This is a genomic window from Paenibacillus sp. J2TS4, assembly GCF_018403245.1.
GTDB lineage: Bacteria > Bacillota > Bacilli > Paenibacillales > NBRC-103111 > Paenibacillus_L.
This window is the reverse complement of record NZ_BOSH01000007.1, coordinates 230,686-288,356: the sequence shown is the minus strand read 5'-3', so window position 1 is coordinate 288,356 and position 57,671 is coordinate 230,686. Positions and strand designations below refer to the sequence as shown.

The window sequence follows — 57,671 nt, the reverse complement described above, 5'->3', positions numbered from 1 at the left end:
TGTAAAGCGTTAACAGCCTATTTTTCTGAAGGGCGGTTACGTCTATCTGAAAACTGATGGATTGGACTTTTTTCACATGGTTCACCCCTTGGTTGTTAGAAGAAGGTTGGTTTCCGCGATTTCCTCAACCTCGTATTCCTTTGCAAGCAAGAGTCCGAATTTGAAGAAACCTCTAGCATTTGAAATTTGGTGATCCGGCAATACATGAATGTCTTGAACAAACTCCTTAAACCAGGGTTCCATTAATTGCGCTCCCCCGCCCGTTAAAAAAATCATGTCAAACTTGCTTCTGTTTTGCCAACGTATTTGCAGTTCATTGATGAGGTACTCCGCAGTTTCACGGACGATTCTATCCTTGGCCTCTTTGATCGGTATCACAAGACGTTTGGAAGCTCTATAAACATCGTTATTGAATTGGACCTCCACCGTTTTAGGTGTCGCGTAAGCATCCGGATTTATGGCATTTACATAATCCGCCAGACGTTGATATATTTCATGAACTCCTACCTGAATGGTATGGCGGTCTTCAGGTACGGCTTTTAATGAATCAATGCCATCGCAATCTGTCGTACCCAAGCCAATGTCTACGATGCCGATATAAGAAGTTCCGATGTCATGACGGTTGACATTTCCTGCTTCATCAATATATAAATCCAGGATACTGCCGAGGGGTTGAGGCAAAACTTTGCATTCCTTTACATCGATGGTTTTTTCTTTGTCATTCATTAGCACAACGTGTCTGTCCTTGAATAATTCAATCAGCTCTTGTTCCCGAATGGTCCCTTTTTGCCTTGACGGACAACCGGTTACAAGCATAACATCGAAGGACCCTTCTTCTTCCTTGATTAGGCTTGCTAAGCCGAATTGACTGAGTAACTTATAATATTTTTGAGTATATCTGTCTTCTGTTGTATAGGTGGAAAGGAATTTGCCTTTTGCTGTATTAACCTCATTGCCCCACACATATCGTTCCCCTGGATAAAGAATGGACTCAAATTCATTGTAGTGTACCGGCTCGCCTTCTCCTGTGGAATCTTCCCTTAATGAATTTTCTTTGGTAAGGAATCCACTTGGGAGTACTAATTGTTTCACCTTGTTGCTGTACCCCTTAAAGTATCCGTTCCCATGATCAATTCCCATGATAACCAGCTTCTTTTTAGCCAAAAGTAACTCCTCCTCCGCAAGTCGTGTCTTACTATTTCACGTTCATCCGTGTGCCTTTCTGTTCAAAGTGTGAATGTAAATAGTTATCAAATATTATGATTAATCGTGACATTGTGTGACAAAAACCTATGCCCATGGTCAGGGGGTTCATGCTTCATCCGCCTATTGTAAGATTGTTCTTACTTTCAATCGAGCGTTTTGTTCTTTAACTCGGTCATCATTATGGAAGTATGTACGATGCATTGCCAGAGTCATTTAAGAGGGAAATGTTACCATAGTACTTGAGGTTCATCATCATGGAAAAATAAAAGAAGTTTCTGTAAAATAGAGGAGTTTTTAACCGAATTGTGGAAGTACATTCTATAATTAGAAATTGGTAGTAGGATTAATAAACGATTGGGGGCGTGACAATGTCTGTTACTCTTGAATACAAAAAACTAGACATGGTTAACCATGATTTTTGGAATGAGGCTAAGGTAAATTATGAAAGAATAGATGAATTATACTCTGATAATGTGTTAAAAGATTTGATATTCGGTCTCAAACCAGCTGAAAAAGTAGATCTATTGAATATATTAAAAATAGAACAATCTCAGAGCCAGCTTGAGGAGGATTTTTTGTTTCGTACAATTAGAATGAGACCGGATTTTAAAAATTTGGTCTATCTAAGGGAGTTTTTATCCCGAAAAAAGAGAGCAGTAGAAGAACTGTATGAAAGAAAGTTTGCAGATTCCAACACACGATATGACTCTTCAGATTATATTAAGTTAGTTCATCTTTTTTATACCTCTCCTTCTTATATTTATGAAGTTTTGGTTGTACATGAATGGAAATCTAAGGGGACGGGGGATCTCTTTAACTGCACTGATAAGTATTCCACCGAGCTTTTAGAAGGGCTTGCTACTAAAGAAGGATACCAGTCAAAAATAATTAATGTGTTATATGATTTTTCTGGACAAAGTAATGAATATAAAATGGTTGCTCATAGCGAGTTGAGTAATAAGCATTATATCTACTTAATGTATAAATTAACAAAGGACACTAAACGTCCAGGTTTTGACATGGCAAAAAGAGTGAAAGATGTAGATCAATTAATGTTTTCGATTAATGTAGCTGATGGAATTGTTGAAATTAAAACACCTACAAAAACAGATTTCTACGGCCTTCAGAAATATTTTAAAGAAAATGTAGGGGAACTGGCCGAAATTAAACACAAAGTCTTCACCGAGTACTCGGAAGTCACTTTAACCAAAGTTTTTAGAGAAGGTGAGGCGGCAAGCGGGGAAGAACCTGAGGATTTTGAAATAAATAAAATTATTTTTACCAATTCATTACTGAGTAAATCACCAGAAATCACGATTCAATTGCCTAAATCGGATATTTGGTTGAGCGTGATGGATGCTTTTAGACGAAGAGTAGTTGATTTGAATAGCCTGAAGGATATAAAACAAATATTTTTCACTTCTGAAAGAAGTAGTCGTTCTGTACGCTCTTTACAAGTAGGAGAAGGCAATGTTTTGTTCAAGCTTGATGATAGTAATTTGGACGAGGAAAAGAAGAACTCTATCATGAAGAAATTCCAACAAAAATTTGGTTTCCCCATCAATCAACCAATTGAAAATAAATTTAAGGCTGGGGAATCTGAAAAAGTAGATAGATTATTAAGATTATCTTTTGACGAAATATCTGAGGAGTCTGATCTTTATAAGAATTTGATTCAAAAAGAATTTATTCAAAAGGTTGAGATAGTTAAGTGCAAATGTACTCATTGCAATGCTGTTTTTGATCTTAGTGAAGTGATAGTAAGAAATACCTGTCCAACATGTTCAGGTAACGAGATGTTTGAAGAGAAACAAATTGAACAAAAAATAGACCATGATAAACTAGAGAGTTTTGTGTTTATTCTATTAAAGAATTTCGTAAAACAGTCAGATGAATGTGAGGAATTACCTATTTCTACGATTACCTATCGTGGGAAGAAGTTTCGGGTGTATAGGTTCTTACATCAACGAAAACCATATCAGTGTATTTTATCAGGAAGCATTTTACCCAAAAAAATGCTAGAAATGTTAGAACGCCAATTAGTTCCAACAGTGCTTATATATTACGGTGTTGATCGGGAAACTACAAATGTATTTTCCCTAGATACAATATTTCATACAACTTTCGGTGCAATTTTTACAAGTCAAGATATGCCCGAATTTATCAGGTTAATGACCACTGCTATAGAAAGCCTAGAAGAAAGAACTCATCATTTAATTAACACTGCTGCAACTAAAGCATCAGCTAAAATCAAAGACGTCGGTGATCGTACGGATGATCTTACTGATTATGATGCAGATATGTTTGAAGATGATGTTTTTGCATTAATTAAACATTTAGTACCTAATTCGGAAAAATGGGGAAAGGAAATGAAGGGCAAAGCTGTTCCCGAGGGGATATTTGCTCTTCAGTATATGAAAAGAGAAGGCATGAACGCTGTTCAGCAAAAAGTTGTTTTTTCATATGATTGCAAGTTAACAAAGGAAAAACAAGGGTACGATTTGCGATCCGATGAAAAAAGAAAAGGGCTCGATTATGTACAAAGACTGAACAATTTAAGTGAGATTTCTGCTTATTGTACAAATAATCAAGTAACGGCGCATGTTTTTGTAAGTAATAAATTTAGGGAAGGCCAAATTAAAACAATGGCTGATTATTTTCATCAGGAAATAGGAAGGGAATATATAGGAAGGCCTATATTTATTACGGCAAAGGTGTTAGTTTATTTGCACTCCCAATTTATGAAACATAGAGACGATATAATAAAAGTAAACGACATTTTTATGGAGAAGCTTCATAAGTTACTCACGACCGAAGATTTTATTGTAACTACAGAACTGGTTGATGAACTCATCGATGATGTAAGTTATGCAGCCAAACAATACACAGAGTTGGATACCAATAGGGTTACTAAAAAGTTAAAAAAGTGATCCTATTATTTGAATCGCCTCCTTCCGAAGGGAACTAATGTTCTGTATAATAGTAGGGAACAAATGTTCTCTATTATTTAAAGGAGGAAAATGTATGACATTAGTGGTAGGAACAAGAGTAGTTAAAAAAATTTCAATGAGATATTGTCATGGCAGCAATGAATACATCGAGGAAATAGTTAACCAAGGTGTAAAGGTGCGACATTTAGATGTTTTTTTATCCTTCAAATTTAATCAAAATGAAGCTCATATTTACAAAGGAAATCGGCATGAAATTAAAGAGTTCTATCACTTAACATACACGCAGATGTTTCCGAAATCCTTTTTAAACCAGTTTATAGACATTAATGAGGTATTGCCAATTCGTTTAAAGAGATGGGCACGGTCGGACTATTTAAACTATATATACGAGGAAATAATTCAGTCATTAATATTTCATCGAATTAGCGCATCCATTAACGATAAAAATATGGTGGAGTGGGAATGGAAAAGTGCCGGAGTGAAAATGCTTATGGCCCACGATTTCACATTTTGTAGGGTTGAACTCAATTAGTATCCCTTGAAAAGAATTATTATAAAAAAGGAATAAGTCTGGAATGGAAATTGTTGGCGTCCAGTAACAAACTAAATGGGTGGCTTACATCCATAAGAAACGAATTCGCTACGGCTGAGATTAATAAGAGTGATCGTTGTACAATCCGCATGAGAGAATCACGCATGTAGGTGGTAAAGTGCTGCTGGAACAGATGTCGGATCACTCATAAGAGCGTAATTCAAGGTATTGAGAATTGTCTCTTTTATATTAGTGCCGGATAAGAACAGTTGATGTTATTGTCGCGAAAATTACGGTAATAAATACTTGAAGATCGTCTGTGGCACAACCAGAAAATCTATTCATTTATAAAATGTCAACATGAACAAGGAAGGATCTTAAGAGAAGATATAACTGCTTTTAAGGAGGCCTCTATTTTGGATGATAAAATTATTGAGCGGTTTAAACATGTTATGAGTGACAAGACTCCCGTTTTTAACTCCTACGTTTTAAGGAAAGCAAATGGTGAAATATTGGATATTGAATTACTTCCACCAGATGAATTAAAAGAAATGTTTATAGATGAGGTAATAATTGATAATCTGATTGCAGCTCTGTTCGATGTAAAAAAAGATATTGTTACGAAAAGGAGATATAAATATGGTATTAAACTGGGGCAAACTTTTTCAAAAAAATCGATGCAAGAAATGAAGGAAATAATTGCTGATTTTTTGCAAGCTAAAGAAGAATCTCTAAGCGTTGAAAATGTACTTGTACCGATGAAAATTATTTTTTATCTAGAAGATGATCTGATTATTGCACCCTGTAGAGTATTTGAAAGTGATGGTGGACCATATCCGTTTTGCAACTATGAGGAACTGCAAGAGATTGATAATGAAGCTTTTTGCGTAAGAATTAGTAGAGTAAGGAATGAAATCAAGTATGTGCTCAATGAAATTATCGACTTTTTGATGGAGAATATTTGGGATGATGAGGTTTATTTTGAAAGAGAGGATGATAAAGTAGTAATCTCAGCGATTCTTTATACTGATGAAGATTCAAAAACTGATAAAATTTCATTGGCCGTATCTTTACAAATTTCTGGTCTGCACCCGTCTGGGGATCTTATATTTGATTCGGAATACGACCTTCAGACCGGCATGATAACATTTCGGACAGATACTAGTGATTTTGAAATGGATGATGGTGAGATTCAAGAAATATTTATGGACTGTTGGAATGGAATCAACCGCTATGTTCAAGTTCAAAAAAAATTTGACATCTAAGCTGATTTGAAAATAAGAACAGATATATATTAAAGAAGGAGGGACAATATTTATGTTATCGGGGTTATATGAAACAATTGATTCCCCTGAGGAGCAAGGAGAGAATATAGTGCTTCCAAATTCATCATCAGAAGCAATCTATTTATCTCATGGGGGAGAATTATTTTGCTATTCAGGTATATATTGCAGAGATAAAAATCAAGTTTCTTTTCAAAGTTGGCCTTATTATTTGCGTGGTAGGCATACTGCAAACTGCAGAAAACAGATGAAAGGACTTTTTAGAGTCAAAAATGGATGCATTTTGTTAACTGGATTTGTCGATCATGAATATTATAGTAATTCTAAGTATAAGCAGCTTAAGAATTATATTATGAGGTTACCTGGGGTTAATAACTCATATTTTGGTATCGAAAAAAGAATTGAGACAGGTAGTTCATGGTATTTTGAGGAAAATAAAGAGTTATCTCGAGCAAGTTTTGGTTTGAGTTATTCTGAGCTTGAATGCTTAGTGGAGTTGTATGCGAAAAGGTTAGGAATAAATAATTCATATTTTCAATACCCCCGGATAACTCGGTCTTTGAATAATGAAAATTTTTGTGATATTACAGGATTGTGGATCCCAGCCGGATTCCCATACATTGCTTTTTATGAAAGCGGTTATGACTTCTCGCATGTCTCATTGTTTGGCTTTTATCGACATATTGGGGCAATGCTCTCTATGGGAAAAAGCACGGTTGCTTCGCAGATTTTTAAGTATGAGACAATTAGTAATGATATGATTCAACTAATTAAGCATATTGATTATTATTTCCCTTTCGAGATAGTTGTTACACGTGAGCACGTTTTTCCTGAAATGTATGTACAATAGCTTTTTAGTTATGAGGCATTCAAACAAATTTGCCGAAGTTTCACAGACGATTTGTCTACAAAACTCATGGAGAGATTTAATAAAAAATAAATGACTTCGGTTTCCATATTCGACACACATTAAGACAGTCGTGTTAATAGAACAGGAAACAATTTAGTAACTACTTCATGGCAAAACTCCGTTTTACACACCTTATTTTCAAGATTTACAACCCCCTTGACACCACCCAATACTATGTTACCATTTAACCGACAGGCAGTCGGTCTATAGGGGGTCTAAAATATGAGAGTGGTAAAAGAAGCCGATGAACGCAGGAACGAAATCCTTGATGCGGCGGATGAGCTATTTGGTCAGAAGGGCTTTGATGGCACGAGTACCAACGATATTCTCGAGAAGGTCGGAATAGCGCGGGGAACGCTTTATTATCACTTCAAGTCGAAGGAAGATATTATGGACGCACTGATAGAGCGGTATAATGTCAGTCTATTAGGTGCGGCGCAGGAAATTGCTGCAGATAAGAGCATCCCCGTCGTCGAACGCATCATCCGCGTTGTTATGGCGCTGAACCTAAACGGCGGTAGCAGCCAGGAAATTATGGAGCACATTCACAAGCCGCAGAACGCGCTTATGCATCAGAAAATCCAAAAGGTCATCATTCATGGCGTTCCGCCGATCCTGACGGGTATTATCCGCGAGGGAATTGAGCAGGGATTGTTCAACACACCGTATCCGTATGAGTGTATGGAAATGGTTGTGATCTATGCGAATACAGTCTTTGACGATGATATGGTTACCCTGACGGACGAGGAGCGTTTGTTACGCATGCTGGCCTTTATTTGCAATGTAGAAAGGCTGCTCGGTGCTGAAAGCGGAAGCTTAATGGACGCTATGAAGATGTTTGGTGTGGACGATGGAGCAGCGAATGAGTAACTCCGGCAAATCCTTCCGAAAATTTCTTCTATTGTGGTCGAGTCAGTTTGTTTCTGCCATAGGCAATGGGCTCACGGCGTTTGGGCTAAAAAGCTTGAACACAGAGGTGACTTATGTATTACAGAATAATCCGCAATGATCTATCCAAGAGCAAACTGATCGCCTTGACCACCACAATATTTGTTGCTGCTGCAGCTATGCTAGTTTCGCTTGCGGCCATCCTGTTCGTAAATCTTTCGGGAGCGCTTAATGAACTCATGACAACGGCGAAAACGCCGCATTTTATGCAGATGCACTCGGGGGAGATCGATTCTGAACGGCTTCAGGCCTTCGCAGAGCAAAATCCCGATGTGGATGAGTTTCAGGTGCTTGAATTTCTTAATATAGACGGCTCGCAAATTCGATTTGGCGACCGTTCGCTAGCGAATAGTGTTCAGGACAACGGGTTCAGTGTCCAGAGCGAGAAGTTCGATTATCTCCTTGATCTTGACGGTAATGTTATCGACGTATCCGACGGGGAGCTTTATGTTCCGATAAGCTATATGAAGGACAACACCACAAAGGTCGGCGACAAGGCCTTAATAAGCGGGAAGGAATTTACGGTTGCGGGTTTTCTTCGAGATTCGCAGATGAATTCCGCGCTGGCCTCCTCCAAAAGATTTCTGATCAGTACAAATGATTTCGAGGAGTTAAAAAATGCTGGAAGTATAGAGTATCTAATTGAATTCAGATTAAAGGACTTGTCGAAGCTCAGTGAATTCGAAACGGCTTATGCTGCCGCGGGACTTGAAGCGAACGGCCCCACGGTTACCTATCCGCTGTTCAAAATGATCAATGCCATTTCTGACGGGATGATGATCGGGGTCATTCTTTTGGTCAGCGTGCTTGTCGTTGCCATTGCATTGATGTGCATACGCTTTACGCTCCTGGCGAAAATCGAAGACGATTACCGGGAAATTGGCGTTATGAAGGCTATAGGGCTGCGTATCTCCGACATTAAGAAGATTTATGTGGCGAAGTACGCGGCGATGGCGGCGGCAGGCTGCATGCTTGGTTTTGTCCTTTCTTTTGTGTTCCAAGGCACGCTTCTTGAAAATATCCGGCTTTATATGGGGGAGAGCGGAAATTCTTCTTATGCCATGTTGTTCGGAATCATCGGCATTCTTCTTGTATTCCTTGCCATCATTGCCTATGTGAATGGAGTGCTGAGACGCTTTCGGAAAATATCGGCCGCCGAAGCTATCCGGTTTGGCACTTCACAGGAAAAAGCCGCGGGCACAAAGCGTTTTAACCTGAGCGGAAACCGGCTGTTTCCCCTAAATATTTTTCTCGGGGTCAAAGATGTTCTTGCCCGGAAAAAGCTTTACGCCACCATGCTTGCGGTGCTTGTGATTTCAGCATTTCTCATTATGGTTCCGCAGAACCTGCACAACACGATTTCCTCCAAAAGCTTCATCAAATATATGGGGATTGGCAACAGCGATATACGCATAGACCTCCAGCAGACCGACCAGATTTCTGAAAAAGCATCTGAAATTATAAAAACGATGAGCAATGATCGCGCCATTTCGAAGTATGCTGTGCTGGCAACCAAAACATTCAAAGTCAAGACGGAGGACGGCTCCGAGGAAAGGTTAAAAATTGAGCTCGGCGACCATTCCATATTCCCTGTGGAATATTCCGAGGGCAGGGCACCTGCCAGAGAAGACGAAATTGCGCTGTCCACCTTGAACGCTGATGAGCTGGGCAAAAAGGTCGGCGATGTGATTACACTGGTGATGGAGGGGAAGGGAAAAGATCTCACGGTAAGCGGTATTTATTCCGACATTACCAACGGAGGTAAGACGGCCAAGGCTGTTTTCACCGACCCTTCGGCGGATATTATGTGGTACGTGATTAGTGCGAAGCTTTCAGATCCGTCTCTTATCGCCAGCAAGGTTTCGGAATATGCGGAGAGGTTTGGTTATGCGAAGGTTTCGGACATCGATGAATATATTGCACAGACCTTCGGCTCGACAATAGACTCCGTCGGAAAGGCCGCCAATTCGGCCATTGTTGTCGCGCTGATTATAACGGTATTGATTACCCTGTTGTTTATGAAAATGCTTGTCGCCAAAGACAGATATTCCATTGCCGTCATGAAAGCGTTCGGTTTTACAAATTCGGATATTCAAGCGCAGTACGTTTCGCGTTCGGTCTTTGTCCTGATTATCGGAGTTGCTCTCGGTACGCTTCTGGCCAACACTCTCGGAGAGAGACTTGCGGGCGCGGTGATCTCCTCCTTTGGAGCATCGGCGTTTCATTTTACGGTCAATCCGCTTGCTGCGTATCTGCTTAGTCCGCTGATGATGATAGGCTCGGTGCTGATCGCAACCATTATCGGCACATCGGGCGCAGGACAAATCAAAATTTCCGACAATATAAAGGAGTAGGCCTATGAAGAAGATCATTATCGGGGATCGTATCGTCAAATCTTTCGGCGAAGGCGATGAAAAGCGCAATGTTCTCGACGGGGTGTCCGCCTCCATAAACGAGGGCGAGTTCGTGGCGGTGATGGGACCCTCGGGCTCGGGAAAATCGACGCTGATGTTTGCACTGAGCGGGACGGACGGGATTAATGGCGGGAAAGTCGTTGTTGACGGCAGGGATTTATCGGAGCTCGGGGAGAATGAGCTTGCAGATCTGCGCAGAACCCAAATGGGATTTGTTTTTCAACAGCCGACTATGCTGAAAAATTTGAATATCCTCGACAACATCATTCTTCCGTCCATGCGGGGCAACAGGAAAAATGCCGCGAAAATAACGGAAAAAGCAAGAGCGCTTATGAAAAGGGTAGGCATTGCGGAGCTTGAAAAGCGCGATATGACACAGGTTTCGGGAGGTCAGCTACAGCGTGCGGGAATATGCCGCGCGCTTATGAACAGTCCGAAAATTATTTTCGGCGACGAGCCTACGGGTGCACTCAACTCCAAATCGGCGCAGGAGATTATGGACCTCTTTTCCGAAATCAACGCGGAGGGTACTGCGGTAATGCTTGTCACTCACGACGCCAAGGTTGCCGCGAGGACGGAGCGTATTATGTTTATGCGCGATGGAACCATCGTAAGCGAATTGAAACTTCCGAAGTTTGACGGGACGGGCATGGATGGCAGGGTCGAGAAAGTAACGGTGAAAATGAGGGAAATCGGAATCTAATTAGTTGTTTCAAGAAATTGACCTCCAATAAAGCAAAGCCTTACACAGCGGGACATCATGTGAGGAGACGGGGTACGCTTGTTCAATCCCCCTCGCCTCCACCAAATCTGTGAGAGAGTACCAATGAGGTACTCTCCTTCTTTATCTCCATGCTATTTATATCTTGGACAAGTCTGGTTGCATTAGTATTATGGACCGTGAAAATGAAGTAGGCCTTTCCTTTAATGGTCTTAACCATCAACTTCCCTTATTATTACCCCTAATAATGATTCTTTAAATCTATTTCCAGTAACTCCCGAATGGAATATATAATCATTTTTGGCATATACCTTTCTTCAGGAAGCAAATCTCCATACTTTTTTTGCTGAAAAATGGTCTTTAAATAATCTATCTGTTCAACCCTTTTAGTAGGCGAGATCCGTCTTACGGCTTCTGGCATCTGATGGTCGATCAAAATCGATAGGGCTCCCAGCTGGTTGGCAAAGTACACGTCATGATCCAATCGGTCTCCAACATGAGCGATTATTGTCCCTTCTTCTAGTAGCTGATCTACCATTTTAATTTCCGGCTTACAGTACCCGGTACTACAAGGGGTTATAATTCTATCTATATACGTAACTAATTGAATCGTTTTCATGACAGGAACTTGGTATTTATAAAAGCCATTCGTCACAACGCCAAGTAAATATCCTCTTTTTTTTAATTTTTCCAAGACTGTTAAAGCATCGTTTTCCAATAAGTAAACTTTAGGGTCTATTGCATGTTTTTGAACTAAATCAGCAATATCGATGTTAATCGGTATATTTTTCTCAACTAAAATTTGTTCCAGAATATCATCCCAGTCATAAGCCGCCGCATCTTGCGCTTCCTTTAGCCGTTTTCTATGTTCTTTTCTTATTTCTGGGAGAATTCCATCTTTTAATTCCAGATGGGAGGCTACAAGACTATCAATCTCCGGAAATACCCATTCTGAAAAGGGATTTTGCATAAGGGTTTCGTCGAGATCGAATGTAATATATTGGCTCATCTATTTACTCACCTCATCGATATAGATTTTTCTTCCTATACGCGAATGATACAGTATTGGGATTTATTTCCGACACTGTCTAGATCAACACCCCATTCCGAAAATTACTCTGAATAGATCATTCATCATAGGGATCCTAAATTCCTTTTAAAAGACAATACAATTGATTATTCGACAATTAATGACATGTGAAAAGCAGGTGAAAAACCGTTAAGAAAAGCGGTAAGTAAGCGCTTGCACTAGAGCGGAAGTAATGTTATACTTTTAAAAAAATTAAAGTTCATAAATTCATAATAACAGAATATTGTAGGGTAAAGGAAAGTAATAGATACGAATTAGTTTTAAAATGGATTTTTATTAAGAGTTATTTTTGTGTTTTCCATCCGTTTTCAGATGATCCATAATGTCGTAACCCCTATACGAATTATACTACGCCAGTCCTCCATGTTAAGCCATCTGAAACACCTATATCTGTTCATGCTCCATTGATTCTATTCAAATTTCAGTTAGATTTATTAGCAGTCATATTGGCATCTATTTCGAAGATGTTTTGTTTTCTGTGCAAAAAAGCAATAGAAGATGCTTAGTATCCGCCAAAACTCGGTAGACATTTTGGTTCTATGATTCTATTTGCCTTTATTCAATTAATGAATTTCATATGACCAAACAAGGAGGTACTCTAGTGAGAAAAATTGTTTTTTTATCTTTTACCTTTATGTTTTTTGTCATTATGATCATGGCTTGCTCTAAAGATTCTCCCGGTGCAAGAGAACCTGGTGGCAAGGAGGTCGATGACGGTTCAAAAAGATTGAAGATCTCGATGATCGTACCTGTGCAACAGGGAGGGGGGTGGGAAGACAAGAATCACCCGACCATTAAGTATGTTGAAGACAAATTTAATATTGACTTGAATATCCGCTGGGTACCAGGGGGCAATGATTATAAAAATACGTTGAACAGTCTAGCCGCCTCCAAAGATTTACCGGACATGTATTATGTAGATGAGCCCGTTAATTTTAGAAAATGGCAGAAGAGCGGGGCTTTTGTAGATTTGAAGCCTTATTTTAAAGACTTCCCCCAATTAGGAAGCGAATTCCCGCAAGATGCAATGGAAGTGTTTAATGAACCGGGAAAAATTTATGGATTCCCGAAATACACGATGAAATATAGCAATGCTTTATGGGTTCGAAAAGACTGGCTGGACAAATTGGGTATTCCCATTCCAAGTCCGGAGGAGTTTACGATTGAAAAGTTCTATGAGATCTCAAAAGCCTTTGTTGAACAGGATCCAGGTGGAAATGGAAAAGGCGGCACCGTTGGTTTCACCAACGAATTTGGAACATCGACCGGTCTTGGCAAAAGCCGAAATGCCTTTCTGCAAGCGGCTTATGGGATCGCCTATGAATGGAAAGAACAGGACGGCAGATTAGTAAAAATGGAGGAACAAAACGAAGAATGGAAGGGCCTCTTAACCTTTTTAAGTAAAGCTTATGAAGAAAATGTATTTGATCATAATTTCGCTACGAATGTTGGAAGCGATATTGTGGCCTTGGTGGAAGGAAATAAAATTGGTTGGGAGATTGCAGGGCCCAGCACAATTAAAAAAAGAGAGGAAGCCTTGAAAAAAATTGTCCCCGAGGCGGAATTCGTTATGATTCCTTATCCGCCCAAAGGACCTAAAGGCGAATCAGGCTTGTTGGTAACCGTACAAGGGCGAGGAAAGCTCGTCTTGAATTCCAAAATGGAAGAGGAAAAAATTTATCGGATTTTAGAATGGCTCGATTGGTGGATTACGGAAGAAGGAACTACAGTGATGAAAGATGGTCCCGAAGGAGAGATTTGGGAGAAAAACGCGGATGGCAAAATCGTCCTTACCGAAAAAGGAAAGCAATATGAGGAACAAATTAATCTATTAAATAACTGGCTATTCCGCGCTGCCGATGACAATTTTAATATTCATGGCTGGACTCCGGAAGAAGAACAATTCGATGCTGAATTCCAGAAGGCGGTCGATCAATATCCTTCTGAATGGAGAGATGCGGGAGATCCTTATACGATTGATTCTCCGACATTCCAAGAGCGTTCCAAAGACCTTGCGGCAAAGTTCAATGAAGGGATTGCCAATATCATCGCCGGAAGAAAACCTGTTGACTATATAGATGAGGTGATTGCTCGTTGGAAGGCAGACGGCGGAGATAAGATGATCAAAGAAGTGAATGACTCTTATCAGAAACAAAAAGCAGCAAAATAAAGGGAAGGGCATCTCGCCCTTCCTTGTTATAAACAAGGATAAACGACTATCGCCGTCCTTTGGGCAGGCATGTTTACCGATGAAATATAAGAACAGGTATAGGATGAAAACTTATACTTTCTATATTTTGAAATAAGCGAGGGAGTAATGCGGCGAATGAACATGAGAACAACCAATAAATCAACATTAACTGCAGGAACCCCACAAATACCGATACGTCCCCAAAAGACCAGGTTCAACCTAAAACGTACTTGGCCTATTTATATGATGATCTTGCCGGGCTTTTTATTTTTTATCATTTTTAAATACATTCCTATGGCCGGGATTGTGATAGCCTTTCAAAACTATGATCCCTTTCTAGGCTTTTGGGGCAGCAATTGGGTAGGATTCGAAAACTTCGAGAGACTTTTTACGACCAGGGATTTCTGGCCTTTAATGGCGAACACGATGATCCTAAGTGCTCTCGATATTGTATTTTTCTTCCCAATGCCGATTATTTTAGCCGTTTTATTAAATGAAGTAAGAATAAAGTGGTTTAAAGTTATGACACAGACCATCTTTTATGCACCGCATTTTTTATCTTGGGTCGTCATTGTGGCCATAACCGTTGTATTATTTGCAACGCGGGACGGAGGAATCAATATCCTTCTGAGAGACTTAGGGTTTAATACCATTGAGCCTTTAACAACACCAGGCGGTTTCCGAATTACTTGGATATTACATAATATTTGGCAAGGAGCCGGCTGGGGAGCGATTATTTTTTTGGCGGCAATCGCCGGGGTAGATCCCAATTTATATGAAGCGGCTTCCATCGATGGAGCCGGGCGGCTGCGGCAAATTTGGCATATTACTTTGCCGGCCATACGCGGCGTGATCATTATTTTATTTATTTTACGATTAGGCTCATTTATGGATATTGGGTTTGAACATGTATTATTATTGCAGAACCCGTTAAATATGCAGACTTCCGACATATTCGATACGTTTATTTATCGGACCGGTGTATTAATGGGGAATTTCAGTTTTACAACAGCGGTAGGAATGTTTAAAGGGATTATTGGTCTTATCCTGGTGGTCGGAGCCAATAAAGTGGTTAAAAAACTCGGGGAGGAGGGGATTTTTTAATGGCAAGGCATAACCCTCAAGGGCGAAATGTATTCCTGGATATAGTTGTTTATAGCTTGCTCATTATTGGATTAATCATCATCATACTCCCGGTCCTCTACGTTGTGATGACCTCTTTTGCAACGGAAAAGGAATATTTAACCCGTGGTTTTTTTATTTTTCCACGTGAATTTACTCTGGAAGGCTACCACTATTTATTGAAGAATAATTCTTTTTTGAAAGCGTTTAAGAATGCGGTTGAAATTACAGTCATTGGTACCTTCATTAATATTACAATTACTACCTTAATGGCTTACGGTTTATCCAAAAAATTTATTAAAGGACGCTCCTTTCTAAATTTCATCGTTGTATTCACATTGATCTTTTCAGGCGGGATGATTCCAACTTATTTAGTTGTGGATAGTTTGGGACTCTTGAACACCTATGGGGCACTTTGGTTTTCCACCGCGATCGCACCGTTTAATTTGATCGTGATGCGCGGCTTTTTCACTAGACTTCCAGACGAATTATTTGATTCCGCGCGAATTGACGGGGCTGGGGAATGGCGCATTCTTTTCTCCATTGTACTTCCTCTATCCAAGGCAGCGATTGCAACGTTCACTTTATTTTACATGGTCTCTAATTGGAACACGTATTTCCATGCCATCCTTTATTTGCACGATAATAATAAATGGCCATTGCAAGTTTTCTTGAAATTGATGCTTGTTGAAGGGGATGCTGATTTTGCGCAGCAGGAAATCCAAGGCGTCAACTTCACTCACTCGGCAAGAATGGCGGCCATTCTGATCACAGCCATTCCGCTGTTATGTGTGTATCCCTTTTTCCAAAAGCATTTTAACAAGGGGATGCTGCTTGGATCTATGAAAGGTTAGTCTCTAGGGTCCGTCTTCCAATAACAAGGGGATGATCCTAAAGTTTGATGAGGGAAATCGGAATATAATCTCGCCTCCACCATGTAGATCCACAACCGCATAAGGTTGTGGACTTTTGCTTTATGTCCAGAGAAAGATTTGATAAACTGTAATTCGCAACAGGAATACATGTAATTGGAGACGATCTCTCGTATGAAAGTTTCAATAGAAGAGATAGGAAAAGAGCAGGAAGAGGAAATCGTTATCAGGTGTCATGAGGTAAATAACAAAATATACGAAATCGTAAACAAGCTAAAGTTGGAAGATCCTATTCTGCTAGGGTATCAAAATGACAGTATTCACCGTCTTAAAATTAGCGATATATATTATTTCGAGGCCGTTGACGGGAAAGTTTTTATTTACTGCAAGGATGAAGTTTTTGAGGTGAAGCACAAGCTTTATGAGTTGGAGGAACTCTGCAAAGGAAAGGAATGTTTTCGCGCATCCAAATCAACGATTTTGAACATAGCCAAAATTTCATTCGTTCAGCCATCGTTAAGCGGCCGTTTTGTAGCCGTGTTGGATAACGGGGAACGTGTTGTGATATCGAGGCAGTATGTGCCTGTACTTAAAAATATGCTTGGACTGTGAGAGGAGGGGTAACGTTGCAACTGAATGAATTTGTGAAAAAGACTATTCAAAATTTCATGGTCATCTTCGCATCCATCATCATTGTTTTAACGATTTTGAGACAATTTTTCTATCCCGATATGGCCTTCGATTTGAAGTCGATTTATATCATCATGGCCTTCTCATTCATAAGTGCTTTAGTTGGATTTATTTTGAACTCTTCTCTCAACATAAGCGAGAAGAATATGCGCATCAGAAGGGCCATTCATTTTATGGCTTTAGAAACGATATTGATCTCCCTCGGAGCTATTTTTGGTATAGTCAATAGTGCATCAAGCATACTCATTTTAGCATTGGAAATAGCGGTAATCTATGCTGTCGTTCGTTTCCTCTCATGGCAAAATGATAAAAAAGTGGCTGAACAAATAAACGAAGGACTAAAGTCATTGAAGAAAGACATGGGTGGTGAGCTTTAAAGCTTACCGCCCTTTTTTTGATAATATAGAATTTATAAGTTCCGGGCTTATTTTTACAACTTATCGGGCTGTAGATACAGCTTATTGATTTTCTATATACATCCTTTCCGCAGTTTTGTATTCTGATTTCACCAATAAACTGGCAAGAGACAGAAAGGAGCAACACTGTGGGAGTCTTACTATTTTCTATCGCTTTGATTTTCGAGATTGCTTTCGCCACGTATTGTATTGTAACCAAGCAAAACCATCACAAGGTTAGGAATTGGGCGAGAATTGCTGGATTCGTCATATTTGCCATCCTTGTATTGACATCGGTAATCGTCTGGAGCTTCCGCTGGGTGTTGCTTGCATCACTGCTATTCATACTAGCGGGGATCGGGACATTTTCCCTTATCCGTAATAAAGCGGGCAACCGTGAATTCAAAACCTCCCGTATGATCGTAAAAGCAGTGACGATGACATTTTTGCTCATACTTGCACTTGTACCTGCACTTGTTTTTCCGCAATATAAACTGCCAAAGGTTACGGGCCCCTATGAAGTCGCAACGGCAACATATACCTACGTAGACAAAAACCGCATCGAAGAATTTGCCGCAGCCGGCAAGAACAGGTTTGTTAATGTACAATTTTGGTATCCCGAAAATGCCGATGGAACCTATCCGCTCTTGGTCTTCTCGCATGGGGCTGTCGGTATTAAGACAAGCAATGCCTCCACGTTTAGGGAGCTTGCAAGCCATGGGTATGTCGTATGTTCCATCGATCATCCTTATCATTCTTTTTATACAGTTTCGGAAGATGGGACGTTTACCTTAATCAATTCGGAATATAAGAAGGAATTCGACAATGCCAACCAAGAGGGCGTTTATACCAGAGAGCAGCTCTATGGATTCTTTCAAAAATGGATGGAACTGCGAACAGACGACATGAATTTTGTCATGGATACAATCATTGAAAAATCCGAAAACGATAAAGCTCCCGTTTATCAGCATATCAGTAAAGATAAAATAGGTGTGTTCGGGCACTCTATGGGTGGTGCGGCAAGTGTTGAGCTCGGCAGAGACCGTAAAGATGTAAGTGCAGTTGTAAATATAGATGCCCCATTTTTTAGCGAGCTTGTTTATGATAAAGAGACTGACGATTTTGCGGCAAGCGGCAAAGCCTACATGACTCCGACTCTTAACCTTTATTCCGACGATGTTTGGAAACAGCTTGGAAGAAACTCTACTTATGCGGCAAACTACGCCGCCGACAAAAACTTCAAGGAAGTATATACCGTTCATTTTCAAGGGGCAAAACATTTAAGCCTTACCGACTTGCCGCTTTTCTCTCCTCTGCTCGCCAATATGCTGCAGGGCGGAAAAGCGACGATTGAGCAATATTACTGTATAGAAACAGAGAATGAACTTATTCTTAAATTCTTTGATTATACATTGAAAGGCATTGGCCGCTTCACATCCGAAGGAACCTATGGATCGAGGTGACAACTTACTTTGCTGCGGCGAATTTTTGTAGATCCACGGTTCACCTCTACCGATACAAACAGAAAAGCGATCGTGCTAGGTCGCTTTTTTGCGTTCGGATCTGCTCCAAAGGAGGTGTGTTTACCTTAATTTATCAAGTAATTTATAATAATAGTATGTTTTAAAACGTTGTTTTCCATCGGAAAAAATAATACTGTTGGACTCTAAGATGGATAAATATCTCCTGTATGTTGCTTCTGAGACTTCCGCTGCAGAGGAAATAGTATGGACTGTAAAGATAGGCCATAAAATGAACAGCCTATCTGATTACAAAATCATTCCTACTGTTGAATGGATATCCTCTACGAATAGAACGGAAGTATGCAGTAGAATTTATAGTCGATATTGCAAAAGGAATGCATGCATTAGAGACTATCACTCACATTCTGGAAGAGCAGTCCGTTGAAAGGTGATTATTGGGGCAAAGCCTAGAGATACAATATAATGACTAGCACCTTAGAAGCTTGCTTTATCGTTAACTTCAGACAGGGATTCAATTCCCCTTGCCTCCACCAAATCTAAGAGAGTATCAATAGGTACTCTCTTTCCGTTTATCTCATGCTATTTATATCTTGGAATCAAGGTTGTACACCATTATCTGATTCTTCATTATGGGAAACAAGAAGGATTGAGAAAAGAACTGTTTTATATGAATGGAATGGTTATTCATAATAAGGATAGTATGATGTTCGGTATGCTCTTTGTCGGAGAGGTAAGTACGATATTTTTTTGTCCAACGATATATTTCTATTTTTGTTGAGGGGAATTGTAAATTTGATATTAGAAATTCATTTGGATGACTATTAATTGATAAGTAACATGCATCCTTAGGTATAGTTATTGTTTTAGCTTGATTGTCACTGTCGCTTTGTTCGGCTAGTACTAATAGTTTGCTGGATTCGTTAACTAAATTAAAAACAGAATTGTATGAAAATAATTTATCTTTAAAGATATTCCAGAAATTCAATTCTGACTCGATTCTGGCTGCTTTTAAAATATTCAACGTCGTATCGGTTGATAATTGTTCTGAACCGATCATTTCTTCGCAAGAATAGTTGTTATAAGTCGTATAGGTTGGATCTTCTTTTTTCGAAAGTTGGAGGAGTAAGACTATTAAGATCACGAGTAGAATAAATAGAGTGCCTAATGTCAATGCTGTTCGTTTGTCCTTACTTACGTAATCGAATATTCTATCGTAGAATTTCTCACGTGGAGTAGGAAACATTCTTCATCTCACCTCCGAATAAGTAATGAAGTCACTCTTAGTAATACGATAATATTTTCAAAAAGTAACAGGGAGCCGTTTCATATTCCCATCGCTATGAAATAACAATGACATTTGCCTGTATGTTAATTTTTTATGAAAAAATAGGAGGTATTAGCTGCAAGAAAAAATGACCGACAAAATACTGATGGGCCAACAGTTGATCAACATGATAGTAACCGCCCATTAATGGCCATTAATTCATTCTAAAAATCAACGGCTAAGGGAGTCATCGCAGAGTTGGCTTAGCAAGCAGATAGAGTCGTGAATTCAATCCCCTTCGTCTATTAAAACACCAAGTCCCCCAACCATCCATGGCCGGGGGACTGATAATAGCTTATTTCATCGCAAATTATGGATTAGAACAACCCGGGGTGACCGTGCACTTTGCCAAGCGCTTCTACAAAATAATAATCCCCGTAAATAATCGGCACATTAACATGTTTATTTACGGGATAAGAGACGGTTCCTTTGGTAAGAATGGCGTCCTGCCGGTCGCTGAAGTCGGCGTAGTTGTCATACAGCCGTTTGAGTATGGTCAAGGCCCTTTCGTAGTAGAAGGATTTTTCGGATTCTTCTTCCAGCACGGCGCTCAGTTCGAGCAGGCCGCTGGCCGTACAGGCGGATGCTGTGGAATCCCGGGCCCACTTATCTTTGTCTTCTGTTCTGAAATCCCAATAAGGGACCTGATCTTCAAGAAGATGGGACAAGAAGTAGTTTGCGATATTTTGGGCTGCTAACCGGTATTCGCGTTTGCCGGTTTCGCGTGCCGCAATGGCGAAGCCGTAGATGGCCCAGGCTTGGCCTCTTGACCATGCGGAATCCGGCCCGAGTCCCTGTCCTCCAAGGTTCTCGATTTTCCCTCCCGTCTCCGGGTCAAAGCTTACAATGTGAGGGACGGTCCAGTCCTCTCTTACAAAATGTTGGAGCACGGTATCCGCATGCGCCACGGCGATATGTCTGAAGCGGGGGTCCCCCGTCTCCTTCGATGCCCAGAAAAGCAGCGGCAAATTCATAAGGCAGTCGATAATGGCCCAGCCCGTGCTGTTCGGGTCTACACGATCCGTCCATGCCCTGATAAATTGCCCCTTAAGGTTGAATCGGCCTGCCAGATGGCTGGCCGCGATCAAGCCCGTTCTCCGGGATTCTCTATTTCCTGTCCACTGATAGTTAACGACAGCCGTCGGTAAGTACATGAATCCAACATCATGATGAATATCATAAAAATCATGCAGCGGAACGTTCAGCTTCTGTTCGATCGTTTCCGCAAGCTCTCTCAAAGACTCCTCTTTCGTTTCGCGATAGGCCAGCCAAAGCAAGCCTCCCCAAAATCCGGAAGTCCAGAAGGAAGCTTCTTCACAATTGTAGCTTCCATTCAAGCATACATGCGGAAAGCTCGCTCCGATTTTATGGCTTAATGTATGAATCTTGTTCATGGATTCCTTATAAGCATCGTTCAGCCAATCCGGTCTACGGTCCATTGGATAACTCCTTTCTTTCTCCACTCCATGATCTATCCATTCTTTAGTTCAATGGATATAGGATGACGCCGAGATTCCGTTTCATTGTAATCCCTAAGCAAGGACGAGTACATCCTTACTATTGGCTATCATCGCCAAAAACGGCACTGCAGCGCGGGTTTTGAGCGAACAACAGAAATTGAAGATGCTGCAAAAAATCGTGATCCGAATCAGCTTGACAATTGGTTCAGATTTTTGACGTATTCTCCCGGAGACACGCCAATATATTGCTTAAAGATTCGAATGAAGGTGTTGGTATTGTTGCATCCGACAATAGCCGCAACTTCATGAATCTTATAATTGCCCTGATGAAGAAGCTCCTTGGCTCTCTTCACCTTCAACGTATTGACATATTGTTTGAAGTTAATGTCCAGTGAATTTTTCAACAGCTTGCTGACATAGCTTTCGGATAAGTTAAAATGATTCGCGATGTCCGTTAACGATAAATCTTTATCGAAATGCTTATGGATATATATAAAGATTTGGGAAGCGGTAGAGCTCTCCAAGCTGAACTTGTCCTTGTTGCAATAGTTAAAAATCAATTCAAACAAGGCGAACGTTTTTTCCGTAAACTTCGAAATCGGCACCTCCATAAATTCATCCAACAGGTCGGGATATTCCTTTGTAAATTGATTCAACGTTTTTCCGTTGGAATTCAAGCATCGCTTAAAGGTGGTTAGGAACGAATGCTTCAGATTGGACAGGTTCGCAGGACCCATCGAAGAATTCTTAACATTCTTATTCAGCAAATTGCTAAGCAGGTCGTATGCTTTGCCCAATTCATTCGAATGGACGTAATTAATCAGGGAAGCTTCTATCTCGAGCGGATAATAACAAACGGTTTCTTCGAGATCTTTCACGCTCTGTGAAGTTAATACCTTATTTGCATTCGCATACTGGTAATTACTCAACCGAAGCAGCTCCTGCAGAGCGGAAGTCAGCTCATGGAGCCGGTAGGAATCGGATAGGCATGCACTAACATCGAGCGACAGATCTTGTTCGATTCGGGTGATCACCGTCGCGGCCAATTGCTGCAAGGACTCGGATGAAATGCGATGGAAAATAAGACAATATTTATTTTTATCCAGCGGGAGAATAAAGAAATCTTCGTATCCATCCCGAGCCTCCCTGATCAACGTATTTAAGATCAAGGGGAGATTGGGAGCAGGCATCGTCTTATGCAAGGCTTCGATGCCTTCGCACTCCAACAGCATCAGCTTCAAGTCGTCTTGAAACCGCTCTAATTGCAAAGCGGACAGATTCTCCCGAATAAAGTCCTCGCTTGCAATTCCGTAGATCACCTTGCGAAAGAAATCCTCCCGCAAATGAATCAAAGAATGATACAGCTTATGCTGTAAAGCGTGATTGATAGAATAGATCTGCTCAATGCTGGACTGAATGTAGGCAAGCTCGTGAATTTGTTGTCCATGTTCATTGGCGGACACGGTTCCGTTCGATTCCTTCCGCTCATCCAGAAATTGAAGCAGCTGCCGAATCGGCCTATAGCTTGACCTTGTTGCCAAATAAGCAACGATAATGCCCAGCAGCAGCAGAACCACGCTTGGGAACAGCGCCGTTCTCCATATGGCGATGAAAATCGAGCTGAATGAAGTCAATTCGTTTGTATAAACATAGTTCAGATTCGGGATCACCTTCGAGTGATGAATATAATTGACGGTCGATCCTACTTTTACATGGTTCATATCTTCCTGTTTGTTTATCCATTCGCTTCGGGCTAAGATTTCCGGGTTCAGATCCTCTTTATGAATATAGGAACCAACTATCTGATCGGTATACAGATAGAAATTGCCGTTCGTTTGCTCCGACGTTCCCGGTACTAAGGAAGCGCTGTCGACCACGATAAAGAAGTAGAGGGGATCGAGCTTCGAATGGATCGTCTGATGAATGATCACGATTTTGCCAGGTCTCTCGGAAAGCGCTTGCGGGACGACGTAAGTATTGGCCCCAAGCGATTCGCTCTGCAATTGTTGGAAACGGTTCAAGGCTTCCGCATGGACTCCGAGTTCATTTAAGTAATCTTTAATGCTATAAGTTCCTGCAGCTGTGATCACCAGGTTATCTGTCATTTTCGTAATTCCCAAGGTGAATCCCAACTGGCTAAAACCTTTAAGCTGATCAATCAGATCGTTGTACAGGTTCGCTATGTACAGATAACTTGTATCTTCGCTATAGCGATAATCGATTAAGCTTTGCAGAGTAGATACCTTATACACGAAATCCATGGCAATGCGCAGCATGAAGTCCGCATAATTGCTGATTTGATCCATATACAATTGGTGGCGATGCTTGTTTTGCGCATCTGACATTTGGTAACTTTTGTAGAATATGATGGATGAAGTAATAATCGAATAGATCAGAACAATCACGACAAATAAGCTCAACATTTTGTACAAAAATTTCCTCTTGACCATAAATCCGCTGACTCCCCTTCAATCATCATCCTTAGCCGGCTCATCCCGCACTCTTTCTATATCATCCGGTGGACTTCATGAAACTGATAAAGCTGCTCTTAATCTCTTTGAAAATGCTTTCAGTAATGTGCATTAATGAACGATCAACCGCTATCCATCCTGTCAATCGCTAATGCATTAGAACTTGTCAGTTTAAGTCTACATCACTTTTCGGTTTGAGTTTAGTTCAAAATTTTACAGACAGACCTTATCCTCATTTTTTGACTTCATGCAAACCATTGATGGAATGCGCTTTATACGGACATTGTTTCTATGAATATCGATTTTTTGTTTTCCCCTTGAACCGGATGGGGGGATCACTGTTTTTGGTCATCAAGCCCAAAAGTAATGATCACGACAAATATTCAAGATATATCTTTCGCGGCATCTCCTATACGATTCAGGTTAAGGCAGAGCTCGATAAGCATGAAGCAAAGGGGGGTGAAAGATAAATATGAGCAACACCGCAACTCCAGCGAAGCCGCCGGTGAAATTCAAAAGGGCGAAGCCGAAACGAAACTGGGAAATGTACTTCAGGGAATTAAAGAAAGATATAGTCAGAGATCGAATTCTATACTATTTGCTTGTCCCTTTCCTGCTCTGGTTCCTGATCTTTAAATATGTACCCATGTGGGGCATCCAAATTGCTTTTAAAGATTTCAGCTTGTTTAGGGGAATCGGCGGCAGCGAATGGATAGGCTTCGAGTACTTTACTGAATTTATTGGAAGCGAATACTTTTCGAGAGTCTTCATTAATACCGTCATCATCAGCTTGTATGGACTGGTCATTTGCTTCCCGGCCCAAATTTTATTGGCCATTATGATTAGCGAAGTGACTCGGCAGGGCTTCAAGAAAGTAGTGCAGACGCTGACTTATTTGCCTCACTTCGTATCCGTAGTCGTTGTTGCCGGAATCGTAACCACTTTCTTGGCGCCGAACAGCGGATTGATCAACCTCATTCTGGAGAAGCTCGGGATGGAAAAAATCTATTTTTTGACCAATCCCGATTATTTCAGAGGAATTTATACGGCCATGAATCTTTGGAAAGAGACGGGGTTCGCTTCCATTGTCTTTATCGCGGCTATTGCCGGTATAGATACACAGCTTTACGAAGCCGCTAAAATGGATGGGGCGAGCAAGTTCAAACAGATTATCCATGTTACGCTGCCGGGCATACTGCCTACCATTGTGGTGATGTTCATTATGAAGGTCGGCAACCTGCTCAGCGTCGGATATGAGACGATCATTCTGCTCTACCAGCCGGCAACCTATGAGAAAGCGGATGTCATCAGTACCTATGTATATCGTTCGGGGCTTATAGACGGAAGATATGATTTTGCGACTGCCGTAGGACTGTTCAATTCTATCGTAGCCCTCATCTTAGTCATTATGGCGAACAAGCTTAGCAAAAAAGTAACCGATGCAAGCCTATGGTAGGTGATAGTGTGATTGAGTCAAGAGGAGAAAAAATATTCAAGGGCGTCAACAATGTTCTGTTAGCTATTATGGCGCTTGCGGCTCTGTACCCTTTTATATACGTATTATCCGCGTCCATAAGCATGCCGTATAACGTAGTGACGGGCAAAGTGCTGCTGTTTCCCCAAGGGTTTACGCTCGATGCGTATAAACAGGTTTTGGGCAATTCGGAAATATGGGTGGCCTATGCGAACACCATATTCTATACCGTTGTCGGGACGGCGGTGTCCATGTTCTTTACGATCTGCGGAGCCTACGCTTTGTCGAAGAAACGTCTGAGGGGAAGAAAATGGTTTACCATATTCGTCACGTTAACGCTGTGGTTTGATGCCGGAATGATTCCATTCTATCTGACTTTGAGAGATTTGGGGCTTTTAAATACTCGGACAGGCATTGTTATCGCTTTTGCATGCAACGCCTTTAAAGTAATCTTGCTCCGCACCAGCTTTGAAGCCATACCGGCCGAATTGGAAGAATCGGTGAAAGTCGACGGCGGCAATGATCTGCAAGTATTGCTTAAAGTATATTTGCCGCTGGTGAAACCCGCATTAGCGACAGTAGGCTTATTCTATGCGATTGAGAAATGGAACGGATACTTCTGGTCGATGATCATGCTGACCGATATGGACAAGATCCCGCTTCAAGTGCTGTTGAAAAAAATGATTGTCGAGAACGACCTGCAATCGGAGTTTGCCGCCGCGTTGGACTTTACCTCTACGGTATCGGCGGAAACTGTAACTTATGCTACCATCGTTGTCTCTATTCTTCCTATTGTGCTTGTGTATCCTTATATTCAGAAATATTTTATAAAAGGGATGCTAGTAGGAGCAGTTAAAGGATAAGGCAACGATTATATAACGACTATATAAAGCTGCTATTATAAAAACGGGGTGAAAGATTTGAAGAAAATCGTTTATTTGTTAACGGCATCTGCTTTAATTGCCGGTGCGATGGCGGGATGTTCGAATGGGGCAAAAGAAACCGGTCCGTCCGAAGGGGATACGACGGCGCAGAATAGTGAAAATCCATACCTGGCTTCGGAGAAGCCGCTTAAGTTAACAGTTCATATGGGAACGAAAGATTCGGGAGTATTTAAAAACGACTGGCCCATTTTTGTGAAGGCGGCAGAAATGACCCATGTCACATTGGAAGGAACTCTGCCGAGTACGGTGGCGGATTTCAGCGAAACGTTCAGCATCGTCATGGCATCGGGTTCGCTGCCGGATATTATGCAAGCGTTATCCAAAGATTTCCTGCAATATGGCCAGGAAGGAGCCTTCCTGTCGCTCAATGATTTGATTGACGAGCATGCTCCTCATTTGAAGAAATTTTTGGAGGAGAATCCCGATGTAAGAAGCGCGGCCTCCGATAACGATGGAAATATATGGTTCATCCCGTTTGTTGCAGATGGAGAAGCGGAGAAAGGCTGGTTTATCCGCAAAGATTGGCTGGAGAAGCTGGGATTGGAAGAACCGAAAACCGTGGACGAGCTGCATGAGGTGTTAACGGCATTCGTCAATAATGATCCGAACGAAAATAACAAGAAGGATGAAGTCGGTTTCTTTCATAGAAATACGTCTATCGGAATTGAAGGACTCATGGCGCTTTGGAATGCCTACCCAAGTTATCAAGCATTTGACGATAAGGTGATATTCGGGCCATTGGAGGACGACTACGGCGTTGCTATGGAAAACATCGCCCAGTGGTATAAAGAAGGACTCATTGATAAAGAGATTTTCACTCGGGGAAGCAAGGCAAGAGATATTCTGCTTGCAGATAACGTTGGCGGATTGACGCATGATTTCTTCGCTTCCACGGGGAACTATAACGAGCAGCTGGAGAGCAAGATTCCGGGCTTCCGATTTGAACCGATGCTTCCGCCGGCAGACGTCAACGGCGTTGTGAAAGAGCCTACCAAGCGGGATCGGGCCAAAAACTATGGCTGGGGAATCTCGCACAGCAACCCGGACCCGGTGGCCACGATTAAATATTTCGACTTCTGGTTTACGGAAGAGGGCAGACGAATGGCTAATTTCGGGATTGAAGGCGATACGTATACAATGGTTGACGGCAAGCCGATCTTCACGGATAAAGTCTTGAAATCCGACAAAGCACCCGTAGATGTCATTCGCGAAACGGGAGCTCAGTCCAACTTCGGTTTCCAGCAGGATTATTTCTATGAAGAACAATGGACGCTTCCTCTGGCGACAGAAGGCATTGACTTGTATAAAGAAAATAATGTATTTATGGACAAATACCCCATTCTGAAATTTACCAATGAGGAGCAGAAGGAAATCCAGAAGATTTTCCCGAAGGTCGATACTTATATTGGTGAAACGAGGCAGCAATGGATTCTGGGCGCTAAACCGGTCGATCATGCGGCATTTGTCAAAGAGCTCGAGAAGCTGGGTGCCCGCCGTTTGGTGGAAATTAACCAGGCCGCTTACGATAGGTACATGGTCGAGATGAAGCAGTAAAGGAGCGAAAGTAGGCTGCAGCCCGATGAATCTCTGCAGCCTAAGGAGGGTAAAGATGAATATCCAAGCTTTGTTGAAAGATCCGATCTCTTCAAGTGAGTTGTTGGCTAATTTGCGGTCCCGATTAGAGCCTATGGCAGCCAAGAGCCGATACATTGCCGAGAATATGCCGGAGCTTGTGCAAGAAACGATTGCCAACGCGGAGGAAGCATATGGGGGAATGATCAAGCTCCCGGGGACGGGCGGCGTGCGCGAATGTGTAGGCAATCCGCCTTGCTGGCTGGAACGAAGGCATAACGATAATGAATTCCTGTGGCAGCTCAATCGAATGACGCACTGGCAAGATTTGTTGGAGGCCTATTCTCTAACGCAAGAGGAGAAATACGCACGCAAAGTTATCGATGAGATGCTGAACTGGATCGAAACGGTAGAGATTGACGAAGAGATGATTCACTATCCGATCGATTATTTCTCGAAATGCCACCCGTTGCGAGCGCTGGAACTTGGAATCCGCAGTTATAAGACGTGGCCGCTTGTATTGGAGCATCTGGGGCACACGGAGCTCTTTACAGAGGAAGTACTGGAACATTATTTGTGGGCGGTTTACAAGCAAATCAAAATGTTGCGCAAGGTATCACCGATTCTGTGGCCGAAGGCGGATCATAATCATTTTCTGATGGAATGCCTGGGCATTCTGACAACGGCGCTTTATTTCCCGGAGCTGCGGGAAGCGGAGGAGTGGAAAGCTTTTGCCATCGATGGGATTGAAAGATGCGCCTTGGCGCAATTGACCGAAGATGGCGGCCAGATCGAAGGCTGCCCGTCCTATCATAATGGATGCATGTTCTGGTTTGGTCTTGCCGTTGTTTTGGCAAAGCGCTTCCATTTCACGTTCTCGGAGCGGTATATGGAATTGCTGCGCAAAAACCTGGACTATTCCATCTATTCTCTGCGGCCCACCGGAAAATGTGTCCCTGTAGGAGATTCCCATGCGAACCATTTGGCGATTATGGGCGGAGTATACGGATATATGGCGTTAGATGATTTGACATGGCTAGGGCTTGCGACCAACTTGATCGATACTCGCGAGATCATGCGGGAGGCCGGCAAGCATGTGTGGCGGGCTTTGGATGTGCCCCGATTCCATAAGGATTTGATTGCTCTTCAAGGCAAGCGTTACGAGTGCGATAAATTGACGACATTCTGGAACCGGACGCTTCATCAAGCGATTATCCGCAGCGGATGGGATTCGGAGGCGCTCAGCTTCCTGTTTACGTGCAGAAGTCCGATACAAAACTTCCATGCCCATATCGATCTCATGAGCTTCGACTTTACGGCGCTCGGGAAAAATATGGTCTGCGACCCCGGCATCTTCTGTTATCGGGAGGATGAGGACCGCAAGCAATTCAAGAGTGCCAACTACCATTCCACGCTCCTGATCGACGAGAGAGACCACTTCAAATATTTGGGTTCATTCGCCTATGGTCCGCAGAAGGTCGGGGAAATTTACAATGTGGAAGACCGGGGCTTCTATCAAATCGCAAGCGCTTACCATTTGAATTATGAGCCAATTGTTCATCATCGCCATATTGCACTGGTCGATCATCGGCTGGTCGTCATTGCGGACCGGGTGGAAGGGCTGGAGCAGAACAGTGTGCAGCGGTACTTTCATTTGGATTTTACCGAGGTGGAGATCGCGTCGGAGGCGGTCATCGCCGCTAGCGATAGGGCCAATCTTGCGATTTTTACGTATCCGCGGGGAGAAGCGGAGCTTCTGCCGGGAAGGCTGTCCGATGTCAACGATATGGCAAGAGGCTCCACCAGAGTCCGATTCTATGGGACTTACAGCGGAACGATGACCTTCTTGACGGTGCTCCTGCCCTTCAGAGGGGAGGATTTCCCGGCCGTATCGATTCGGTCATTCGCCGATGGCCATTATGAATTTGACTGCGGCGAACGTTATCAGGTCGTTGTCAAGGAGAGGGAAATGACCATTCATAAACCGGTTTGAGAGGAGCGAACGAGGATGAAGACAAGGGGAAAATGGTTTCGAAGCGTTAGCCTGTTGTTAAGCATTATCATCGGTTGCAGCGGAATTGCGGGTATCCTGCCGGCGGCCGCGGCGTCCCAAATCGCCGTCTATTTGTATCAGGATTTCGAGAATTATACCGCGACCGGTGCGCCGCCAAGCGGATTTGAGATGACGGGCATATCGGACGTCAAAAAATCGAGCGGTGCCCTCCGGAACGAACATACGGCCCCGAACGGGACCAGCGCGGCACTGCGGATCGAAGAAGCCGTTGCGGATCAGCCGGATGTCGGCCTGGCCAAACGGTTCGGTACGGACGACTTGGCGGGCCCGATCATCTTTGATTTCGATATCAAATCGCTGGACTCCAACGGAAGCAAATTTGTCGAAATCAAAGACAGCAGCAATAAAGGAATGACGCTGGGGAATCTGGGAGCCGACGGTATCTTAAGAGTGGAAGGCAACAAAGTGCCGTTGAATCCGAATCAATGGTACAGGCTATCCTTTGCGATTGATTTCGGACCGGATGTACAGACGGTATCGGTCTATGTGGACGGCGTCAAGAAGCTCGATTCGGTTGTGTTGAAAAACGGCAATCAGGCGGCGGGGATCAACTACGTGCGGGTTCGGGCGAAACGAAGTCCGCAAGCCGACCTGACACCGGACGTCACAGGCAGCAACAACTTCACCACGCTGCTGGATAATATGAGGGTGTATTCGGGCACGGAGCTGAAGAGCATGGAAGAATTGGAAGCGATCAGTGTGCCTGATTCGTTAATGGATTTCGACAACGACCTTGGCATCTCCGTTCAGGACCGGCTGGCCGGCGCTTTGGCCATGGTTGTCGATAGCCCGAACGTACTTAAGGATAATGTGAAGACGGCCCATGCGATCGACGAGCCGAATATTCCGAGGAAAATCGGGGGAACGGTTATCGTGCCGCTTCGTTTGGTAAGCGCGTTTTTCGGTGTTGATGTGGAAGTCCATGGGCAAAGCGCGCGTATCAAAAAGGGTGGACGGAATGTGACGGTGACGAAGAATCATGCCGTCATTGCCGGTGAAGTGTATCCGGATCCCCATATTCAGTTTACATCCGATGATGTCATGGTTCCTCTGGACATGGCGGGCAAGATCCTGCAGAAGCAAGTGTATACGGACTATAAAGGCAGGGGGCTCATTGTCATTGGCGATACGGCCAAGCCGTTCGACGATGCGCTCGATAAAGTGGATGAGAGCGTCAAGCCGAAGGATAATGAGAAGTTCTTTATCGAAGAGGCGATCAAAGAGATCGTCTACGACCGTCCGACCGGGGAAGAAGCTATGGCCCGATTGAAGAGCAATGATGCGGCTCATCCAAGGGTTTTGGCAACATCGTCCGACTTTGCCCGGGTCAAATCGATGATTCAGTCCGGAGAAGCAACGATCGGCAAGTGGTACGAGGACATTCAGAAGCAGGGGGAGAAGCATCTGCATATGGCGCTGCCAACGGACGACCTGCCGGACGGCAGAAGGATGATCGGCTCCAGACAAGTGGGACCGCTAGTTGTCAATCTGGGGATGCTGTATCATCTTAGTGACGATGCTGCCAAGAAGGAACAATACAAGCAGAGGATCTGGGACGAAGTCTATACGGTATCGCAATTCCCGAGCTGGAACGAAGATAACGAATTTCTGAACACGGCCGAATTTATGGAAGGCCTTGCTATAGCCTATGATTGGTTGTACGACGCCTGGACGCCGGAGCAAAAGCAAATCCTCGAAGACGCCATTATTAACAAGGGGCTCATTAAAACACTAGAGGCCTATAACAAAAATGTTTGGTGGATCCATACGTATCCGAGAGCGAATAACTGGAATGCGGTATGCAACGGAGCCTCTGTGCTCGCTTTGATGGCGATCGGGGATATAGAGAGGGAAATCGTCCTGCCGTCCAACGAGAAAGTGACGATGGAGCAATTCGGCGGCAAAATACTGGATATTGCATTCCATGCGCTGGAGGATTTTATTTTACTGGAGTTCACTCTCGACGGAGCATGGGCGGAAGGCCCGAGCTATTGGAAATATACGCTGGAGTACATTGTTCGGTTCATTTCTTCGCTGGAAACGGCGCTAGGGACTAGCTACGGATATGACCAAACGCCCGGACTTAACAAAACGGGGTATTTCCCGACCTATTTAAGCGGAGCGGTCGGTTCGTTGAATTATGGGGATGCGTCGAATAACAAAGTGATTGCTGCCGAAGAATTGTGGATTGCGAAGAAATACGGGGATCGCCTGCTGGCCTCTGTGCATTTGGACAATAAAATCAAGTACAGAAATGCCGGTACCGAATTCGAAATGCTATGGTATGAGCCGGAAGCCTATCTTCCGGGGCAAACGCTGGAACTGGACCAATACTTCAGCGGGACGGAAGTTGCCACATTCAGAAGCAAATGGGACGATCCCAATACGAGCTTCCTCGGATTGAAGGCGGGCAACAACGTGGTCAGTCACGGGCATTACGATCTGGGCAGCTTCGTGTTCGAATCGTTAGGCCAGCAATGGGCGATCGACTTGGGCAAGGACGATTACAATCTACCCGGCTATTCGAATTATGATAAGGAGCGGTTAACCTATTATCGCTTGAATCCGGAAGGGCACAACACGCTAGTGATCAATCCCGACGGAGGCGCGCAGCAAAATATTAAGGCATTTGCCAAAATTGAAAAGACGGAAAGCAAGCCGCTTGGCGGATTTGCAATCGCCAATCTGACGGAGGCTTATAACAAGCATGCCTCCTCGGCGAAGCGGGGCGTGATGCTCGCCTCAAACCGTACAAGAGCAACGATTCAGGACGAAGTTGCCTTCTTGAACCCGTCCACCGCGTACTGGTTCATGCATACGGAAGCCGATATTCAAGTTAGCGACGACAGCCAGTCGGCGATCCTGACCAAAGGCGGAGAGAAGCTGTGGGTCGGTTTGGACAGTGACGCCCGCGACGCTTCAGGCCGTCAGATCGAAGCGAAGCTCGGCGTGATGGACGCCAAGCCGCTGCCAGAATCGCCCAATCCGCCGAAACAGCATCAGAATGAGGGGATTCGCAAATTGTTTGTCAAGGTGGATCAAGTGAAGGATATGCGGCTGACGGTGACGTTGATCCCGATTGTCGGAGCGGTGGAGGACACGGATACTTCGTTCACCAGTGCTCCGCTCGATCAGTGGAGGATTGCGGACGGCGAGCTGACGATTCCCGTCATTCAAGGCGTGAGCCTCGACGGCGAGCCTCTCGGAAGCTTTGACGGGCAGACCTTCAGCTATGATGTTCTGCTGCCGCTAGATCGTACGAATGTGCCTGTCGTTGAAGTGGTCTACGATCATTCACTGTACGAGGTGCAAGCCGTCCCTGCGGATGACGTTCCCGGCATTACGAAGCTTATCGTATCTTCGTTGCAAAGTCCCGAGATCAAGAGCGTTTACTATTTCAACTTCAAATTAACGCCGCTTGACGGAGAAGAGGAGCGTTTGACTGAACTTCCTATTTCGGCCGTTTCCGCCAGTGCCTCACAAGCCGACCAGGGAAATACGGAGGATAAAGCAATCGACGGTAATTTCGATACTTATTGGGGTGCGGAAGGCGATCAATGGATTAGGCTCGATCTTGGGGAAGCGAAAACCGTAAACAGCGTCGGCATCGCCTTTATCCGCGGAAATGAGCGGAGCTTCAAATTCGAGATCGAAACTTCGCTGGACGGCGAAACCTGGCACAAGGCGTTTGCAGGAACAAGCAGCGGAGAAAGTCTGGATATCGAAAAAACGTTTTTGAGGCAGCATGACGCGAGATATGTCCGCATCACGGGCCATGGCAACAGCGTGAATCAATGGAATTCCTATGCCGAGGTTCGCGTCTATCAATTGCTGCCATAGAGGGAAGGTAAGTCATAAAACGGACATTATACGGAAATATCGGCCGATTGGATCAAACGTCGTGATAAGGATAAGCCGTTTCTGTTAATTTGCCTAAAGCAATAATTATCGGATTGGAAAGGTGTGGAGGATGTAAGGTCGGCCGTATTGGAGTCGGTATTCGGAGGCAGGGGATTACCCTCGTCCTCCATTTATAGCAAAGGGATCTGGTGCAATTGCATCAGACCCCTTTGCTTCTATTTTTACTATGTTGTTTAATAACTTGTACGAGGTCTTTAAATTCATATTGATGATTAACCATGTAACGGTTAGATCTTCGGCTGCTTTTGGATCCATTAGAAATGGTATCTATTAAGCCTCAAAAAATGACAAGAGCAGTAAAACAGTAAAGGCGGTTCTCTTATTTGCATTTTGGAAGCTTGCTATAAGAAAAATAGCGCCGTAGAAAAGTAGATGTTTACCCGGCATCATTCTGCTAAACTATATAGTATATGCTAGAAATCGAAAAAGGGTTTGACTGAAATGAATTTACTGGATGAGCTTATTGATGCCTACCTGGATAACAACTTCGAGCATCCTTATTACTTGGATCTGCAGACCGGACAAGTTATTTTGAACATGGACGAAGCTTATACGGGGGAGCCTAGAATCGACTGGGATGACGAGGAGAATGAAGAACGTTACATCGATATTCCAAAGATTGATTCGAATGAGGCGTTTTATGTGATGACGAAATTTGCCCAGCGTACCGAATCCGATCCCGAGGACAGGCTGTTCGATGCTCTTGATGGCCATAGACCTTTTCGCAGGTTTAAGGATGCGCTTTACGAATTGGATCTGTGGGACGAATGGAACAAATTCGAATACATGTATGCAGAAGAAGAGATTAAGTCCTGGCTGGAGAGGTTCGATATCAACTATAATGAACTGAACCAAAAATACAAAGCCAATAACCCTTATTCTAATTAGAGGGGTATTTTATCTTGAATAGACAAGAGTTGCAAAAGAAGATCCGTCGGTTCATCCTGACCCAATTTCGCGAAACGGCGAGGGACTTGGGACTGAAAGAATCCCATACCGCTTATGTTTCATGGGGAAAGGGGCCTAAACGGCCGCTTCGCTTCTCCAAATCGGGCAATATCCATACAGAACGGCGATACTCTACGCACTATGTAAAGTCTTCAAAACCGGAGTCTGCCGATCCTAATCCCACTGTAGGAAATCCTTAATTATAACAACAACGTTTAGAAAGCTGGTAGGCGGAATGAAGCTAAATCAAATCAGAAATTGGATACACCCGGTCATTCTCGAGCGAGGAGAAGCATACCGGGCAAACGGACATATTCTTTCTGTTAGTGAAGTCGAGCCCCAAGTTTATCGTGCTGTGGTTGAAGGAAGCGATCCATACGAAGTGGAAATTGAGCTTAGTTCGCAGGGGGAAGTAATTCATACCTTTTGCGACTGTCCCTATGATCAGGGTCCGATTTGTAAACATGTCACGGCTGTTCTGCTGGAAATCAGTGATGAATTTTCCCCAATAGGAAAGGCTAAGCCTTCTTCAAGGCGCAAATCTGCCCATAAGAGTATCAAGGATCATTTAACTTCGCTAAGCAAGGATGAGTTAATCAGGCTTCTTATCCGTTTTTCTAATGAGATCGAGGATGTAAAGCAAGCCCTTGAGCTTCAGTTTATGGAGGCTAGCCCAAAAGAAAGCTTACAACTATTCAAAAAGGTCATTCGTTCTACGATTAAACAAAACTCTGATCGTTATGGCTTTGTTGCGTACCGGAATGTTCCCTCCGCTGTAACCGGAGCAGAAAAAATTATGGAGAAAGCCGAGGAAGTACGGGAAAGCGGGGATTATCCTCGTGCTGTTGAGATTAGTTTTTGCGTTATGCACGAGATGGGTGATTTATTGCAAGCATGTGATGATTCCTCGGGAATTGTCGGAGGGTTAATCGAGGAATGCTTGGACTTTGTTCACAGTGCATCGGTTCAATTAGAGAATAGCTCTTCTACGGACAGGTCCATCCTATTTCAACTGGTGCTCAAAGAGGCGCTTCATCCTAGTTTAGAGGGATGGAATGAGTGGCAATTGTCTCTTCTGGAAAGTGCTGTTTATTTAATGGCCACCCTCGAAGAAAAGGAGAAATGGAGTCAATTGGTCGAAGGATTGGAAGCCCGTGAATCCTCTCACAGTTCCTATTTTTTCGAGAACGCAGCCCAGCTTAGGTATCGAGTTATTGATAAATTTGAAGGTGGCCGTGAAGCCCAGAGATATTTGCATGAGCATCTGGACATTACGGCCTTTCGTAAAATAGCGATTGAGGATGCAATAAAAAATCAAGAATTCGACCACGCGTTGGAACTCGCCGAGCAAGGAGAACGAAAAGATGCTCGAGAAGGGTATCGCGGTCTTGTCGATCAATGGAAAAAGTACCGCTACGACATTTACAAGCTTACTCATCAAGTGGTGCCTCAAATCAAACTTGCAGAGGAATTTGCTGTGGCGGGGGATTATCAGTACTATTTAAGTTTAAAAGAATTGTATAGCGAAGATGAGTGGCCGTCCGCATACAAGGACTTTCTGGATAAGCTGGAAGCCAACAGCGATATGAACTGGAATGTGGCTTCTTTATATACGCGAGTGCTTATTGAAGAAGGGGAGACGGCGAGACTGATGGATTATGTTCGCAAGCATAACCGAGCCGTGCTGGAATTTTACCCTCATCTGGTTGACAAATTTGCAGAAGAAGTTTTTCTTGTATTTACACAAATCATATCGGAGGACATTGCCCAGTCAGCGAATCGAAAAAGTTACCGCAAAGCATGCGGAACGATTCGTGTTCTTATCAAGGCGGGAGGAGCGGCTCATGCGCGGAAGATTGTAGAGCGGCTTCGCGAGGCTTATCCGAACCGGCCCGCCCTCTTGGATGAATTACAAAAAATCAAGCTGGACTAGATGTAATGAATCAATGACCGAGAAGGGAACTATTTGCGAGGGATCAGATATGGGGACAAGCTCATGGCAATAATTCGGTGCCCCTGATCATTCGGATGGATGGGCAAAGATCCACTTAATGCGTCTTCGATCTTTCCGTTTCGATACCCATATATAAGACCTGCCTGTCTTCCTTCAAACCACGTATGAGCGGGAGTTACAGCTACATCGTAACTATGGGCGAGCCCATTTATCATAAGATTAAATTGGCTTATCGACTCAACCGAAAGAGGGCTGTTCGGAAATGGATTGTATTGCGTGCAGCAAATGATCCGAGCTCGGCTTCCTTTTTTTATATGAGTAAAAATGGCACTTAAATTACGCTTATAGTTGGTTATAATGTTTTTGACAGCAAGTGGTTGCTTGGTTCTAATTGAAGCTAATGCCGCGTTCGCCAAATCAATGCCTCCAATCCATACAGAGACAACAGAGGAATGACTGATTACGGAGGACCCCCTCCATATGACGGCATCCAATAGATCATAGCTGCTCCAACCGGGCCGAGCCAGAACAAAACCACGCACCTTGCGTGAGTCTATATTTAAAGTGGACATTATCAAATGAGGATATGCCTTTTTTAAAGAGGAGGCATTTTGGCCAAATGTAATGGAATCTCCGAGAGCTGTATAGATCATCAGGATATCACCACTCCAACCTTTGGTCACGCCTAAGCGCAAACTTTTTTTGAAAAAGAAGGGGCCGATCGACTTGCGGCTTTCGAGTGTATTTTCTAAAGTATAATATTGCGATCACGCATATGTTGTGTGGACGTTAACGGAGAGAACTGAGGTTGACTAAGATGCCTCTCCAAGGTAGGGTGAAAATACTGGGGACTAACTAAGGGGTGAAAGTCAGATAATGAGTAGATTAATGGAAGTGAATAGCTATGACGCTAACGCTTCATTCGTAATCTTTTTAATATCGATAGGAGATCTTGATCCTTCGCTAACCATATCGGGCAAAATATTTTGTAGAAAATAATCAACACAATAAAGCTGGATTCCTTTAATTTTGATAAGAGCATTTCGATACATCACGATAAATTCTTTCTCTGTATTCCCTCGCTGCAGCTCAGCAAAAGCCTCATAGATTTGATCCAGTTTATCGGCAACTTCTAATATTTGCCCTTCCACTGAATCGTCTTTGCCTTCGCGCAGTTGTCTGCGAAAGATGTGCTTAAATTCCTCTGGAATATGCTCGTCAATGAAATGATCGACCATTCCTTCTTCTACTTTTTGCAGCATGGCTCGAAGTTCTAGTGAATAGTGTTTTACAGGCGTTTTAATATCTCCAATAAAAATTTCACCGTAATCATGGCTGCTTGTTATTTCGTAAAGCTTTTTCCAATCCACAGCGACTCCGTTACTTTCTTCAATATCCGCCAATGTTTTGGCATATTGAACTACCTTCCAAGAATGAGCGGATACACTATGCTCCTGAAACTTGAATCTACCAGGGCAGCGAATAATTCGCTCTAAATCGGTTAACGATTGGAAATACGCATGAATACCCATATTTAGAACTCCTTTCTTTGATTAATGTATGGAGTGTTGCCTTACGTATAGTATAAATTCTGTTTGTTAACGGGTGATTAACTCGAACAGGAAGTTATTGCATAAATCTAAGTTAGCAGCGTAATGTTCTAAAGCCGACCTCATGCCGTCGGTTTTTTGTTATGTCTTTTTATTGAAACCGTGATGTCGGACGATTTGAACAAATTGCCATTCTTAAGGAAAATTTTATAAATTTTGTAGATAGTATTAAAGATTTCGAAGGTCGTTAAATGTATTATTATAACAACCGGAAAGTACGGGGAAGTGGTCATCAGATAAATATTTTTTAAAAGGCGGTAATATAGAAAATGGTTCAGTTCATACATTCCATTGAAATTCTAAAGAGGTGCGAACAAGGATGAAGTCAAATTCAAACCGAATCTGGAGGATTCTATTTTATTTACTTTTTGCTGCATATGCTTGCTTTGCACTTAAAATAATCTTGTTTAAAACTATCCCTATTTCAAGTGTATTTACGAATCCGCTTCTTGAACTAAGAAGTGTGAATATCATTCCTTTTCGTACAATTATCGATTTTTTGAATGAACCCATGGATATAGGGATGGCGATGACCAACATTTTGGGTAACATTGCGGTATTTGTCCCCCTCGGAATATTTGTATCGTATACAGGAAAGAAAAAATCACTTGGCCACCAAACCTTAATTCTGTTTTTAACCACATTGTTGCTTGAAATCGTTCAATATATACTGGCTTTGGGCAGCAGTGATGTGGACGATATTCTTCTGAACGTATTGGGGGGATTAATCGGGATTGCGATCTGCAGAGGAATGAAGCGAATATTCCATGCCCAAGATCGTCTCCTTATCGCACTTGTGGTCTTTTATCTGGTGGCGGGGATCGCCGGAAGCGTAACGATTGCGAAGGTCGATGGAAGCTTGCTTCCTTTCGGCTCTTCCAAAGTAGTTTACATAGATGAGAACAAAGAAGTGATGGAAGGATTGGATGAGGCTGCGGCCCATTTGTTTGGCGAACTGGCGTCCATAGATGCAGACACGATTACGGTACAGCGTAATCCGAAGTACAATGTTACAATGACTCAATCGGGAACATCGAATGACGGAGAGGAAAAGGTGACCGTCTCCCTCGGCGCCTCAACCAAAATAATTATTCGGCATATTCATTCCGATAAAAATGAAATCGTTAGCAAATATGAAGATGGAACGGTTTCGGCACTCGCTTCCATGCTGAACTCGATGGATACTGTTCCTACGGTAAGGGTCTGGTTATCCGGTGAAAATAACCTTGTAGCCAGTGCGCTGCTTATTAGTTTCATTGAATAGCGGTATCCGAATTATAGTCTGGCACGCCATGGAGTCTGCAGATGATCGAAACGGAAAATAAACCAATATAAAAATTATAGATACTTTGTAGACGTGTTTTGAAACTTTGAAATCACTAAGTGCAGCTGCTAGAAAGACTAAACCCACTAACCATAGACGGTTGGTGGGCTTACAGATGGAACATTTATTCGGCGTATTAGGCGATACGGAAGAGGGCTTTATTCATCTAGCATGAAAAGCATGTTTACGGAAGCACATTGCCTGCCGCGCGATAGATGTCATACCATTCTTCACGTGTCAGGTAGACTTCACTTGCCTTACAGCAATCCTTTAACCGTTCTGCATTCATCGTACCGATGACCGGTTGCATGTGTGCGGGATGGCGTAACAGCCATGCGATGGCAATGGTTGTGTTGCTTACCTCGTATTTTTTCGCGATTTCGTCGATATTCTGATTCAATTCCGGGAACTTATCGTTTCCAAGGAAAACCCCTTCAAAGAATCCGTATTGGAAAGGCGACCAAGGCTGAATGGTAATATCGTTCAATCTGCAATAGTCAAGCACACTGCCGTCCCGGTTTATAGCGGAGTCATTCTCCATATTCACGTTAATGCCATTGGAGATCATGTTGGCGTTCGTGATGCTCAATTGCAGTTGGTTCGCAATGAGCGGCTGCTTCACCGATTTCTTCAGAAGTTGGATCTGCATTGGATTCTGATTGGAAACGCCAAAATGCCGTACTTTTCCCGAGCTTTCAAGAATGTCGAATGCCTCCGCTACATCGTCCGGCTCCATTAGCGCATCCGGACGATGTAGAAGCAGCACATCCAGATAATCCGTTTTCAGCCTTTTCAAGCTGCCGTCCACCGATTCTAAAATATGCTCTTTGGAAAAGTCGAACATTCCTTTCCGAATGCCGCACTTGGACTGCAGGATGATTTTTTCCCGAATATCATCGTTCATATGAATCGCATCTGAGAATATTTCCTCGCATGTTCCATTGCCATAAATATCAGCATGGTCGAAGAAATTCGCGCCTTCTTTCAAGGCAGTCTGGACAAAGCGCTCTGCCTCGGCTTTATTCAGTGAATGAATCCGCATGCAGCCAACTGCCATGACCGGCACCTCTAATGTGCTGCTTCCAAGTGTCATTGTTCTCATCAACTATGCCTCCCTTATTCGGATAATGTAGGTCTTATTGATTGTGACACTAAGTATAGCGCTTTTCAAGATGATGGATTAGATGAAACATCGGAATAACCGGGAATATTCCGGAAAAATCGACCTTACAAAAGTAGTTCCTCATAATCGAATGGAAATATAAGTTAATGGTGATAATAAGGGAATGAAAAAGAGAAAAGGATGATTTCATGATTTACATATATAACGATTATGGCGGAACGCATACGACGGCATTGGCCGCTGCTTATCATCTCAATAAATTGCCCATCAATCGAAAGCTGACCAAAGACGAGATTCTAACCACGGATTATTTCAATAAATTGCAAACTTCGGATATGGGGAAGCTCATCTTTCATGGGGTGGATGAGAACGGACATCCGGTTTACACCGTTGGACGCGGGTCCTCCAAGGTAGTAGTTCCGGCTTTAAAAAATTTGAGCATACTATTACAGGATAGATATAAAGCGGACGAAACCATCGTGTATTCTAATACTTCGCCCACCGTGCCATTGGCTATGACCATCGGAGGCTTTTTGTCGAGGAGATTAAAGCTGGATTTCATCGGAGTTCCGCTATTGGTCCTGGGCGCCAAGCAATGCTGTAAAAACGTTATTCAACTGGTCATCCATACCAAGAAGGCGGAAAAGTCAAAAGACGGATCCATTATCGTGTTGGAAAACAAAAACGTTCCGATCTCCCGAGTGGAAGATAGAACATGACATGATCCGTCGCTGGGGACGAAATGGCTTACAGTTATACATTTAACCCGCGATCGGCCTTGCAGAGCAGGAGACCTTTTCGGCGAAGCGGTCAAGCGATTGGCTGATCGGTAATGGACTATTGTTGTAGAAGAGGCCGATTTCGAAGGAAATACGGTCTTCTTTGTGTGCCTGGAAATGGATAATAATTTTGCGTGCAAAGGCGTATTCCTGCCAGAGGCGAAACCACTGGTCAAAAAGCGGATGGTATGTTGATGGTGATAATTTAATATACCGAAATTGATTTTGGTATATTAAATTTAATTTGGAATAAGATTGGGGCATACGAATATATTGGGGGGAGGAAGGAAGAGTGCGAATAATTGATTTAAGCGGACCGCTGGAGAGTGGCATGTGGAATTATGGTTCGCCCTTTCCGCCTATTCAAGTGGAGCAGGTGGCCCAGTTGGATAGGGAAGGCTATCAAGGTCATTCGCTGCATTGAGAAAAAACGGCTTTTACTTGCACCTGTGGTCAATTTACGCGAAGCCGGTAAAGGACCTTATACTTTAATCGCGCTTCCGCTTCATGTCCCGGGAGTATGTGCGACTCCGTGCCGGGCCATTCTGCTGGATCAGATCATGGAATAGTAAGGCCGCCCGATACAGCATCAGACAAGGGAGGGAAGCCCTGAAGCTTCCCTCGCTTTTTTTGGCTGATCGTTATATCTGAGGGGGTTCGCTAACTTTTCCATCTATAGTCATTCAACGATAAGATTCCAGTGCTTCACGACTTGTCCGAAATGCTAGTTTTTCAGCATATTTCTGTATTGAATCGGAGTTCTGCCTTCATATTTTTTGAACTTTCTAATAAAAATGGAAGAATCGACATATCCGATCTCACCGATCAGTTCTTTCAGCGGGAGATCGGTCGTTTTCAGCATTGTTTTGGCCTTCTCCATTCTCAGCATATCGATATAACGCATTAAAGGCTGTCCCGTATGTTCTTTAAAAAACCTGGTGGCATAAGAGGGAGAGACTCCAAAAAACGCAGCTATCGTTTCCAAGCTGATCATATGGTTGCAGTAATGTTGATTTACGTAAGCAATCATTCTAGTAAATAAATGATCATCTTTTCGGCCCGCGACATAATCCCGGACCTTCTGGCAGCAATTAATGACGAGCGTTTCTAACTCGTCCAGCGTCTCGAAACGGGGAACCAACAGCTTTTCCAAGGTCTGGTCTATAAAACCGTCCTCTTCTATATCCAGTTCGATTAATGTCCTCTTGATCGTGTTCACGATGGAATAACAAATACATTCCGCTTCTTCGATCGTGATCTGATTGTCGATGATATACTGCATGATTTCTTTAATATTCCGTTGCGCATCCTCGCGGTTTCCTTGTTTGATAGCTTTAATTAATTGGCGCTCTTGCTGAATAGGATACCTGTAGTTCTCTTGTCTGTCATTTTCCAAGTGTTCATAACAGATCACACTGTCGTTCCCTTTGACAAAACGATAGCGTACCCCGTTCTCCGCCTGTAAATAAGATTGATAGATCATGGCTGGATCGGAGCATACTTCTCCAATTCCTACCGTGACGGTAAAGTGAAAATAGTGTTTAAACCATTCTTTCGCTTTATAGGCTAATTGCTCCAAAGTTTGGGTGTCATGAAATCCTTCCTCTATATTAACCAAAAGAGCAACGCCCCGGTCGCCCAGTCTCTCCAGAGCCAGTCCGCTTCCTATTTCCATCGACAATTCTTCTGTTATTTTTGCTAAACTGTATTGAATGATATCCTGCATCGATTGGTTATTTTCGCTAATAAACTTGTTATACTCATCAATCATAAACAACATAACGGCAAAATAAGGCTTGTCCAGCGGCACATTAACGAACTCCAGGTCTTTCCACTCGTTGGGGTTCTTTATTTTTCCTTTGAGCAGCATGAGCAAGTAGGTTTCCCTCATCACACCCGCCTGACTTTTTAGCCTGGACAACAAAGCTTCGTTCTCCTCCGTTATGGTTCCGACGGTATTGGAGATGAAATCAAGCTCATCCGTGGAAGCAGGAGAGGCTTGAGGATGCTGCCTTTTCTTTAAAGCTTCGGCCAATTTAATCAACGGTTTATAATTTGTTATGGAAAAGCTGAAGGCTAAACAAACGCCCAGCACCAAAATGAATGCAATCGTGTAATTGAAAATGTTGCGGATCTTATATACTTTCGCCATGAATTGATCCTTCGGGATGACCGAAACATACGACCAATGATTATATTCCGATTGGAGCTTGACGACCGAGTATTTGCGATTATTAACCGATAAGCTATCCTCTGCTTTCAAGGCGGCGCTCTGGATCGTTGCGGATAGATCCTCTGCTTCATCATGGCCTTCTCCGTTGGAGATGGAAATTACTTTATCGTTGTTTTCGTTAAATAGGTACATGTACCCGTTATAATCTTTTAAGGTGCTCTTGATGAGGCTTGTCAAAGAATGCTCTTCAATCAAAAAAAGAATGGCCCCATAAGGCTTGGAGGAATTCACGGATAACGGATAGAGGTAAGTTGAGAAATGGGCAGGATTCATTCCGGCCATCTTAACGGGCTCCATCGGTCTCATGACCGGAGAGATGGGCAAATGATTAATAAATTCATCCTTGCTCCAATGCTGATAATTATAAACATCGTTAAAGAATTGATCCGTGCTATAGGTGCCGCTGGCCCCGTACATTTGTGAAGAATTTCTGGAATTATAATAAAGGACAACATCAGAAATAAATATATTGGTCGAGCGGTACTTTTTTAACTCCGCCACGGCCTGATATTGTCCATAGCCCCCTGTATCCGTTATAAACGGAGTTAACTGGGGATTAGCCGCGATTTGCGCAGCCATACGATTCATTTCATGCAGCCTCGTGTCTACCGCATCCTTGGCCTGGGTTAGGGTGGCCATCATGGAATTTTCTACTTCTCGTTGCAAAGTAGACAAGAACGTTTCGTATACGACACCGCCAACAATGATCAATAACGTAACAACAAGTAAAACATAAGAGAAAAAATATTGGTAGAAACGACGCGATTTTCTTGGCCAAAACAATAAAGACCGGCTAAAGCCAAGTAAATATTTACTCAAGGAACTTCTCCTCCCTTGCAACCCCTAATCTCTACAAAAAGAATCCGCTTTCATAAACATGCAGCTTTGGCTTTTTCCGTTCATCGTTAGGAGCCTTCCGCAAATCAATGGTATAACATAACCACTGGATTGAAAAGGAAATTTTGTAGGGCAGTAAATATTTGCAGGTTAAAAATAGTCTATAGACAAGGATTGGATTTCTTTCAATAGAGGCTGCCCGCTTTCGGGAAGAGGAAAAAATAGAAGGTTAAGAATTGCTGATGGACGTCTTTCTTCTTTTGTTTTATGCTTAGGCCGCATCCTGAGAGGGCTATAGTAGCGGGAAGCGAAAGAGGATCAGAGTAAGTTAGCTTAAAGGAGGGAAACACTATTGCCACGACCTTCTCCACAGAAAATGACAGCGATTACAAAGAATGAAGGGCCGCGATTTTTATTAAGGATGTTTCGTAAAAATTGGGATCTCTATCTCCTGATCCTCCCTATCCTTGCCTACTATATTATCTTCCACTATATTCCAATGTACGGCTTGCAGATCGCCTTCAAGGACTTTATTGCAAGCAAAGGAATATGGGGGAGCCCCTGGGTGGGATTAAAGCATTTTGAACGATTTTTTGAAAGCTATTATTTTTGGCGGCTAATCAAGAACACCTTGTTGATTGGAGTGTATGAGCTTGTTGTCGGATTCCCCGTACCGATCCTGTTGGCCCTGATGATTAATGAAGTGCAAGCCAAATTTTTTAAGCGAACGGTTCAAACGGTAACCTATGCTCCTCATTTCTTATCCACTGTCGTCCTGATTGGTATGATGATGATCTTTCTTTCACCGGAAAGCGGGATGATCAATCAGATTATCCAACGATTGGGAGGAGAACCGATTTCCTTCATGACTCGGCCGGAATGGTTCAAAACATTGTATGTTTTCTCCGGCGTCTGGCAGCAGATGGGATGGAGCTCGATTATTTATTTGGCCGCCTTATCGGGAGTGGACCCGCAGCTTCATGAAGCGGCCAGAGTCGATGGGGCCGGTCGCTTACGGCGAATATGGCATATTAACCTTCCCGGGATTCTGCCGACCATCATCATTCTGCTTATATTAAATATCGGGTCGATTCTGGGAGTTGGCTTTGAAAAAGTGTTTTTAATGCAGAATGAATTGAACAAGGACAGCTCGGATGTTATTGCAACCTATGTCTACCGCAGCGGGATACTGGGAGCGCAATACAGCTTTTCTGCGGCCGTTGGATTATTCAACTCCGTTATAAACTTCATTATGTTAATATCTGTTAACTTTATCGCCAGGAAAGTGGGGGAAACCAGCTTGTGGTAAGGAAGTGAAAAATGGTGAAAAAAACGATAGAAGATCGAATGTTTGAAGCTTGCAACTATTTTCTGCTGACGTTAGTGCTTGTGATTGTCTTATATCCTTTAATCTTCGTGTTAAGCGCTTCCTTTAGTGATCCGTATAAGGTCATTAATGGCCAGGTTTGGCTTTGGCCGCAAGATTTTACTTTGAAGGCTTACTCCAAGGTGCTACAGAACCAAGATATTCTGACCGGGTATTGGAATACCATCTTGTACACGGTTACCGGCACAGCGTTGAATTTGACAGCAACGATCATGGCCGCTTATCCGTTATCGCGGAAAGATTTTTACGGAAGAAATGGGATTATGGCGATCATTGTCTTCACCATGTTTTTTGGGGGAGGGCTGATCCCTGTTTACTTGTTGATTAAGAACCTGGGAATGGTCAATACCTTCTGGGTCATGATTATTCCGAACCTGGTCTCCGCCTGGAATATTATTATTATGCGAACCTTCATGCAAAGCAGTATTCCATTAGAAGTACAGGAGGCCGCAGCCATCGACGGCTGTTCGAATCTTCAAATCTTATGGCGGGTTGTTTTACCGTTATCCACACCCATTATAGCCGTCATGGTTTTATTTTATGGGGTTAGTCATTGGAACGCTTTTTTTAATGCGCTTATTTATTTGACGGATAGAGATAAGTATCCTCTACAGTTAATTTTAAGAGAAATTCTGATCCAAAGTCAGATGCAAGAGATGTTGGGAGTAAGCGAGGAGTCATTAGTTGCGCAAATCATGGATGCGGAAGCGATCAAATATGCGGTGGTCATAGTGGCTAACTTGCCCGTGTTGTTGTTATATCCGTTCTTACAAAAATATTTTGTGAAAGGGATCATGATTGGAGCCATTAAAGGTTAATTTCATAAATGACAGGAGGTTTCAAGATGAAGAAAGGGATGGCTTTGTTCGCAGTTACAGGGATGATTGTGCTGGCGATAGCTTGCAGTAACAAGGAAAGGCTGTCACAGGAGCCCGTTGCAGACAACCCAAAGGTCAACATGTCTGGGATGCCCATCGTGGACGAACCGATAAAGCTGCAAATCTTTGCGGGAAAATCGCCGACAACAGCCAACAACTGGAATGATGTAATGCTATGGAATGAATATAAAAAAATGACAAATATTGAGGTGGAGTGGATACAGGTTCCGTTCGACAGCCTGTCGGAAAGGAGAAATATTGTTCTGGCGGGAGGAGATTACCCGGATGCTTTTCATACGGCTCTCTTCTCTAATGCAGATATTGTCAGGTATGGGACCGAGGGAATATTTATTAGATTAAACGATCTGATAGATCAGTACGCGCCCAATCTGAAAGCTATTCTGGACCAATACCCGGAGCTGCGGAAAGCTCTGACGATGCCGGACGGCAACATTTATTCCTTCCCTACCTTTGTAGATCCGGAGTTTCAATCGAGCCTGGCCGGAAGTAAAATGTGGATTAATAAAAAGTGGCTTGACGCCGCGGGAATCGAAGAACCGCAAACGACCGACGATTTTTATAATATGTTAAAGGCGTTTAAAGACGGCGACTTCAATCAAAACGGCTTGCCGGATGAAATCCCGTACGGGGGTGTGAAAGTGTCCGGTCTGATCAATTACTTAAAGGGTGCCTGGGGACTGGGCAATCGAGGAAACTCCCATCCGTATGTTGATATCGATCCCGATACGAAAGAACTGAGGTTTATCCCTATATCTCTGCAATATAAGGAAGTGCTGGAGTTTGTCCATAAGCTCTATAAAGAAGAACTCATTCAAAAAGATATTTTTTCGGTCAACAGCAGCGCCTTCTATGCCAAGGGATCGGAAGGCTTGTATGGCTCGCTAATTACAACCAGCCCTGTCACGCTTATGAACCAGCAGGATTATATCGGAGCATCGGCTTTAAAAGGACCGGCCGGGGATCAATTGTACGCTTTCGTTACTTCCCCATCCACCCGTCTGGGCTCGTTCGTGATCACTGATAAAAATGAACACCCGGAGGCGACAGTTAGATGGATCGACCATTTTTATGGCGAAGAGGGGAGACGAATGTTCTTCTTTGGATTTGAAAATGTCACTTATACAGCGATGGATGACGGGACCTATACATACACCAAAGAAATTACGGATAATCCGAAGGGTCTCACTTTCGAACAGGCGCTTGCGCAGTATTTGACTTGGCCGGGAGGAGGTTACCCGGGGTTTATTACCGCAAAGTATTTTCAAGGAGCCGAGGGCCGCCCGGAGGCACTGGAAGCGACAGAAAAGCTGGCTCCCTATTTTCCTGAAGAAATATGGTCGTCGTTCAACTATACCCTTGACGAATACGATCAATTGGCGTCTTTAGGGGCAGATCTCGGCAGCTATGTAGAAGAAATGCAGTCTAAATTTGTTTCGGGTCAAGCGTCTTTTGCCGAATGGGATGAATATGTCAGCACATTAAATAAGATCGGCTTGGAGAAATACATGAAGATCTATAAAGATGCTTTCGATCGTTACCAACAAAATTAAATTAGTGCAGACAAGAGAGGAGTTGTTTAGATGAGTCACGTTAGGAGAATAGTGATCTTTATCCTGCTGTTTGGCTTGTTAAGTCCCCATGCTTTGGCCTCTGTCCCAGCCTTGCCTATGGGCTTGGCGCCTCAATTGGTTTTGGAAGATGGGACGATATTGAACATTAATCGGATAGATGAGGGCAGGGGAGAGGATGAAATCAGCGTTCACACAAGCGTGTACGGTTCATTGACCGCGCCATTCGATCCACCCACGGTTGAGTTTATTATCGTTAACGATATCGTCGCGGAGAAGAATGCCGGTGATCTCCGGGGGACTTATATTCCAGCTAACGGATACGTGATCTCCGCTATGGGAGAAGCCATTCATGAGCTAAGCACATTGGAAGTCGGACAGAAGGTTCAGCGCATCGGATGGGAGCTGCCCGCTCCCGCGCCTGCTAACTATTTTCAAGTCAAAGATAATATAATTCCTATTGATCATATCAACACTTCCCGTAAAGGGGGGGCAGTCGTCTTGTATCAGCCCTCTTTCGGCCCAACCACCCAAACCAATCCATGGGGAATGGAGATCACGGTTCAGAACGGTCAAGTAACCAACATTGCGACATTGAATGATGGGGAAAATAATTCGCCGATCCCTCAAGAAGGGTACGTATTATCCGTCCATGTGGATAGCCGATATTATACCGAGCTTAGCGGGCTTGTAAAGGTAAAGGTTGGTGATCCCGTTACTCTCGTATTGAAGAATGATTTAGTCATGTATGAGGCCGGCCAAACGTTGTATCACGCCTATAATCCGAAGACGAAGGAAGATAACCCGGCAGGCTGGAATGAGGAGGAAGATGCGCCTTATCCAGGCTTTAGAGGTGCCAATCAATTGATCGTTTATGATTCTTACTATGGAGAGACGACGGGAACGAACGGGTATGGATATGAAGTAATGGTCAATCGGGACCATATCGTAGTGAAGAGCGGCGGCAACAATTCTTCCATTCCGGAAGGGGGATGGGTACTTTCCGGTCATGGGATCATGGCCGATTGGCTGCAAAAGTATGCCCGGGTCGGAGCGAAGCTTCAACTGGATAGAAATAAGAAGGAAGCCGTCACTTTGTTTACGCCCCGGTCCTATCTGGCCATGAATGAATCCAAGCTTAGAGAAATGGTTGAAATGACGGATCAGTCCCAAAGCCGGTTTCTCGATATCCCTTATTCAGAAATTACCTCTACGGTGAGTCGGATTCTATTGCTTCGCGGGGAGATGGAGGAAGCGGCGAGTCATAAGGATTACGACTTGTTGACCGCTAAATGGAAGGAAGCGGAGGATCTGCTGAGGCAGGTCTATTACCTGAATTTTGAATCCAGAAAAGTGGAGCACCGCGGTATATGGCTGCGGCCCATGGAAAAAAACAGAGAAGAGGTCCGGCAGCATGTAGCCGCTATTAACGATGCTAATTTTAACCAAATCTATTTGGAAACCTGGTGGAGCGGATATTCTATTTTTCCTGCAGCTCAGGCTATGATTACCCAAAATCCGATCTACAACGGGTTTGATGTCCTCGAAGCCTATATTGAAGAAGCGCACGAGTTAGGCATAGAGGTGCATGCCTGGGTGGAAAATTACTATGTCGGGAAACAGACGATTGACCAGCATCCGGATTGGTCACTTCTTAGCCGCAAGGGAGATCCCTATTATTTGGATGAATCCGGCACCAAGTACTATTGGATTAACCCGGCTATGCCGGAGGTCAGTCATTTTTTGTCGGGGATTTATGAGGAATTGCTGAATAACTATGAGGTGGACGGACTGCACCTGGATTATATTCGCTACCCGCAATCCGGCGATTTCACGAATGATTTTGGCTATGATCCCTATACCCGCAGTCTCTTTATGGAGCGATACGACACGGACCCGATTGAGCTTTATCCGGGAGATTCCTTGTGGATGCCATGGGTACAGTTCCGGGCGGACTTCATTAATGATTTTGTAGAGCGAATCGCCGCCGAGGCCAAAAATATTAAGCCGGCTATTGCGGTTTCCGCATCTGTCTCCCCTCATTTCGAAGAAGCGCCGCAAGAACGAATGCAGCAGGCCAGAGCTTGGGTCGAAAACAATCAGATCGACAATTTATTTCCGATGTCTTACAAGCAAGAAGTTCAACCGGTTGTTACCGATGCCCGTAACGCCCTCGATTTAGCGCGGGATTACTCTTATGTGACGATTGGCGTCGGCACGGTCTATGGAATTAGTGAAACGGCATTGCTACGACAGATCGATGAGACGAATAAAACTGGAACATCGGGAAGCGCCATATTTGAATACAGAACAGCGCATAACTATTTACAAGCTATTAAAAACAGCGTGTACCGAAACAAAGCCATTGTCCCCTTTAATCAGCCTAAAGCCGCTCTGACCGTAGTTCTGGAGGATGTATCTCGTAAAATAGAGGACATCTATGTGCCGTTGGGCGGGATGGAGAACGGTAAAAAATATAGCAAACAAGTGGCGAAATTACTTCACATTCTTCAGGGGAACGACTTGAATCCGGGGAAAGCGACAGCCCTCCAACAAAATTTGAACAAAATGCTATCGGATATCGACCATGACTCTGAGATAAACCGGCATGTCAAAGAAAGAATGTCCGAAGACTTACATTATGCTCTTAAAATGATTCAACTTTTTTTGAAAAAATCAAACTAACGCCTGTACTTGAGTCAGCTTAACCGTTGCCAGAATGAAAGCAAGCCGAATCATGCGCCGCTCCGACCGGCAACATGATTCGGCTTTTGAAATGGGACTCCGCTAAAGCTCGCCTCGATCACACCTGGCTGATGTGAGTCGAACCCAGGCGAAACTTATCTTCCGCCGGGGTCAGAAAAAGCAAAATAACGTCCCGCCGAAGGGAGCTAACATGTAGCGGCATCATGGTTATTATTCAATGATAATACCGTTTAATTTAAGATTGACCGGATTCGCAATCGTATCTCCCACTGGACAAGTCTGCTCTAAAAATTGTACAAATTGCTCAACCCGCTCCTTGGGTGCATCGGTTTTGATATGAAAAGTGTAGCGGATATCGGAATACCCGCGGCGAACATCCGATATGTTCATGAAGCCGTCCGTATCCAGATCCCCCTCCACCTCTACCCGAAAATCATCGAGCTGAACATTAAATTTCTTGGCATACACCCGGGCTACGATAGATTGGCATGCGCCCAGCGAGCAGAGCAGTGCTTCCACGGGATTCATTGCCGTATCGGTTCCTCCCAGGTTTTTCGGCTCGTCTATCATCAGTTCGAAATTTCGGGAACGAGTCTTGACGACGAGTCCATCTTGCAAATGTGCGGTGGCTTTAAATGTTTCTACTGGCATTTTCTACACTCTCCTATATGGTATATTTAAGACCTCCAAGTAACTATGTACTGAACTAATAATAGTATACCACATTTATCATACCTGTTTAGTATGAATTTTAGAATTGCTAATTACTGTATCCTATCCCAACGTCGCGGTATGTTGCTGTATGATGATGTCAACCCGATCTAAGGTCGGCGGGGCTCTCTCTATTGCTTGGCTGTATGGCCGATGCTTCCGGAATATGGAGTATTTTGGATGTAATGTGGGACTTGGGCGATGCTAATGAAGCCGGTGCAGAATGGGCCCTGATCAATACCGCAAGAAGAATAAGTAAGAATTCATAAAGCACCGCATCGCCCCTGGATTCCGGACGAGAAGCATGCACATCTCTACGAGGACATCGATATTCCCGAGCCGGAGACCTTCAATGACGACTACTCCAACCGGGCCAGCGCGGCTGCGGCGGCCGAAATGCGGATTGACCGCGACTTGAATCGCACCGATTTGAAGATGGACCCCCCGGAACATCTCGAAGGGGCCGCTCTTAAAAGCTGGAAGTACCAGCGGTACATCAAGGATTACTTACGCTGTATCACGTCAGTAGATGACAATGTGGGGCGTCTGCTCGATTAAATGGATGAGGAAGGACTGACCGAGGAGTTAGACCGGCTCCAGGCGGAGGTCGGCGACGAGAAATTTATATATGAAGGCAATGTTTCTTAAGTTTATTTTTGGGAACAGGATTGGCCTAGCTATCGTTGTGACTGAATCCACGACAGAAGGAAATAGGAAAGCTTCAGAAATCATGATGCACCGCTTCACTAGAAACGAGATAGGTCGAGAGAGTAATTTCTTGCTAACATTTCAAAAAGCCTGCAATTCTGCAGGCTTTAAGCCGTTCGGATTTGTTGCCGCAGCAAAGCCTGCAAAAATACATCTTTTTTCTCGTTTCAATGAAGACGGGGTTGTTTTATACAGAAATGGCTGTATAATCGCAGGCTTTTCTCTCCAGTTCCTGTTTTGAGGAATAATAACTGCATAATCGCAGGAATTCGTATTTTTCAATACTGATCTTTAAACTTTAGCTGTGAAAGTTGAGTGAGGGAGAATACAAAGACACCGCAAAGGTGTCTTTTTTCGTCCCGTATTTTTGAGAGGCGGCAGCAATTCCTTGAAATTTCCGACTTTAGCCGGTTAATTGATTAATATGCTTTTCTCTTTCAGACCAAAGGATTGGCTGCACTTCATATTCATGAAAAGCATTAATGATACTGGCTCGAATTGTTTTATCGGTATCATTTAATATCGCCAAAAGTTTTGAATCGGATCTTCGGGTATCTTTTGTTTCCGTCCAAGCAAAGAGGAGAGTTTCAGAATTTTGTTTAGTTGGGTTGTTAATGGCATGTAGTATTCTTTCAGGACTCTTTCTGGAACGCGGAATAACAAAATGAAAAGTTTGGGGAAAGCCACTCCTGCCGGTAAAGCTGATATTTTCAGTAAATCGAACATCATTTTCAAACAGAAACTGATCTACCTCCTCCAGAAAAATACTTTGTACATTATCACGGGAGGTCATAAACATATCGTTTACGGTCATCATCGCCTGAATAAGCATATGCTTTTTTTGAGGAAAGGCTTCTAGTGTGGATTCCACAAATAGTTCTTCTCTTGCAGATACTTTTACACCATATCCATTTAATATAGTCTGCAACACCTTTTTTCTTTTAGGAGAAGAATGTACATCGCATCCAGATAATTTTAGGTCGGTAAGGATATAGCCAGAATCGCTTAATGTTAGCTTATTCATATTCTTCTGTTGAACATAGATTTGCAGGTAATCATTATGTCTGTCCATAAAAGGAGTCGTAATTTCCACCGTATTTTCCAATTCTTTAAATGTAATTTTTTGTTTTAACCAATTCACGTAGGAATCAGATAATTTATCGACAAGGTTCAATATTAATCCACCTCAACTTGATAAATCACTTTTGGAACGTTATCAATATTATTATACTCCAAGAAGTCGATTAATACCTGAACTAAATCAGATGGGTCGGTAACCATTTTAGCCTCTAAGGGGTAGGCCCATTTATCATCATATCCTTCCTTATAAATATGTATATGTGGACAGGGAATTTCAGTCCCATCAGGGTTTAGGTGAGGAGGTCCTTCAATATCGACACGAAGTAGATTTATCGATTTTTTGTATCGGGTTTGATAAGTACACTTTTTAACATTTAAACTTTTTCTTTGAACGTCTATCTGGAACTTAGCATTTGTTTCTGTTGAGTAGGCTTCAAGCGTTATATAAGCTTGTACGGTTGGAAAGACAATAGGATTAGTATCGATTAAATTTTTAAGTGCTCGAAGCAATCGTCGAGATTCTAGATCGGTTAACAAATTAGGAACCTCCTTCCAATTTTATATAATTTTACACTAACAAACTTGTTATGGGGATGATTTCATTAGGAATTTCTCTAGAGAAATGAAGTCGGAATAGTTCTTCTCCGCTTTAATAAATCAAAAAAGCGACCTGGCAAGGTCGCTTTCAATTCCTAATGTGCAAGACGGCAGCAAATTGTCGGCTACTCTTTATGGGGAAGCACGATTCCTTTATACAGCTGAACCGTAATGAAGTAGTAGGCTGCGTAAATGGCAATAAAAAGAATAATAGGAAGCCATACGCGGAAATACGGATCGATCAGAATAAATGAGAATATGTTCATACCCACTAATACGTGAACAATACCAAGGATGGCCGGGAACAGGAAGACCAGGAACAATTCTTTATAGGCTGATTTGGATAATAATGAAGGACGAACGCCGATTTTGCGAAGCATCTGATAGCGGTTAATGTCCTGGGACGCACCGGAAAGGATTTTAAACATTAAACAGCTGGCCATCATAGCTAAAAAAGCAATCCCCAAGAAGAAGCCCATAAATACGATTCCACTGGCAATGCCATAATATTCTATATAGGAGTTATATTTTCTATTAGATAAGGCAACCTCCCCGGGCTTATCTTGCTGCAGCTCATCGATGCTCTTCCACTCATTCAGATACGCTTCAAAGTGATCGGTTTTGCCAAGGAAGGCCAAGCCTTCCTCCCCTTGCAGCTCAGCGAGTTCCTTCTGAGCTACAATTTTAACGCTGCGATCCGAATAGATGGAATAGGGATGAATCGTACGCAGCGCCCTTGCCCAAGGGTTGGGGTATTCGATTACCGGACCATCAACCTCCTGATTCGATCCTAGCACAGCGCCTACGGGAAGCTCCCCAGAAACCGGTTCATATTCCTCCAGACGCTCTCCATCGGCAGAAAAAGCAGATTGTGGACGCTGGTTTTCTAATTCTTCTTTTGCATAATAAACGAACTGTTCATCGACTTTATAATGGTATTCGTATTGTTCACTGAACTTAATTTTATTTAACACTTTCTGTTCTTCGGCCGTCGGATTGTGAGTAACGATATCGTATTCGTAAGAGAGCTCCGCCATCATTCCTGCATTATTTTTGAAAGCCATTCCTGCCGAGATCGCACCTGCTCCAAGAGCGACTAACATGGCAACGGTGGCCAATACTCTGGATAAGCTATTTATTCGGAAGTTCAACTGTGCGAATGTAAAAGCATTCAGCCCTTTTTCGTTGCGATTCTTATTACTCTTCAGCTTCTTAATGAGCAGGGGGAGGAGGGACATAAAGAGCAGGTATGTGCCCGCTGTGGTAGCAATTAATGCGATGATAATTCCGGATTCTCGCAGAACCTCCATCTTGATCATGGCGGCATAACCGATCGTTAATAAAATCATTGCAAGAACTGCGATAAACCCGGTCATTTTTCCTTTTACCCTTACCCGGTCCGTTTGTTTATCCGAATGAACAAGCTGCAATACCGTGACGCGGGACAGCTTAATGCTATTCCAGATAGCAGATAACATAAATAGGACAAAGAAGAAAATACAAGTGACCGCTATAGATGGAACATATAAGGCATAATATCCGCCCGCAGTAAAATCAAGCTGCTTCATCAGCAGTTGCCCGATTCCTTGAGAGAGACCTGTGCCCAAGGCGATGCCCAGGACCAGCGAGGCCATGCCTATAACCATGGTTTCCATAAACATAAGCGAAGCAATCTTATGTTTTTTGGCTCCTAGCGTCATGTACATCCCGAACTCTTTTTGACGAAGCGATAATAAAAATGAGTTGGCATACAAAATATAGAAGAAGGTAATGACCGCCAGTAAGAAGGACCCGGCATGAAAGACGAACTGAATATGACGAATGACCGAATTGGCTTCAATGAAGGCTCTGTTTAGGGCCAGCGTCTGGAACAAATAAAAGATAGAAATCGACATGACCAGACCGGTCAGCAAGACGGCGTAGTCTTTAAACTTACTCTTCAGCCCAGACATGGACAGCTTGAACAGCATGTCCGCACCTCCTTTTCTTAAAGTTTTGACGCACCGAGGTCGGCCAGGACATCGAGAATGGCTTTGTAGAACGATTCGCGGGTCCCCGTACGGTGAATTTCCTGGTATAACTCTCCGTCTTGAATAAATAAAATCCGTTGACAATAACTCGCACTCAGCGGGTCATGGGTCACCATCATAATGGATACGCCTTGCTCTTCATTCAGGTTGGTCATCGCTTCTAATAAGCTTGTTGCGTTTTTGGAATCAAGCGCCCCTGTCGGCTCATCTCCCAGAATAATGGCTGGCTCGTGTACGAGCGCACGCGCCGCTGCTGAGCGCTGCTTTTGTCCACCGGACACTTCAGAAGGGTACTTTTGCAAAATATCGGAAATCCCCAGCATGCTGGCAACCTTTTCTACTTTAGGGCCGATTTTTCTAGATGAGACGCCTTGCAAGGAAAGCGGCAGAGCAATATTTTCATAGATGGACAAGTTCTCCAGCAGGTTAAAGTCCTGAAAAATAAATCCCAGCCGCTGGGAACGGAAGTCGGATAGCTCCCCTTGCTTCATTTGGGTAATATCTGTTCCCGCAATACGGACAACACCATCTGTCGCTTTATCTAGAGTGGAGATCACATTTAACAGGGTGGTTTTTCCCGAACCGGATGGTCCCATAATCCCGATAAATTCTCCTTCTTGGATCGAGAACGACACGCCTTTTAATGCGTGCGATTGGCTTTCACCTTTTTTGCCATATACTTTTTTTACGTTATTCACGTCTACAACTGGCATTTTCATTCTTATTTCCTCCTATTTGCTGCTTCCTGTTACTTTGTTCATCTTATAGGAAGAAATTAAGGAATATCTGTTGATTTCTCTTAAAAAACTTTTAAAAATCTCTTAAATTTATGAATCGGCAAGAATCGTTTCTAGCTCGAATAGAGGGCAATTTACATTTAATATGGCTTAAATGACGGCGCTTGGTAAATATATACACGGCACTAAAGAATTTATAGATCATGGAGTGGAGAAAGAAAGATGCTTCCAGGGCGAGTTTTGGCTTTGAATACCTACCATCCGAAGGCCCATCCATATAGAAGGAATCTGTTGTTTCGGGGTCCCCGAAAAGTACCTGGAATTGCTTCGAAGCTCATCTTCACTTTTTGGGGAAGGAGTATGATGTTTGAAGCTTCGGAGGCACTTTCCT

44 protein-coding genes (1 of these 44 running past the window's edge) are annotated in these 57,671 nt (G+C 43.3%); 29 read left to right on the top strand and 15 right to left on the bottom strand.

Annotated elements, in window-relative coordinates:
• A protein-coding gene (locus KJS69_RS16970; protein ID WP_213584960.1) for a hypothetical protein crosses the window boundary here: on the bottom strand, positions 1–76 show its 5' portion. The gene continues 596 nt to the left of window position 1, outside the view; only the first 76 of its 672 coding nucleotides appear in the window; the start codon lies at positions 74–76; its stop codon lies beyond the left edge, outside the window.
• A gap of 5 nt (positions 77–81) precedes the next feature.
• The gene (locus KJS69_RS16965; RefSeq protein WP_213584959.1) at positions 82–1,164 is read right to left on the bottom strand and encodes a ParM/StbA family protein; all 1,083 of its coding nucleotides are present in this window, start codon (positions 1,162–1,164) and stop codon (positions 82–84) included.
• Positions 1,165–1,574: 410 nt separating this feature from the next.
• On the opposite strand from KJS69_RS16965, the gene KJS69_RS16960 reads away from it, so the two are divergent.
• From KJS69_RS16960 to KJS69_RS16930, 7 genes are all read left to right on the top strand, one after another.
• Positions 1,575–4,136 (top strand): hypothetical protein, encoded by a 2,562-nt coding sequence (locus KJS69_RS16960; protein WP_213584958.1) that lies wholly within the window; start codon positions 1,575–1,577, stop codon positions 4,134–4,136.
• A gap of 94 nt (positions 4,137–4,230) precedes the next feature.
• A complete protein-coding gene (locus KJS69_RS16955; protein WP_213584957.1) occupies positions 4,231–4,689 on the top strand; it encodes a hypothetical protein in 459 nt (152 codons plus the stop codon).
• 416 nt (positions 4,690–5,105) lie between these two features.
• On the top strand, positions 5,106–5,954 hold the full coding sequence (locus KJS69_RS16950) for a hypothetical protein (RefSeq protein ID WP_213584956.1): 849 nt from the start codon (positions 5,106–5,108) through the stop codon (positions 5,952–5,954).
• Positions 5,955–6,006: 52 nt separating this feature from the next.
• Positions 6,007–6,822, top strand: coding sequence for a hypothetical protein (locus KJS69_RS16945; RefSeq protein ID WP_213584955.1), 816 nt, complete (start codon positions 6,007–6,009; stop codon positions 6,820–6,822).
• Positions 6,823–7,104: 282 nt separating this feature from the next.
• Positions 7,105–7,752: a TetR/AcrR family transcriptional regulator gene (locus KJS69_RS16940; RefSeq protein ID WP_213584954.1), complete on the top strand. Its 648-nt coding sequence runs from the start codon at positions 7,105–7,107 to the stop codon at positions 7,750–7,752.
• A 113-nt stretch (positions 7,753–7,865) separates the two neighbouring features.
• Positions 7,866–10,184 (top strand): ABC transporter permease, encoded by a 2,319-nt coding sequence (locus KJS69_RS16935; RefSeq protein ID WP_213584953.1) that lies wholly within the window; start codon positions 7,866–7,868, stop codon positions 10,182–10,184.
• A gap of 4 nt (positions 10,185–10,188) precedes the next feature.
• Positions 10,189–10,947, top strand: coding sequence for an ABC transporter ATP-binding protein (locus tag KJS69_RS16930; protein WP_213584952.1), 759 nt, complete (start codon positions 10,189–10,191; stop codon positions 10,945–10,947).
• Positions 10,948–11,206: 259 nt separating this feature from the next.
• On the opposite strand, the gene KJS69_RS16925 is transcribed toward KJS69_RS16930, so the two are convergent.
• A complete protein-coding gene (locus tag KJS69_RS16925) occupies positions 11,207–11,974 on the bottom strand; it encodes an HAD family hydrolase (protein WP_213584951.1) in 768 nt (255 codons plus the stop codon).
• A 682-nt stretch (positions 11,975–12,656) separates the two neighbouring features.
• On the opposite strand from KJS69_RS16925, the gene KJS69_RS16920 reads away from it, so the two are divergent.
• The 6 genes from KJS69_RS16920 (at position 12,657) to KJS69_RS16895 (ending at position 18,788) form a co-directional block, all read left to right on the top strand.
• The gene (locus tag KJS69_RS16920; RefSeq protein WP_213584950.1) at positions 12,657–14,225 is read left to right on the top strand and encodes a type 2 periplasmic-binding domain-containing protein; all 1,569 of its coding nucleotides are present in this window, start codon (positions 12,657–12,659) and stop codon (positions 14,223–14,225) included.
• A 147-nt stretch (positions 14,226–14,372) separates the two neighbouring features.
• Positions 14,373–15,350 (top strand): ABC transporter permease, encoded by a 978-nt coding sequence (locus KJS69_RS16915; protein WP_374706656.1) that lies wholly within the window; start codon positions 14,373–14,375, stop codon positions 15,348–15,350.
• Positions 15,350–16,222, top strand: a complete 873-nt coding sequence (locus KJS69_RS16910) for a carbohydrate ABC transporter permease (protein WP_213584949.1) — start codon at positions 15,350–15,352, stop codon at positions 16,220–16,222. Before KJS69_RS16915 ends, KJS69_RS16910 begins: the two co-directional genes overlap by 1 nt.
• A gap of 192 nt (positions 16,223–16,414) precedes the next feature.
• Complete coding sequence (locus KJS69_RS16905; protein ID WP_213584948.1) at positions 16,415–16,852, top strand: LytTR family DNA-binding domain-containing protein; 438 nt, start codon at positions 16,415–16,417, stop codon at positions 16,850–16,852.
• 14 nt (positions 16,853–16,866) lie between these two features.
• On the top strand, positions 16,867–17,307 hold the full coding sequence (locus KJS69_RS16900) for a DUF3021 family protein (RefSeq protein ID WP_213584947.1): 441 nt from the start codon (positions 16,867–16,869) through the stop codon (positions 17,305–17,307).
• 434 nt (positions 17,308–17,741) lie between these two features.
• Positions 17,742–18,788 carry an alpha/beta hydrolase family protein gene (locus KJS69_RS16895; RefSeq protein ID WP_249730569.1) on the top strand — a complete coding sequence of 349 codons (1,047 nt, stop codon included), beginning with the start codon at positions 17,742–17,744 and terminating at the stop codon, positions 18,786–18,788.
• A gap of 1,662 nt (positions 18,789–20,450) precedes the next feature.
• Here KJS69_RS16895 and KJS69_RS16890 read toward each other — a convergent pair.
• Both KJS69_RS16890 and KJS69_RS16885 read right to left on the bottom strand, forming a co-directional pair.
• Entirely contained in the window at positions 20,451–21,572 is a 1,122-nt protein-coding gene (locus KJS69_RS16890; RefSeq protein ID WP_213584946.1) for a glycoside hydrolase family 88 protein, read from the bottom strand.
• 209 nt (positions 21,573–21,781) lie between these two features.
• Entirely contained in the window at positions 21,782–24,043 is a 2,262-nt protein-coding gene (locus KJS69_RS16885) for an AraC family transcriptional regulator (RefSeq protein WP_213584945.1), read from the bottom strand.
• A 493-nt stretch (positions 24,044–24,536) separates the two neighbouring features.
• Between KJS69_RS16885 and KJS69_RS16880 the strand changes: the two genes are divergently transcribed.
• The 8 genes from KJS69_RS16880 to KJS69_RS16845 all read left to right on the top strand — a co-directional run bounded on the left by KJS69_RS16880 (position 24,537) and on the right by KJS69_RS16845 (position 36,930).
• Positions 24,537–25,520, top strand: coding sequence for an ABC transporter permease (locus KJS69_RS16880; RefSeq protein WP_249730568.1), 984 nt, complete (start codon positions 24,537–24,539; stop codon positions 25,518–25,520).
• 8 nt (positions 25,521–25,528) lie between these two features.
• Positions 25,529–26,401, top strand: a complete 873-nt coding sequence (locus tag KJS69_RS16875; protein WP_213584944.1) for a carbohydrate ABC transporter permease — start codon at positions 25,529–25,531, stop codon at positions 26,399–26,401.
• A 57-nt stretch (positions 26,402–26,458) separates the two neighbouring features.
• Positions 26,459–28,036 (top strand): extracellular solute-binding protein, encoded by a 1,578-nt coding sequence (locus KJS69_RS16870; RefSeq protein ID WP_213584943.1) that lies wholly within the window; start codon positions 26,459–26,461, stop codon positions 28,034–28,036.
• Between the two features lie 55 nt (positions 28,037–28,091).
• Positions 28,092–30,047 (top strand): heparinase II/III family protein, encoded by a 1,956-nt coding sequence (locus KJS69_RS16865; protein WP_213584942.1) that lies wholly within the window; start codon positions 28,092–28,094, stop codon positions 30,045–30,047.
• 15 nt (positions 30,048–30,062) lie between these two features.
• The gene (locus KJS69_RS16860) at positions 30,063–33,968 is read left to right on the top strand and encodes a discoidin domain-containing protein (protein WP_213584941.1); all 3,906 of its coding nucleotides are present in this window, start codon (positions 30,063–30,065) and stop codon (positions 33,966–33,968) included.
• 522 nt (positions 33,969–34,490) lie between these two features.
• Complete coding sequence (locus KJS69_RS16855) at positions 34,491–34,937, top strand: UPF0158 family protein (protein WP_213584940.1); 447 nt, start codon at positions 34,491–34,493, stop codon at positions 34,935–34,937.
• Positions 34,938–34,951: 14 nt separating this feature from the next.
• Complete coding sequence (locus KJS69_RS16850) at positions 34,952–35,197, top strand: hypothetical protein (protein WP_213584939.1); 246 nt, start codon at positions 34,952–34,954, stop codon at positions 35,195–35,197.
• A gap of 35 nt (positions 35,198–35,232) precedes the next feature.
• Entirely contained in the window at positions 35,233–36,930 is a 1,698-nt protein-coding gene (locus KJS69_RS16845) for an SWIM zinc finger family protein (protein ID WP_213584938.1), read from the top strand.
• A 29-nt stretch (positions 36,931–36,959) separates the two neighbouring features.
• On the opposite strand, the gene KJS69_RS16840 is transcribed toward KJS69_RS16845, so the two are convergent.
• Both KJS69_RS16840 and KJS69_RS16835 read right to left on the bottom strand, forming a co-directional pair.
• Positions 36,960–37,604, bottom strand: coding sequence for an SGNH/GDSL hydrolase family protein (locus tag KJS69_RS16840; RefSeq protein ID WP_213584937.1), 645 nt, complete (start codon positions 37,602–37,604; stop codon positions 36,960–36,962).
• A 249-nt stretch (positions 37,605–37,853) separates the two neighbouring features.
• Positions 37,854–38,483, bottom strand: coding sequence for a YfbR-like 5'-deoxynucleotidase (locus KJS69_RS16835; RefSeq protein WP_213584936.1), 630 nt, complete (start codon positions 38,481–38,483; stop codon positions 37,854–37,856).
• Between the two features lie 397 nt (positions 38,484–38,880).
• Here KJS69_RS16835 and KJS69_RS16830 point away from each other — a divergent pair, with 397 nt between their 5' ends.
• Positions 38,881–39,825, top strand: a complete 945-nt coding sequence (locus tag KJS69_RS16830; protein WP_213584935.1) for a VanZ family protein — start codon at positions 38,881–38,883, stop codon at positions 39,823–39,825.
• A gap of 244 nt (positions 39,826–40,069) precedes the next feature.
• On the opposite strand, the gene KJS69_RS16825 is transcribed toward KJS69_RS16830, so the two are convergent.
• Positions 40,070–40,987, bottom strand: a complete 918-nt coding sequence (locus KJS69_RS16825) for an aldo/keto reductase (protein WP_213584934.1) — start codon at positions 40,985–40,987, stop codon at positions 40,070–40,072.
• 209 nt (positions 40,988–41,196) lie between these two features.
• Here KJS69_RS16825 and KJS69_RS16820 point away from each other — a divergent pair, with 209 nt between their 5' ends.
• Positions 41,197–41,727 (top strand): DUF3189 family protein, encoded by a 531-nt coding sequence (locus KJS69_RS16820; RefSeq protein WP_213584933.1) that lies wholly within the window; start codon positions 41,197–41,199, stop codon positions 41,725–41,727.
• Positions 41,728–42,079: 352 nt separating this feature from the next.
• The gene (locus tag KJS69_RS30000) at positions 42,080–42,211 is read left to right on the top strand and encodes a hypothetical protein (protein WP_283777469.1); all 132 of its coding nucleotides are present in this window, start codon (positions 42,080–42,082) and stop codon (positions 42,209–42,211) included.
• Between the two features lie 300 nt (positions 42,212–42,511).
• On the opposite strand, the gene KJS69_RS16815 is transcribed toward KJS69_RS30000, so the two are convergent.
• Positions 42,512–44,839 carry a helix-turn-helix domain-containing protein gene (locus tag KJS69_RS16815; protein ID WP_213584932.1) on the bottom strand — a complete coding sequence of 776 codons (2,328 nt, stop codon included), beginning with the start codon at positions 44,837–44,839 and terminating at the stop codon, positions 42,512–42,514.
• 394 nt (positions 44,840–45,233) lie between these two features.
• Here KJS69_RS16815 and KJS69_RS16810 point away from each other — a divergent pair, with 394 nt between their 5' ends.
• From KJS69_RS16810 to KJS69_RS16795, 4 genes are read left to right on the top strand one after another with little or no spacing between them, the layout of a single operon-like run.
• Positions 45,234–46,166 (top strand): ABC transporter permease, encoded by a 933-nt coding sequence (locus KJS69_RS16810; protein ID WP_213585025.1) that lies wholly within the window; start codon positions 45,234–45,236, stop codon positions 46,164–46,166.
• An 11-nt stretch (positions 46,167–46,177) separates the two neighbouring features.
• Entirely contained in the window at positions 46,178–47,062 is an 885-nt protein-coding gene (locus KJS69_RS16805) for a carbohydrate ABC transporter permease (protein ID WP_213584931.1), read from the top strand.
• Positions 47,063–47,088: 26 nt separating this feature from the next.
• Complete coding sequence (locus KJS69_RS16800; RefSeq protein ID WP_213584930.1) at positions 47,089–48,693, top strand: extracellular solute-binding protein; 1,605 nt, start codon at positions 47,089–47,091, stop codon at positions 48,691–48,693.
• A gap of 30 nt (positions 48,694–48,723) precedes the next feature.
• Positions 48,724–51,396, top strand: coding sequence for a glycoside hydrolase family 10-like protein (locus KJS69_RS16795; RefSeq protein ID WP_213584929.1), 2,673 nt, complete (start codon positions 48,724–48,726; stop codon positions 51,394–51,396).
• A gap of 231 nt (positions 51,397–51,627) precedes the next feature.
• Here the strand turns inward: KJS69_RS16795 and KJS69_RS16790 are convergent, their stop codons facing one another.
• On the bottom strand, positions 51,628–52,068 hold the full coding sequence (locus KJS69_RS16790; RefSeq protein ID WP_213584928.1) for an OsmC family protein: 441 nt from the start codon (positions 52,066–52,068) through the stop codon (positions 51,628–51,630).
• Positions 52,069–52,362: 294 nt separating this feature from the next.
• Positions 52,363–52,581, bottom strand: coding sequence for a hypothetical protein (locus KJS69_RS16785; RefSeq protein ID WP_213584927.1), 219 nt, complete (start codon positions 52,579–52,581; stop codon positions 52,363–52,365).
• Between the two features lie 175 nt (positions 52,582–52,756).
• Between KJS69_RS16785 and KJS69_RS16780 the strand changes: the two genes are divergently transcribed.
• Positions 52,757–53,077 (top strand): hypothetical protein, encoded by a 321-nt coding sequence (locus KJS69_RS16780; protein ID WP_213584926.1) that lies wholly within the window; start codon positions 52,757–52,759, stop codon positions 53,075–53,077.
• Between the two features lie 162 nt (positions 53,078–53,239).
• Here KJS69_RS16780 and KJS69_RS16775 read toward each other — a convergent pair whose 3' ends face one another.
• From KJS69_RS16775 to KJS69_RS16760, 4 genes are all read right to left on the bottom strand, one after another.
• Positions 53,240–54,010: a DUF1829 domain-containing protein gene (locus KJS69_RS16775; RefSeq protein ID WP_213584925.1), complete on the bottom strand. Its 771-nt coding sequence runs from the start codon at positions 54,008–54,010 to the stop codon at positions 53,240–53,242.
• A 2-nt stretch (positions 54,011–54,012) separates the two neighbouring features.
• Positions 54,013–54,453 (bottom strand): DUF6978 family protein, encoded by a 441-nt coding sequence (locus KJS69_RS16770; protein WP_213584924.1) that lies wholly within the window; start codon positions 54,451–54,453, stop codon positions 54,013–54,015.
• Between the two features lie 185 nt (positions 54,454–54,638).
• On the bottom strand, positions 54,639–56,483 hold the full coding sequence (locus tag KJS69_RS16765) for an FtsX-like permease family protein (protein ID WP_213584923.1): 1,845 nt from the start codon (positions 56,481–56,483) through the stop codon (positions 54,639–54,641).
• A 17-nt stretch (positions 56,484–56,500) separates the two neighbouring features.
• Entirely contained in the window at positions 56,501–57,262 is a 762-nt protein-coding gene (locus KJS69_RS16760) for an ABC transporter ATP-binding protein (protein WP_213584922.1), read from the bottom strand.
• Positions 57,263–57,671: the final 409 nt, after the last annotated feature.

Bases quoted from the DNA above. Each gene is read 5' to 3' on its own strand.
- KJS69_RS16935 (WP_213584953.1), top strand. From the start codon at position 7,866: ATGTATTACAGAATAATCCGCAATGATCTATCCAAGAGCAAACTGATC.
- KJS69_RS16930 (WP_213584952.1), top strand. From the start codon at position 10,189: ATGAAGAAGATCATTATCGGGGATCGTATCGTCAAATCTTTCGGCGAA.
- KJS69_RS16835 (WP_213584936.1), bottom strand. From the start codon at position 38,483: ATGGGTATTCATGCGTATTTCCAATCGTTAACCGATTTAGAGCGAATT.
- KJS69_RS16865 (WP_213584942.1), top strand. From the start codon at position 28,092: ATGAATATCCAAGCTTTGTTGAAAGATCCGATCTCTTCAAGTGAGTTG.
- KJS69_RS16785 (WP_213584927.1), bottom strand. From the start codon at position 52,581: ATGTTCCGGGGGGTCCATCTTCAAATCGGTGCGATTCAAGTCGCGGTC.
- KJS69_RS16810 (WP_213585025.1), top strand. From the start codon at position 45,234: ATGACAGCGATTACAAAGAATGAAGGGCCGCGATTTTTATTAAGGATG.
- KJS69_RS16840 (WP_213584937.1), bottom strand. From the start codon at position 37,604: ATGATCTATACAGCTCTCGGAGATTCCATTACATTTGGCCAAAATGCC.
- KJS69_RS16880 (WP_249730568.1), top strand. From the start codon at position 24,537: ATGAGCAACACCGCAACTCCAGCGAAGCCGCCGGTGAAATTCAAAAGG.
- KJS69_RS16960 (WP_213584958.1), top strand. From the start codon at position 1,575: ATGTCTGTTACTCTTGAATACAAAAAACTAGACATGGTTAACCATGAT.
- KJS69_RS16830 (WP_213584935.1), top strand. From the start codon at position 38,881: ATGAAGTCAAATTCAAACCGAATCTGGAGGATTCTATTTTATTTACTT.
- KJS69_RS16765 (WP_213584923.1), bottom strand. From the start codon at position 56,483: ATGCTGTTCAAGCTGTCCATGTCTGGGCTGAAGAGTAAGTTTAAAGAC.
- KJS69_RS16910 (WP_213584949.1), top strand. From the start codon at position 15,350: ATGGCAAGGCATAACCCTCAAGGGCGAAATGTATTCCTGGATATAGTT.
- KJS69_RS16860 (WP_213584941.1), top strand. From the start codon at position 30,063: ATGAAGACAAGGGGAAAATGGTTTCGAAGCGTTAGCCTGTTGTTAAGC.
- KJS69_RS16855 (WP_213584940.1), top strand. From the start codon at position 34,491: ATGAATTTACTGGATGAGCTTATTGATGCCTACCTGGATAACAACTTC.
- KJS69_RS16890 (WP_213584946.1), bottom strand. From the start codon at position 21,572: ATGGACCGTAGACCGGATTGGCTGAACGATGCTTATAAGGAATCCATG.
- KJS69_RS16925 (WP_213584951.1), bottom strand. From the start codon at position 11,974: ATGAGCCAATATATTACATTCGATCTCGACGAAACCCTTATGCAAAAT.
- KJS69_RS16825 (WP_213584934.1), bottom strand. From the start codon at position 40,987: ATGAGAACAATGACACTTGGAAGCAGCACATTAGAGGTGCCGGTCATG.
- KJS69_RS16805 (WP_213584931.1), top strand. From the start codon at position 46,178: ATGGTGAAAAAAACGATAGAAGATCGAATGTTTGAAGCTTGCAACTAT.
- KJS69_RS16795 (WP_213584929.1), top strand. From the start codon at position 48,724: ATGAGTCACGTTAGGAGAATAGTGATCTTTATCCTGCTGTTTGGCTTG.
- KJS69_RS16915 (WP_374706656.1), top strand. From the start codon at position 14,373: ATGCGGCGAATGAACATGAGAACAACCAATAAATCAACATTAACTGCA.
- KJS69_RS16955 (WP_213584957.1), top strand. From the start codon at position 4,231: ATGACATTAGTGGTAGGAACAAGAGTAGTTAAAAAAATTTCAATGAGA.
- KJS69_RS16820 (WP_213584933.1), top strand. From the start codon at position 41,197: ATGATTTACATATATAACGATTATGGCGGAACGCATACGACGGCATTG.
- KJS69_RS16790 (WP_213584928.1), bottom strand. From the start codon at position 52,068: ATGCCAGTAGAAACATTTAAAGCCACCGCACATTTGCAAGATGGACTC.
- KJS69_RS16885 (WP_213584945.1), bottom strand. From the start codon at position 24,043: ATGGTCAAGAGGAAATTTTTGTACAAAATGTTGAGCTTATTTGTCGTG.
- KJS69_RS16800 (WP_213584930.1), top strand. From the start codon at position 47,089: ATGAAGAAAGGGATGGCTTTGTTCGCAGTTACAGGGATGATTGTGCTG.
- KJS69_RS16895 (WP_249730569.1), top strand. From the start codon at position 17,742: ATGATCGTAAAAGCAGTGACGATGACATTTTTGCTCATACTTGCACTT.
- KJS69_RS16940 (WP_213584954.1), top strand. From the start codon at position 7,105: ATGAGAGTGGTAAAAGAAGCCGATGAACGCAGGAACGAAATCCTTGAT.
- KJS69_RS16780 (WP_213584926.1), top strand. From the start codon at position 52,757: ATGAAGGCAATGTTTCTTAAGTTTATTTTTGGGAACAGGATTGGCCTA.
- KJS69_RS16905 (WP_213584948.1), top strand. From the start codon at position 16,415: ATGAAAGTTTCAATAGAAGAGATAGGAAAAGAGCAGGAAGAGGAAATC.
- KJS69_RS16945 (WP_213584955.1), top strand. From the start codon at position 6,007: ATGTTATCGGGGTTATATGAAACAATTGATTCCCCTGAGGAGCAAGGA.
- KJS69_RS16760 (WP_213584922.1), bottom strand. From the start codon at position 57,262: ATGAAAATGCCAGTTGTAGACGTGAATAACGTAAAAAAAGTATATGGC.
- KJS69_RS16845 (WP_213584938.1), top strand. From the start codon at position 35,233: ATGAAGCTAAATCAAATCAGAAATTGGATACACCCGGTCATTCTCGAG.